At 67.0% G+C, this 57671-nt stretch carries 45 protein-coding genes, 4 tRNA genes and 2 pseudogenes (2 of these 51 running past the window's edge); 8 read left to right on the plus strand and 43 right to left on the minus strand.

What is annotated here, in order from left to right; all coding sequences use genetic code 11:
• From CBM2586_RS10020 to gltX, 3 genes are all read right to left on the minus strand, one after another.
• Positions 1 to 22: transfer RNA gene (locus CBM2586_RS10020), tRNA-Glu, on the minus strand; it reaches 54 nt to the left of the window's first position.
• Between the two features lie 66 nt (positions 23 to 88).
• Positions 89 to 164 (minus strand) — tRNA-Ala (locus tag CBM2586_RS10025).
• A 284-nt stretch (positions 165 to 448) separates the two neighbouring features.
• Positions 449 to 1849, minus strand: coding sequence for a glutamate--tRNA ligase (gene gltX / locus CBM2586_RS10030; RefSeq protein ID WP_115661779.1), 1401 nt, complete (start codon positions 1847 to 1849; stop codon positions 449 to 451).
• A gap of 264 nt (positions 1850 to 2113) precedes the next feature.
• Here gltX and CBM2586_RS10035 point away from each other — a divergent pair, with 264 nt between their 5' ends.
• Positions 2114 to 3034, plus strand: coding sequence for a patatin-like phospholipase family protein (locus CBM2586_RS10035; RefSeq protein WP_115687377.1), 921 nt, complete (start codon positions 2114 to 2116; stop codon positions 3032 to 3034).
• A gap of 73 nt (positions 3035 to 3107) precedes the next feature.
• Here CBM2586_RS10035 and CBM2586_RS10040 read toward each other — a convergent pair whose 3' ends face one another.
• The 5 genes from CBM2586_RS10040 to CBM2586_RS10060 all read right to left on the minus strand — a co-directional run bounded on the left by CBM2586_RS10040 (position 3108) and on the right by CBM2586_RS10060 (position 10001).
• On the minus strand, positions 3108 to 3788 hold the full coding sequence (locus CBM2586_RS10040) for a C40 family peptidase (protein WP_115687379.1): 681 nt from the start codon (positions 3786 to 3788) through the stop codon (positions 3108 to 3110).
• Positions 3789 to 4207: 419 nt separating this feature from the next.
• Positions 4208 to 5869, minus strand: coding sequence for an ABC transporter ATP-binding protein (locus CBM2586_RS10045; RefSeq protein ID WP_373424200.1), 1662 nt, complete (start codon positions 5867 to 5869; stop codon positions 4208 to 4210).
• Positions 5866 to 7002: an ABC transporter permease gene (locus tag CBM2586_RS10050; RefSeq protein ID WP_115661776.1), complete on the minus strand. Its 1137-nt coding sequence runs from the start codon at positions 7000 to 7002 to the stop codon at positions 5866 to 5868. Before CBM2586_RS10050 ends, CBM2586_RS10045 begins: the two co-directional genes overlap by 4 nt.
• Positions 6999 to 8048, minus strand: coding sequence for a microcin C ABC transporter permease YejB (locus CBM2586_RS10055; RefSeq protein ID WP_115661775.1), 1050 nt, complete (start codon positions 8046 to 8048; stop codon positions 6999 to 7001). The genes CBM2586_RS10050 and CBM2586_RS10055 overlap by 4 nt, the downstream gene beginning before the upstream one ends.
• A gap of 51 nt (positions 8049 to 8099) precedes the next feature.
• Positions 8100 to 10001: an extracellular solute-binding protein gene (locus tag CBM2586_RS10060; RefSeq protein WP_115661774.1), complete on the minus strand. Its 1902-nt coding sequence runs from the start codon at positions 9999 to 10001 to the stop codon at positions 8100 to 8102.
• Positions 10002 to 10210: 209 nt separating this feature from the next.
• On the opposite strand from CBM2586_RS10060, the gene fabI reads away from it, so the two are divergent.
• Positions 10211 to 10999 carry an enoyl-ACP reductase FabI gene (fabI, locus tag CBM2586_RS10065; RefSeq protein WP_115661773.1) on the plus strand — a complete coding sequence of 263 codons (789 nt, stop codon included), beginning with the start codon at positions 10211 to 10213 and terminating at the stop codon, positions 10997 to 10999.
• 93 nt (positions 11000 to 11092) lie between these two features.
• On the opposite strand, the gene CBM2586_RS10070 is transcribed toward fabI, so the two are convergent.
• The 7 genes and pseudogenes from CBM2586_RS10070 to CBM2586_RS10100 all read right to left on the minus strand — a co-directional run bounded on the left by CBM2586_RS10070 (position 11093) and on the right by CBM2586_RS10100 (position 19185).
• A complete protein-coding gene (locus CBM2586_RS10070) occupies positions 11093 to 12334 on the minus strand; it encodes an MFS transporter (RefSeq protein WP_115661772.1) in 1242 nt (413 codons plus the stop codon).
• Between the two features lie 331 nt (positions 12335 to 12665).
• A pseudogene (locus CBM2586_RS10075) lies at positions 12666 to 13714 on the minus strand (DUF2955 domain-containing protein).
• Complete coding sequence (locus tag CBM2586_RS10080) at positions 13704 to 14849, minus strand: HlyD family secretion protein (protein ID WP_115687381.1); 1146 nt, start codon at positions 14847 to 14849, stop codon at positions 13704 to 13706. The pseudogene CBM2586_RS10075 and the gene CBM2586_RS10080 overlap by 11 nt, the downstream one beginning before the upstream one ends.
• Complete coding sequence (locus tag CBM2586_RS10085; protein WP_115687383.1) at positions 14846 to 16399, minus strand: efflux transporter outer membrane subunit; 1554 nt, start codon at positions 16397 to 16399, stop codon at positions 14846 to 14848. The genes CBM2586_RS10080 and CBM2586_RS10085 overlap by 4 nt, the downstream gene beginning before the upstream one ends.
• A gap of 15 nt (positions 16400 to 16414) precedes the next feature.
• On the minus strand, positions 16415 to 17521 hold the full coding sequence (locus tag CBM2586_RS10090) for an AI-2E family transporter (RefSeq protein ID WP_115661768.1): 1107 nt from the start codon (positions 17519 to 17521) through the stop codon (positions 16415 to 16417).
• A gap of 273 nt (positions 17522 to 17794) precedes the next feature.
• Positions 17795 to 17871: transfer RNA gene (locus tag CBM2586_RS10095), tRNA-Arg, on the minus strand.
• Between the two features lie 51 nt (positions 17872 to 17922).
• A complete protein-coding gene (locus CBM2586_RS10100) occupies positions 17923 to 19185 on the minus strand; it encodes a GGDEF domain-containing protein (RefSeq protein WP_115687385.1) in 1263 nt (420 codons plus the stop codon).
• A 413-nt stretch (positions 19186 to 19598) separates the two neighbouring features.
• Here CBM2586_RS10100 and CBM2586_RS10105 point away from each other — a divergent pair.
• Positions 19599 to 19675: transfer RNA gene (locus CBM2586_RS10105), tRNA-Pro, on the plus strand.
• Between the two features lie 152 nt (positions 19676 to 19827).
• Here CBM2586_RS10105 and CBM2586_RS10110 read toward each other — a convergent pair.
• Positions 19828 to 20571 carry a DNA polymerase III subunit epsilon gene (locus tag CBM2586_RS10110; RefSeq protein WP_115661766.1) on the minus strand — a complete coding sequence of 248 codons (744 nt, stop codon included), beginning with the start codon at positions 20569 to 20571 and terminating at the stop codon, positions 19828 to 19830.
• Between the two features lie 114 nt (positions 20572 to 20685).
• Positions 20686 to 21206, minus strand: a pseudogene (locus CBM2586_RS10115) (hypothetical protein).
• 593 nt (positions 21207 to 21799) lie between these two features.
• On the opposite strand from CBM2586_RS10115, the gene infA reads away from it, so the two are divergent.
• The 3 genes from infA to CBM2586_RS10130 all read left to right on the plus strand — a co-directional run bounded on the left by infA (position 21800) and on the right by CBM2586_RS10130 (position 23697).
• Positions 21800 to 22021, plus strand: coding sequence for a translation initiation factor IF-1 (infA, locus tag CBM2586_RS10120; protein WP_008641674.1), 222 nt, complete (start codon positions 21800 to 21802; stop codon positions 22019 to 22021).
• Positions 22022 to 22219: 198 nt separating this feature from the next.
• Positions 22220 to 22696, plus strand: a complete 477-nt coding sequence (locus CBM2586_RS10125) for a SixA phosphatase family protein (protein ID WP_115661764.1) — start codon at positions 22220 to 22222, stop codon at positions 22694 to 22696.
• Positions 22697 to 22854: 158 nt separating this feature from the next.
• Positions 22855 to 23697, plus strand: a complete 843-nt coding sequence (locus tag CBM2586_RS10130) for a GNAT family N-acetyltransferase (protein WP_115661763.1) — start codon at positions 22855 to 22857, stop codon at positions 23695 to 23697.
• Positions 23698 to 23766: 69 nt separating this feature from the next.
• Here the strand turns inward: CBM2586_RS10130 and ppx are convergent, their stop codons facing one another.
• Positions 23767 to 25299: an exopolyphosphatase gene (gene ppx, locus CBM2586_RS10135; protein ID WP_115687387.1), complete on the minus strand. Its 1533-nt coding sequence runs from the start codon at positions 25297 to 25299 to the stop codon at positions 23767 to 23769.
• A 154-nt stretch (positions 25300 to 25453) separates the two neighbouring features.
• Here ppx and ppk1 point away from each other — a divergent pair, with 154 nt between their 5' ends.
• Positions 25454 to 27580, plus strand: coding sequence for a polyphosphate kinase 1 (gene ppk1, locus CBM2586_RS10140; protein WP_115661761.1), 2127 nt, complete (start codon positions 25454 to 25456; stop codon positions 27578 to 27580).
• Between the two features lie 51 nt (positions 27581 to 27631).
• Here the strand turns inward: ppk1 and phoR are convergent, their stop codons facing one another.
• The 11 genes from phoR to CBM2586_RS10195 form a co-directional block, all read right to left on the minus strand.
• Positions 27632 to 29014 carry a phosphate regulon sensor histidine kinase PhoR gene (phoR, locus tag CBM2586_RS10145; RefSeq protein ID WP_115687389.1) on the minus strand — a complete coding sequence of 461 codons (1383 nt, stop codon included), beginning with the start codon at positions 29012 to 29014 and terminating at the stop codon, positions 27632 to 27634.
• Between the two features lie 121 nt (positions 29015 to 29135).
• Positions 29136 to 29843, minus strand: a complete 708-nt coding sequence (phoB, locus tag CBM2586_RS10150; RefSeq protein WP_012353221.1) for a phosphate regulon transcriptional regulator PhoB — start codon at positions 29841 to 29843, stop codon at positions 29136 to 29138.
• A gap of 28 nt (positions 29844 to 29871) precedes the next feature.
• Positions 29872 to 30576, minus strand: a complete 705-nt coding sequence (gene phoU / locus CBM2586_RS10155) for a phosphate signaling complex protein PhoU (RefSeq protein ID WP_115661759.1) — start codon at positions 30574 to 30576, stop codon at positions 29872 to 29874.
• A 47-nt stretch (positions 30577 to 30623) separates the two neighbouring features.
• Positions 30624 to 31412: a phosphate ABC transporter ATP-binding protein PstB gene (gene pstB / locus CBM2586_RS10160; RefSeq protein WP_115661758.1), complete on the minus strand. Its 789-nt coding sequence runs from the start codon at positions 31410 to 31412 to the stop codon at positions 30624 to 30626.
• A 51-nt stretch (positions 31413 to 31463) separates the two neighbouring features.
• Positions 31464 to 32366 (minus strand): phosphate ABC transporter permease PstA, encoded by a 903-nt coding sequence (gene pstA / locus CBM2586_RS10165; protein ID WP_115661757.1) that lies wholly within the window; start codon positions 32364 to 32366, stop codon positions 31464 to 31466.
• A gap of 5 nt (positions 32367 to 32371) precedes the next feature.
• Positions 32372 to 33340 carry a phosphate ABC transporter permease PstC gene (gene pstC, locus CBM2586_RS10170; protein WP_115661756.1) on the minus strand — a complete coding sequence of 323 codons (969 nt, stop codon included), beginning with the start codon at positions 33338 to 33340 and terminating at the stop codon, positions 32372 to 32374.
• Between the two features lie 62 nt (positions 33341 to 33402).
• Entirely contained in the window at positions 33403 to 34434 is a 1032-nt protein-coding gene (pstS, locus tag CBM2586_RS10175) for a phosphate ABC transporter substrate-binding protein PstS (RefSeq protein ID WP_115661755.1), read from the minus strand.
• 231 nt (positions 34435 to 34665) lie between these two features.
• Positions 34666 to 36009, minus strand: coding sequence for a phosphoglucosamine mutase (gene glmM, locus CBM2586_RS10180; RefSeq protein ID WP_115687391.1), 1344 nt, complete (start codon positions 36007 to 36009; stop codon positions 34666 to 34668).
• 63 nt (positions 36010 to 36072) lie between these two features.
• Entirely contained in the window at positions 36073 to 36864 is a 792-nt protein-coding gene (gene folP / locus CBM2586_RS10185; RefSeq protein WP_240987937.1) for a dihydropteroate synthase, read from the minus strand.
• A gap of 201 nt (positions 36865 to 37065) precedes the next feature.
• Complete coding sequence (gene ftsH, locus CBM2586_RS10190) at positions 37066 to 38949, minus strand: ATP-dependent zinc metalloprotease FtsH (protein WP_012353229.1); 1884 nt, start codon at positions 38947 to 38949, stop codon at positions 37066 to 37068.
• A 157-nt stretch (positions 38950 to 39106) separates the two neighbouring features.
• A complete protein-coding gene (locus CBM2586_RS10195) occupies positions 39107 to 39772 on the minus strand; it encodes an RlmE family RNA methyltransferase (protein WP_115661751.1) in 666 nt (221 codons plus the stop codon).
• Positions 39773 to 40034: 262 nt separating this feature from the next.
• On the opposite strand from CBM2586_RS10195, the gene CBM2586_RS10200 reads away from it, so the two are divergent.
• On the plus strand, positions 40035 to 40538 hold the full coding sequence (locus CBM2586_RS10200; protein WP_115688721.1) for a YhbY family RNA-binding protein: 504 nt from the start codon (positions 40035 to 40037) through the stop codon (positions 40536 to 40538).
• An 86-nt stretch (positions 40539 to 40624) separates the two neighbouring features.
• On the opposite strand, the gene CBM2586_RS10205 is transcribed toward CBM2586_RS10200, so the two are convergent.
• From CBM2586_RS10205 to CBM2586_RS10270, 14 genes are all read right to left on the minus strand, one after another.
• On the minus strand, positions 40625 to 41128 hold the full coding sequence (locus CBM2586_RS10205) for a DUF4149 domain-containing protein (protein ID WP_115687395.1): 504 nt from the start codon (positions 41126 to 41128) through the stop codon (positions 40625 to 40627).
• Between the two features lie 53 nt (positions 41129 to 41181).
• On the minus strand, positions 41182 to 41658 hold the full coding sequence (gene greA, locus CBM2586_RS10210; RefSeq protein ID WP_115661748.1) for a transcription elongation factor GreA: 477 nt from the start codon (positions 41656 to 41658) through the stop codon (positions 41182 to 41184).
• Between the two features lie 246 nt (positions 41659 to 41904).
• Entirely contained in the window at positions 41905 to 45153 is a 3249-nt protein-coding gene (gene carB / locus CBM2586_RS10215; protein WP_115687397.1) for a carbamoyl-phosphate synthase large subunit, read from the minus strand.
• 89 nt (positions 45154 to 45242) lie between these two features.
• A complete protein-coding gene (leuE, locus tag CBM2586_RS10220) occupies positions 45243 to 45917 on the minus strand; it encodes a leucine efflux protein LeuE (RefSeq protein WP_115661746.1) in 675 nt (224 codons plus the stop codon).
• 37 nt (positions 45918 to 45954) lie between these two features.
• A complete protein-coding gene (carA, locus tag CBM2586_RS10225) occupies positions 45955 to 47091 on the minus strand; it encodes a glutamine-hydrolyzing carbamoyl-phosphate synthase small subunit (RefSeq protein ID WP_115687399.1) in 1137 nt (378 codons plus the stop codon).
• 346 nt (positions 47092 to 47437) lie between these two features.
• Complete coding sequence (locus CBM2586_RS10230; protein WP_115687401.1) at positions 47438 to 47848, minus strand: RidA family protein; 411 nt, start codon at positions 47846 to 47848, stop codon at positions 47438 to 47440.
• A 46-nt stretch (positions 47849 to 47894) separates the two neighbouring features.
• Positions 47895 to 48320, minus strand: coding sequence for an acyl-CoA thioesterase (locus CBM2586_RS10235; protein ID WP_115661743.1), 426 nt, complete (start codon positions 48318 to 48320; stop codon positions 47895 to 47897).
• Positions 48317 to 50005: an AMP-binding protein gene (locus CBM2586_RS10240; RefSeq protein ID WP_115687403.1), complete on the minus strand. Its 1689-nt coding sequence runs from the start codon at positions 50003 to 50005 to the stop codon at positions 48317 to 48319. Before CBM2586_RS10240 ends, CBM2586_RS10235 begins: the two co-directional genes overlap by 4 nt.
• A 69-nt stretch (positions 50006 to 50074) precedes the next feature.
• Positions 50075 to 51244 (minus strand): acyl-CoA dehydrogenase family protein, encoded by a 1170-nt coding sequence (locus CBM2586_RS10245; RefSeq protein WP_115687405.1) that lies wholly within the window; start codon positions 51242 to 51244, stop codon positions 50075 to 50077.
• 6 nt (positions 51245 to 51250) lie between these two features.
• The gene (locus CBM2586_RS10250) at positions 51251 to 52102 is read right to left on the minus strand and encodes an enoyl-CoA hydratase family protein (RefSeq protein ID WP_115687407.1); all 852 of its coding nucleotides are present in this window, start codon (positions 52100 to 52102) and stop codon (positions 51251 to 51253) included.
• Between the two features lie 34 nt (positions 52103 to 52136).
• Positions 52137 to 52940: an SDR family NAD(P)-dependent oxidoreductase gene (locus CBM2586_RS10255; protein ID WP_115661739.1), complete on the minus strand. Its 804-nt coding sequence runs from the start codon at positions 52938 to 52940 to the stop codon at positions 52137 to 52139.
• The gene (locus CBM2586_RS10260; protein WP_115687409.1) at positions 52937 to 55291 is read right to left on the minus strand and encodes a bifunctional salicylyl-CoA 5-hydroxylase/oxidoreductase; all 2355 of its coding nucleotides are present in this window, start codon (positions 55289 to 55291) and stop codon (positions 52937 to 52939) included. Before CBM2586_RS10260 ends, CBM2586_RS10255 begins: the two co-directional genes overlap by 4 nt.
• A gap of 174 nt (positions 55292 to 55465) precedes the next feature.
• The gene (locus tag CBM2586_RS10265) at positions 55466 to 57391 is read right to left on the minus strand and encodes a propionate--CoA ligase (RefSeq protein ID WP_373424216.1); all 1926 of its coding nucleotides are present in this window, start codon (positions 57389 to 57391) and stop codon (positions 55466 to 55468) included.
• Positions 57392 to 57534: 143 nt separating this feature from the next.
• Positions 57535 to 57671 carry the end of a transglycosylase SLT domain-containing protein gene (locus tag CBM2586_RS10270; RefSeq protein ID WP_115687413.1) on the minus strand. 1543 nt of this gene lie beyond the right edge of the window, so 137 of the gene's 1680 nt are visible here — the last part of the coding sequence; its start codon lies beyond the right edge, outside the window — the gene reads right to left on this strand; the stop codon is at positions 57535 to 57537.

The raw sequence follows: 57671 nt of genomic DNA on the forward strand, positions 1-57671 counted from the left end.
TAGGCCTCTAGACGAAGGGGACAGAAACTTGTCTTTCAACACGTTCCGTCTTGCATCAACCGATACTGCCTGGCTGACGCCTGAATCTTGGTGGAGCTAAGCGGGATCGAACCGCTGACCTCTTGCATGCCATGCAAGCGCTCTCCCAGCTGAGCTATAGCCCCATGGTACTTCTGTTTACCGCCACTTGCTTCGCTTTCGCTTGAATTAACTACCGTTTCAAGCGAAGCCAAGATTATATATCAATCATTAATCTTTGCAAGTTCCCGTTTCAGCTTTTTTCGCCTGCTCTGAGCTTCAATAATCCGCTCAGAGAAAACGAGAATCCTTGCGGATCCGCCGGCCCGCTTGGCCGTTGCCGCGCTGCAGGGAGAACGAGATTATGCGCAAGTCCTGGCCGAAGCGCAAGCCCCGGCGCGGACTTTTTTTGCGCCCTTTCAGCCAGCGCTCAGCCTGCCGCGGCCAGGCGGCGCAGCACCGTGTCGCGGCCGAACAGTTCCAGTACCGCGTCGATGCTCGGCGTCTGCAGCTGCCCCGCCACCAGCAGCCGCACCGGCATGGCCAGCTTGGGCATCTTCAGGCCGAACTCGGCCAGCACGGCCTTGAAGGTGGCGCTGATCTCTGCGCGGGTCCACGCCGGCAGCGCGGCCAGCCGGGTCGACAGCGCCGCCAGCGCCGGCTGGATCTCTGGGGTCAGGTGCTCCGCCTTGAGCCCGGCCTCGGCCTGCGGCTCGCCGCGATAGAAAAGCAGCGCGGCCTGCGCCACTTCCTTCAGCGTGTTGGCGCGGTCCTTCACCAGCGCGATCACGCCGACCAGATCCGCCCCCTCCACCTTGCCGCCCAGCGCCTCGATAAAGGGCTGCGTCAGCGTGGCCAGGCGCTGGTTGTCACCAGCCTTGATGTAGTGGTTGTTGAGCCAGGCCAGCTTCTCGGGGTTGTACTGGGCGGGCGACTTGCCCAGGTGCTCCAGGTCGAACCACTCGACGAACTGCTCGCGCGAGAAGATCTCGGCATCGCCGTGGGCCCAGCCCAGCCGTGCCAGGTAGTTCAGCACCGCTTCCGGCAGGTAGCCCTCGTCGCGGTATCCGGTCACGCTCATCGCGCCATGGCGCTTGCTCATTTTCTCGCCCTGCTCGTTGAGCACGGTCGGCAGGTGGGCGTAGACCGGGGGCGTGCCGCCCAGCGCGCGGATGATGTTGATCTGGCGCGGCGTGTTGTTGACGTGATCGTCGCCGCGGATCACGTGCGTGATCCGCATGTCGAGATCGTCCACCACCACGCAGAAGTTGTAGGTGGGCGTGCCGTCGGGGCGCGCGATCACCAGGTCGTCGAGTTCGTCGTTGGCAATCTCGATGCGGCCCTTGACCGCGTCGTCCCACACCACGCTGCCGCCGATGGGGTTCTTGAAGCGGATCACCGGGTCCACGCCCGCCGGCGGTTCGGGCAGCACCTTGCCCGGCTCCGGCCGCCAGAAGCCGTTGTAGCGAGGCTTCTCGCCGCGCTCGCGCTGGGCTTCGCGCAGCGCGTCCAGTTCTGCCGTGCTCATGTAGCAGCGGTAGGCCAGCCCGGCCTCGACCATCTGCGCCACCACCTCGCGATAGCGGTCCATGCGCTGCATCTGGTAGAACGGCCCTTCGTCGATATCCAGTTCCAGCCAGGCCATGCTTTCGAGGATCACGTCGACCGCCTCTTGCGACGAGCGCTCGACGTCGGTGTCCTCGATGCGCAGGATGAAGTCGCCCTGCATGCGGCGGGCGAAGGCCCAGGGATAGAGCGCGGAGCGGATGTTGCCGAGATGGATGAAGCCGGTCGGGCTCGGCGCAAAGCGGGTGCGGACGCGTTGAGTCATGGTCAGGGGAAAACAAGAAAGCCCGCGCGACGCGGCGCGCAGGCTGGTGTATGTGCGGGCCCTGCATTATACCAACGCGTATTGCCGGGCCTCGCCCCCCCTCGCCCGCCCCGCAGCGCGCACCGGCGCCGCGCGGAATCATTTATGCTTGCGCCGGTCTGAGGTGTGGCCGGCAGCCAGGCCAGCGATGCGAACGTGGATGCAGAAGCACCCGCCGCGCATTTGCTGCCCCTGCCCCCCCCTTTGTTACCGATTCCCCGCTGCATGCAACGACGTCATTTTCTCGGCATTCCCGCCGCCGCCCTGCTGGCGGGCTGCGCCTTCGGCCCGCGCTCGGCGCCGCCGGTCGCGGCCACGCCACCCGCCCCGCGGCCCGTCAAGATCGGCCTGGCACTGGGCGGCGGCGCGGCGCGCGGCTTTGCCCATATCGGCGTGATCAAGGCGCTCGAGGCCCAGGGCATCCGTGCCGACCTGGTTACCGGCACCAGCGCCGGCGCGGTGGTGGCGGCGCTGTACGCCAGCGGGCTCGACGGCTTCCAGCTGAACAAGCTGGCGCTCACCATGGACGAGGCCGCCATCGCCGACTGGGCGCTGCCGTTTGGCACCCGCTTCGGCGGCTGGCTCAAGGGCGAGGCGCTGCAGAACTACGTCAACCGGCTGGTGCAGAACCGCCCCATCGAAGCCATGAAGCTGCCGCTGGGCATCGTCGCCACCGACCTGAAGAGCGGCGACAAGATCCTGTTCCGGCGCGGCAACACGGGCCAGGCCGTGCGCGCTTCCAGCAGTGTCCCGGGCGTATTCCAGCCGGTCTCGATCCAGGGTCATGACTATGTCGATGGCGGCCTGGTCGAGCCGGTGCCGGTGGATTCCGCGCGCAGCATGGGCGCCGACTTTGTCATTGCGGTCAATATCTCGGCCGAGCCGTCGGCGCAACAGCACGCCGGCCAGAGCGGCGTGCTGCTGCAGACCACCGCGATCATGGGCCAGTCGATCAACAAGATGGCGCTGGCGCGCGCCGACGTAGTGATCCGGCCCGAGCTGCCCGACATGGGCGGCAGCGACTTCAACGCGCGCAACCGCGCCGTGCTGGCGGGCGAGCAGGCGACCGCGGCGGTCATGGCAACGCTGCGCCAGCGGCTGGAACAGGCGCGGCTGGCTCCGCCCGGCAAGGTCGCCGCGCAGTAGCCGCCGCCGCAGCCTCGGAAAACAAAAAAGGACTGCCGCAGCAGTCCTTTTTTGTTTAACGCGTCGCCAACCGTCAGCCGCCGTACAGGGACGCGCGCGCCGCCTTGGGATCGTAGCGCTTGAGCGTCTCGACCATGTCGCCCAGGCCCTCGGCACTGCGCTCCTTGCCTTCGTCGATGCGGCGGGCGCCGTTGTAGCGGGTCACCCAATAGGCCGCGCGCATGTCGTCGACCCGGATCTTGCTGCCGGTGGACGGCGCATGCACGAACTTGTTGTCGCCGATATAGATGCCCACATGCGAGAAGGTCTGGCGCATGGTGTTGAAGAACACCAGGTCGCCGGGACGCAGGTCGCTGGTGGCCACGGTGGTGCCGACGCGGCTGATTTCGACGGAGCGGCGCGGCAGCATGAAGCCGAAGGTGTCATGGAACACGTAGCGGACGAAGCCGCTGCAGTCCAGGCCGGATTCGGGGGTGTTGCCGCCGAAGCGGTAACGCACGCCGATCAGGCCCAGCGCATTCATGACCAGGTCGCCAGCCTTGCTGGCGACGTTGCTGGTGGAATTCACCACCGACGACAGCAAGCCACGCTTGCCTTCCGGATGCGCATCCACGGCCTGGGCCGCGGATTCGATACGGGTGTCGGCATCCTTGAATACCGTATCCGCCAGCACTCCATTCGACACAGTCGCACCGCAGGCAAGGGCAAATCCGACGGCGACGCGCGCCAGGAAATGAAGCACCGATCGCTGCATTGGTTCTCCTGTTGATCGTTCCAAAGCAAGCCCCGGCACAAGGTCCGGGGCGGCTGGGTATTGGATGGATGTCGCGCGAGCGATTCAGTGACGTCGCGCGATCATCGTGTGAACCAGGGGCGAATCTTATGCAACCCGCCGACGCAATCTCCGCGCCAGGCCTTGGTGTCGGCTGCCGCACCGCAAGCGTGCGCGGCAGGCGCGAATGCGCCGGACGGACCACCCCCAAAACTAGTTCTGGCGGGATGGTAAAGGGTTGTCATTCCCATGTCAAAGTTCGTTACAAATTCGGCGGATTTGGCTTCCGAATCAACGATATAGACCATTTTTCGCATCTTCTTTATCGGAATGATCCCATGGTTCGGTGCTAGCCGGGCAGGCAGGAATGTCGCCGCGCCCCAACAGCAAGCCGTGCCGCATCAGGCGGCACCGAGCTGCGCCGCCGCCATCAGCTTGCGCGTATAGGGATGCTGTGGTGCGTCGAGCACCACTTCGGTATCGCCCGTCTCGACCACCTCGCCCGCCTTCATCACGATGACCCGGTGCGCCATGGCGCGGATCACCGCCAGGTCATGGCTGATAAACAGGTAGCTGAGGTTGTACTTGTGCTGCAGCTGGGACAGCAGCGCCAGCACCTGCTGCTGGATCGACACGTCGAGTGCCGAGGTGGGCTCGTCCAGCACCAGTATCTGCGGCTTGAGGATCAGCACGCGCGCAATGGCGATGCGCTGGCGCTGCCCGCCCGAGAACTCGTGCGGATAGCGGCCGAGTGCGGTACGGTCGAGGCCGACCTCGCGCAGCGCCTCGATCACGCGCTGGCGCGTGGCCTCGCGCGACAGTCCGGGCTGGTGCAGCGCCAGGCCTTCGCCGACGATCTGCTCGATGGTCATGCGCGGCGCCAGCGAGCCGAACGGGTCCTGGAACACCACCTGCATGCGCGCGCGCAGCTTGCGGCGGTCGTCGCGGGTGGCGCTGTCGAAGCTGCGGCCGAGGAAATGGATGGTGCCCGCGCTCTTGCGCTGCAGCGCCAGCACGGTATGCGCGAGCGTGGTCTTGCCCGAGCCGGACTCGCCGACGATGCCCAGGGTCTCGCCCTCGCGCAGCTGGAAGTCGACATCCTTGACAGCCGCGAACTGGTCCTTGCCGAACCACCCGGCCAGGCCACGGCGCTTGCGCGCATAGCTGACGCCGAGCTTGTTTGCCTCGAGCAGCACCGGCGCCAGCGGCACCAGCGGCAGCACCTCGCGCCGCGGGCGGCTGTCGATCAGCTTGCGGGTATAAGGGTGCTGGGGTGCGGCAAACACGCTGGCGGTCTCGCCGGTCTCCACCAGCACGCCCTTCTCCATCACGCCGACCCGTTGCGCGAAGGCGCGCACCAGGTTGAGGTCGTGGGTGATCAGCATCACCGCCATGCCGAACTCGGCCTGCAGGTCGCGCAGCAGGTCGAGGATCTGGGCGCGGATGGTGACGTCCAGCGCCGTGGTCGGCTCATCGGCCAGCAGCAGCTTGGGCCGGCACGCCAGCGCCATGGCGATCATGGCGCGCTGGCGCTGGCCGCCCGAAAGCTGGTGCGGGAAGCTGTCGAAGCGGTGCGCGGCATCGCTGATGCCGGTGCGCTCCAGCAGCGCGATGGCGCGCTCGCGCGCGGCGCGGCGGTCCAGGCCCTCGTGCAGGGCCAGGGTCTCGACGATCTGGTTGCCGATGGTGTACAGCGGGTTCAGCGCGGTCATCGGCTCCTGGAAGATCATCGCGATCTCGGCGCCGCGGATCGCGCGCATCTCGCGGTCGGAGACCTCCAGCAGGTTCTTGCCCTCGAAACGGATCGCGCCATCGTAGTAGGCGTCTTCCACCAGCCGCAGCATGGCCAGCGCGGTCACGGTCTTGCCCGAGCCCGACTCGCCCACCAGCGCATAGCGCTCGCCGGCGCGCAGGTCGAAGCTGACTTCGCGCACGGCACGGGTGGCATGCTCGCCGTGGCCGAAGGTGACCGACAGCTTGTCGACGCACATCAGCGTGGATCCCGGCGCGGGCATCGGTGCCGGCTCCACGTCCGGCAAGGTCATCGGCGACACCGCGGTCATGGCGTGGCCTCCGGTGCCGCGCCGGTGGGCGCGCCCGCGGGGACCTTGGGCTCGACCCGGCCGCGCAGCGCGGCCAGGCCCAGCCGGGTATCGAAGGCATCGCGCAGCGCGTCGCCCATGAAGGTCAGCAGCAGCAGCGTCACCACCAGCACCGCGAAGGTCGACAGCGAGATCCACCACGCATCGAGGTTGGCCTTGCCCTGCGCCAGCAGCTCGCCCAGGCTGGGCGTGGTGGGCGGCACGCCCAGGCCGAGGAAGTCCAGGCTGGTCAGCGCCAGGATCGCGGCGCTCATGCGGAACGGCAGGAAGGTGATCACCGGGGTCAGGCTGTTGGGCAGGATATGGCGCCACATGATCTGCACGTTGGACAGGCCCAGCGCGCGCGCGGCCTTGACGTAGTCGAGCGAGCGATTGCGGTAGAACTCGGCGCGCACGTAGTCGGACAAGCCCATCCAGCCGAACAGCGACAGCAGGATGATCAGCAGCGCCAGGCTGGGCTCGAAAATCGAGGCGAAGATGATCAGCAGGTACAGCTCGGGCATCGAGCTCCAGATCTCGATGGCGCGTTGCGAGAACAGGTCGAAGCGCCCGCCGAAGAATCCCATCAGCGCCCCGGTCAGCGTGCCGACCAGCACGCCGATCACGGTCAGCGCCAGCGCGAACAGCACCGAGACGCGAAAGCCATACAGCAGCCGCGCCAGCACGTCGCGGCCGCGGTCATCGGTGCCGAGCCAGTTCTCGGCCGAGGGCGGCGCCGGATTGGGTTCCTTGGCGAAGTAGTTGAGCGAGTCGTACGAATACCGGTTCAGCGGGAACACCGCGAAATTGCCATTGGTGGTGATGCGGTCGCGGATATACGGGTCCAGGTAATCGGCGGGCGTGGCGAAATCGCCATCGAAGGTGGTTTCGGGATAGACCTTGACGATGGGGAAATACCATTCGCCCTTGTAGTGCACCACCAGCGGCCGGTTGCTGGACAGCAGCTCGGCGCCCAGGCTGAGCACGAAGATGAAGACGAAGATCACCAGGCTCCAGTACCCGCGCCGGTTGCGGCGAAAGCGCTGCCAGGCACGCTGGCGCGGCGAAGGCGAATGCGGCAGGCCGTTGGGCGCCGCGTGCGAGAACGATTTCATCGGTGCAAGCCCTCGAAATGGATGCGCGGGTCCACCAGCACGTAGCAGACGTCGGAGATCAGGCGCGTGACCAGCCCGATCAGCGTGAACAGGTAGAGCGTGCCCAGCACCACCGGATAGTCGCGCCGCAGCACCGCTTCATACGAAAGCAGGCCCAGCCCGTCGAGCGAGAACAGCGTCTCGATCAGCAGCGAGCCGGTGAAGAAGGCGCCGATGAATGCCGCCGGGAAGCCGGTCACCAGCGGGATCAGGGCGTTGCGGAACACATGCTTCCACAGCACGCGGCGCTCGCCCAGGCCTTTGGCGCGCGCGGTCAGCACGTACTGCTTGCGGATTTCCTCGAGGAAGGCGTTCTTGGTCAGCATGGTCACGACCGCAAAGCTGCCCACCACCGACGCCGTGATCGGCAGCACCAGGTGCCACAGGTAGTCCATCACCTTGCCCATCAGCGACAGCTGCTCCCAGTTGTCGGAGGTCAGCCCGCGCAGCGGGAACCACTGCACGAAGGTGCCGCCGCCGAACACCACCAGCAGCAGCACGCCCAGCACGAAGCCGGGAATGGCATAGCCCACCAGCACGATGACGCTGGTCACCACGTCGAAGCGGCTGCCCGCCCGGATCGCCTTGGAGATGCCGAGCGGCACCGATATCAGGTAGGTCAGGAAGAAGGTCCACAAGCCGAGGCTGACCGATACCGGCAGCTTGGACTTGACCAGCTCCCACACGCTGCGGTGCTGGAAATAGCTCTCTCCCAGGTCGAACTGGGCAAAGCGCTTGAGCATCAGGAAGTAGCGCTCCAGCGGCGGCTTGTCGAAGCCGTAGAGGGCCTGGATTTCCTTGATCTTGTCGGGGTCGACGCCGCGCCGCCCGCGGTACTCGGCGCCACCGCCGCTGGCTTCGCCAGCGCCGCCGCGCCCTTTCAGCTCCATCATCATCTGTTCGACCGGACCGCCCGGCACGAACTGGATCACGACGAAGGTCAGCGTGATGACCCCGACCAGCGTCGGGATCATCAGCAAGATGCGTTTGAGCAGATAGGCAAGCATGGGGGCCGTCTCTTTCCTTGTCCGCGCTGAACCCGCCAGCGCCTGGGCGCCTCAGCGGGCTTGCGCCTGCACGTCGGTGCGCCACCAGTGGCTGAGGATCCAGCCTTCCGCCGTGTAGAAATACGGCAGCCGCTCCGGATACGCCAGCGTCTTGCGGTAGGCGACCCGGTGCGACGCGCTGTACCAGTTCGGCACGATGTAATAGCCATGCATCAGCACCCGGTCCAGCGCGCGGCCGGCCGTGACCAGCTCGGCGCGGGTATCGGCGCGCAGCACGTTGTCGACCAGCTTGTCGACCACCGGCGACTTCAGTCCGAACAGGTTGTCCGAGCCCGGCGTGCCGGCGGCCTCGCTGGAAAAGCGGTCGCGCAGTTCATTGCCGGGGCTTTGCGAATCGGGGAAGCGGATCGAAACCATGTCGAAGTCGAAGTCTTCGAGCCGCTTCTGGTACAGCGCGAAATCCGTGGTGCGCTGGTGCACCTGGATGCCGAGCTTCTCCAGGTTGCGCACGTAGGTAGTGATCACGCGGCTCATGGCGCCGCCGTCGTCGAGGAACTCGAACACCAGCGGCTCGCCCTTGGCGTTGCGCAACGCGCCGTCGGTATAGGTCCAGCCGGCCTGTGCCAGCAAACGCCGCGCCAGGCGCAGGTTGTCGCGCAGCGAGCGCGGCGGCGCGGTGCTGGGCTGGACCACGTCGGGGCCGAACACCTCGGGCGGCAGCTGCGCGCGCAGCGGTTCGAGCAGCAGCAGTTCGCCGGGACCGGGACGGCCGTCGAAGGTGGCGCTGGCCGACAGTTCGCTGTTGGAAAACCAGCTGTCCAGGCGCTTGTAGGCGCCGTAGAACAGCTGCCGGTTGAGCCATTCGAAATCGAGCGCGAGGATCAGCGCCTGGCGCACGCGCACGTCCTGGAACACCGGCTTGCGCAGGTTCATGACATAGCCCTGCATGCCGGCGCCGTTGCGGTGCGGGAACTCGGTCTTGAGCAGTTCGCCGTTGCGAAAGCGCGTGCCCTGGTAGCTCTTGGACCAGTTCTTGGCCTTGTATTCGACGATCGCGTCGAACTCGCCGGCCTTGAAGGCCTCGAGCCGGGCGGTCTCGTCCTTGTACAGGCGGTAGACCACGCGCGCGAAATTGAAGGTGCCGCGCCGCACCGCGAGATCCTTGCCCCAGTACTTCGGGTCGCGCTGGAAGATGATGCCGCGGCCGGCGTCGAAGCGCTCGATCAGGTAGGGGCCGCTGGCCACCGGCGCCTCGAAGGTGAGCTTCTCGAACGGGACCTTGGCGGTCCACTTGCGCGAGAACACCGGCAGCGAGCCGACGATTAGCGGCAGCTCGCGGTTGCGCTGCTTGAAATCGAAGCGCACGGTGCGCTCGCCGGTCACGACCACCGCCTTCACGTCGGTGCACATGCTGCGATAGCCTGGGCTCGAGGCCTTGCTCATCAGCATGTCATAGGAATACTTGACGTCCGAGGCCAGCACCGGATCGCCATTGGAAAAGCGCGCCTGCGGGCGGATCGTGAAGGTGACCGACAACTCGTCCGGCGCCACCGTGACGTCCTCGGCCAGCAGGCCGTAGGCACTGGCGCTTTCGTCGGCGCTGCTGATCAGCAGCGACTCGAACATCAGCGCGTTCAGTCCGGGCGCCGAGGTGCCCTTCAGCGTGAACGGATTGAACTTGTCGAAACTGGTGCGCCGGTCAGGATTGGCGAGCGTCAGCGTGCCGCCGACCGGCGCGTTGGGATTGGCGTATTCGAAGTGCGAGAAATTCGGCTGGTACTTGAGGTCACCGTGCAGCGCAAAGCCATGGGCCGCCCATGCCGGATCAGAAAAGAGCGAGACCCCCGCCGCCAGCGACAGCGCCAGCTTCATTGCCGCCCAACCACGCAGTACTGCATCCCGCCGGAAGCACTGCCATGCCGCCTGAAGCGGCCAACGTGCTTGAATAGGCATCCTGTTGGATTCCTCCACTGTCACCTGTGGGGCCCGGCGTTCTGCGGCCGGGCCAAGTATGAGACAATTTTACATGCGTCCGGGGTGGCCCCAGCCATCCGGACATTCCCTCTGCGCGGCGCAATAAAAGGGCCGCAAGACAGCCCGGCACCCGCACGGCCGCACGGCGGACGCACGAAGCGTGCCTGATACACCACCTTGGAGAATTTATGGGATTTCTGGCAGGTAAGCGGATCCTGATCACCGGCTTGCTTTCGAACCGCTCGATCGCCTATGGCATTGCCTCGGCGTGCAAGCGCGAAGGCGCCGAACTGGCCTTCACCTACGTCGGCGAACGGTTCAAGGACCGGATCAGCGACTTTGCCAAGGAATTCGGCAGCGACCTGATTTTCGAATGCGACGTCGGCAGCGACGAGCAGATTGCCGCCACCTTCGCCGCATTGGGCCAGCGTTGGGAAAAGTTCGACGGCCTGGTGCACTCGATCGGCTTCGCGCCGCGTGAAGCGATTGCCGGCGATTTCCTCGACGGCCTGTCGCGAGAAGGCTTCCGCATCGCCCACGACATTTCCGCGTACAGCTTCCCGGCGCTGGCCAAGGCCGCCCTGCCGCTGCTGTCGGACCAGGCCTCGCTGCTGACGCTGACTTACCTGGGCGCCGAGCGCGTGGTCCCCAACTACAACACCATGGGCCTGGCCAAGGCCTCGCTCGAGGCCAGCGTGCGCTACCTGGCCGCATCGGTCGGCCCGCGCGGCATCCGTGCCAACGGCATCTCGGCCGGCCCGATCAAGACCCTGGCTGCTTCCGGCATCAAGGGTTTCGGCAAGCTGCTCGGCCACTTCGAGGAAGCCGCGCCGCTGCGCCGCAATGTCACCATCGAAGAGGTCGGCAACGTCGCCGCCTTCCTGCTGTCGGACCTGGCCAGCGGCGTGACGGGCGAGATCACCTACGTCGACGGTGGCTTCAACGTGGTCGGCGCCAGCGTCGCGGACGCGGAGTAAATCCGGCGCCGGCAACGCGCGCAATAAAAAAGGGGGTGCCGCGATGGCACCCCCTTTTTGCTTCGGGATTCCGACCAGGCGCGCGCCAGGGTGCTACGCCGCGGCGGGGACGCGCCGCTCCATGCTCAGCATCGACCAGGCGTAGATCACCAGCCCGCCAAGCGCCAGCAGCAGGCCGACCCAGCCGGTCGATTCCCAGCCCAGGCCGGCGGCGATGGTGAGCCCGCCCAGCCACGCGCCCAGCGCATTGGCCAGGTTGAAAGCCGAATGGTTGAGCGCCGCGGCCAGGGTCTGGGCATCGCCGGCCACGTCCATCAGCCGGATCTGCAGCGCCGGGCCCAGCGCCACGGCGGTGCCGACCAGCAGCACATTGAACGCCGCGAGCCAGGCATGCGGCGCGGTAAAGGTAAAGGCGCCCAGCACCAGCGCGGTCCACACCAGCACCCCGCCCACCGTGGGCATCAGGGCCTTGTCGGCCAGCCTGGCGCCGGCCAGGTTGCCCGCCACCATGCCGATGCCGAACAGCGCCAGCACCACCGGGATGCCGGCCGCAGGCATACGCGCCAGCTCCAGCATGGTGGGCTTGATATAGCTGAACACCGAGAACATGCCGCCAAACCCGATCGCGCCGATACCCAGCGTCAGCCAGACCTGCTTGCGCCCGAGCGCGGACAACTCGCGCAGCGGGCTGGCACGCCGGTCGGCCGGCACGAACGGGACCCAGCGCCATGCCAGCAGCGCCGTCAGCGCGCCGAGCGCGCCCACGATCACGAAGGCAGAACGCCAGCCCAGCCAGGTGCCGACCGCCGCGGCGATCGGCACGCCGACCAGCGTCGCGGTGGTCAGGCCCAGCATCACCAGCCCCACCGCCTGCGCGCGACGCGCGCGCGGCACCAGGCTGGCCGCGACCAGCGCCGCGACGCCGAAGTACGTGCCATGCGGAAAGCCCGTGAGCAGGCGCGCCACCATCATCGTCAGATACGATGGCGCCAGCGCGCTGGCGATATTGCCAGCGGCAAACACTGCCATCAGTGCGATCAGCAGGTTGCGCCGCGGCCAGCGCGCACCGAGTACCGCCAGCAGCGGCGCGCCGACGACCACGCCGAGCGCATAGGCGCTGATCAGGTGGCCGGCTTGCGGGATCGAGATGCCGAGGTCGGTCGCGGCATCGGGCAGCAGGCCCATGATGACGAACTCGCCGGTGCCGATGGCGAAGCTGCCGACACCGAGCGCCAGCAGCGGCAGCCGGCCGGCCGTGCCGGAATCGCGTGAAGGCAGGGAAGCGTCGGCGCCGCGGTCTGGAGCCGCGGCGGATTGTGCATGTGGGGCGGCCATGTACAGGATTGCAGGAAGTTCAACGAAATGCCGCCCGCTGACGGGCGAGGTAGTGTCCTCGCCTCTGATCGATCCAGCGTGCTCCTGTGCGGCGCGCAGGCATTATTGTGCGGCAAAAACGGGAATCCTGCCGGCGCCGCACCCGCGTCCCGGCACCCTGGCCAGGACCGCGACGCGCCCGCGCCCGGCGCGGCATCCTTGCGCCAGGGCTGGGCGTCCTCGCCCAGGCTGGCCAGGTTGAACCGGATCAGGTCCAGCACCGCCGCGGTCATCACGGAACCGGACATCACGGGAAGGCCGCCCACCAGGTTGCGCAGCCTGATCGCCCCCTTCAGCCGGAGAGCTGCCGTGCGCCGCGCGGCTGATCGAGCCATGCGACCATCAGCCAGGCATACAGCGTGACGCCGACAAACAGGCCCATGCGCACGGCAAAGGCGGTATAGACGTCCTTGCCGGCGGCGCTGTCCTGTACGGACTGGCTCAGCAGGATGATCAGCGTCACGAGGGTATTGACCCAGAAGCCGGGCGGGTACCGCGACGGAACGAGGCCATACAGCTTGCGCGCCGCCAGCAGGCCGAACAGCAGCATCCACAGGAAGAACATCCACAAATGCACGAACAGGCTGAGCGCGCCCCAGAACAGGATTGCCAGCACACCGCCAAGCAGGGTCGAGCCCAGCAGTTCCCGCCCCGCGCCGCGCGCCGAGGTGGTGCAGGTTTGGCGGCCCAGCGTGGCCGCCTTCATGATGATCGGCAGGTACGCCGCCGGATCGTTCAGGGCCAGCAGGAACGCCGGCATGACCACCAGCGCGGCGCGCAGCGCGATGCGGGCGGCCTGGTCTTCCGGCAGGGCCCGGGGTGGGGCGCGGCGACCGCGCCAGCGGGCTCCGGAAACAGCCAGTGGCCAAGCCCGAGCGCGACCAGGGCGACCAGCAGCCCCTTGACCAGCGCTTCGATCACCGTGACCGCCAGGCCGAAATCAAAAGTGCCCGCCGCCGAGATCATGGTCACGCCCACCACCAGGAATGTCGACACCAGGCCGTTGCCGCCGCGCAATCCGTAGCGAAAGGCCAGGAACAGGCACAGGGCCACCAGCAGTACGCCACTGGCGGGGTAATAGCGCAGCAGCGGAATCAGCAGCAGGCCGGTACCGGTGGTCAGCATCACCACCAGCGCCAGGCCCAGCCCGGCCTTGGGCGACATCGGGCGGTTGAGGCTGGCCAGCAGGAACACGCCGAGCACCGGCGCGACCATGGGGACCGGCAGGCCCAGTCCAAAGCTGGCCGCCAGGCACAGCGCGGTACCGCTGGCCAGGCGCAGGCAACGCCGGCCACGTGGATCGCGCGCGGGCAACGGCGGCGCCTGGCCGTCAGTAGACATAGGAAAGCCAGCTCATCAGGTACAGGAACACCCGCCCAAGCGGATTGAGCGGATTGCCCTCGGTGGGAAACGCCATGACTTCGGCCTGCCCGCCCACGCGAATGCCGCGAACCGCCGCAAGTTCCTCCCGATCGATCTCGACAATGACCGGGAAGCGTTGCGCCGGCCGCAGCCAGTCACGGCTGTTCTGCACCGTCGGCAGGCTGCCCGGCGGCGTGCCCGGCCCCACGTTGACACCATAGCCGACGCTGCGCACGCGGCCATCGAAGACCCGGCCCGGCAAGGCATCCAGCACGACGGCAACCGGCGTGCCGGGCTCGACGCGGCCCAGGTTGTTCTCGGTCATTTCGGCGCTGACCCACACATCGTGGATCGCGATCAGCGTCATCACCGGATTGCCGGCTGCGGCGAACTGGCCGACGTCGGTGCGCAGGTCGGTGACCAGCCCGGCGGTGCGCGCCCGCACCTGCGTATTGGCCAGGTCCAGCTCGGCCTTTTCCAGCGCCGTGGCGGCGCTGCGCAGCTTGGCGTTCTCGTCCTCGCTGCCGCCCTGCTGCTCGCGCGCCCGCTGCACCTCGGCCCGGGCGGCGGCGACCTGGCTGACGGCCTGCTCGAGGCTGGCCCGCGCCACCTCCAGGCGTCGCAGCGAAATGGTGCCCGGGTCTTCGCGGTACAGCCGCTCGAGGCGCTCGCTATCCTGCCGCGCCTTGACTTCGTTGGCACGGGCCGCGCGCAGCGAGGCCTGCGCCGATTCGATGCCCGCGGTGCTGGCGCCGACCTGCCGGCGCGTCGATTCCAGGTCAGCGCGGGCGCGATCCACCGCAATCTTGTAGTGCTGCGGATCGACCTCGAACAGCACCGTGCCAGCCGCGATGTCCTGATTGTTGCGCACATGCACCCTGGTCACGCGCCCGGACACCTCCGCGGCAACCGGCACCACGAAGGCCTGCACCCGCGCCTGCTGCGTGTAGGGGGTCAGGCGGTCGGCCAGCAGGTACCAGACCAGGCTGATCACGATCAGCAGCAGGACCCAGCGCACGCCCTTTCCCGACGCGTCGGCAGCGGGTGGCGGCGGCGCGGGCGCCGGAGCTTTCGGCACCGCGGGTGCTGGGGAAGGTTGCGGGAGGTCACTCATCGCGCTCGCTCAGGGTTACCGTTGACTGACAGGGAAGCCGGAGCCGGCGCGGGCTCGTCCAGCAGCGTCCCCCAGTCGGTGCGTTGCTGCATCTGCCGGCGGGTGGCCGGGTCCAGCAGCGGCGGCACGCTCGACCAGCCGCCGCCGAGCGCCTTGTACACGGCGATCAGGTCGCTGACGGCATTGCTCCGGTTGACCACGTAAGCATCCTGCTGGGCCGCCAGCGCACGCTGTGCATCGAGCACGCGCTGGAAGTCCGAATAGCCCTCGCGGTAAAGCGCGTTGGCCAGTGTCAGCGAACGCCGCGCGGCCAGCGCGCTGTCGCGCAGGATCTGCTCGCGCTCCAGCGCCTTGATCAGCGCGCTGGCGGCATCGTCGGCTTCGCGCGCCGCCTGCCGCACGGCATCCTGGTAGGCGACGATCAACTGCTGCAGCCTGGCGTCCTGCACGCGCACGGTGTTCCTGATGCGGCCATAGTCGAACACGTTCCAGCGCAGGCTGGGGCCGCCGACCAGCGCCAGACTGTTGGGCGTGCCCGCCAGCGTGCTGGCGGACCAGACAATGCTGCCCAGGAGCGTCACCGACGGATACAGATCAGCCTCGGCCACGCCGATCAGCGCCGACTGCGCGGCGATCTGCCACTCGGCGGCGCGGATATCCGGACGGCGCTGCAGCAGGCTGGCCGGCACGTCCTGCAGCACGGCGCGATCGATCAGCGGAATCACGCCTTCCTGGCCGGTCAGTTCCGGCAACTCCGGCAAGGGTCCCGGCGGGCGGCCGATCAGTACCGCCAGGGCATTGCGGGTGCGCGTGATCTGGCTTTCAAATTCCGGGATGGTGCTGAGGGTGCCCAGGTACTGGGTCTTGGCCTGTTGCAGGTCGAGCTCGTCGGTCTCGCCGCTCTTGAACAGGCGCTCGGTGATTTCGAGGCTGCGCCGCTGCAGCGCCGCGTTGTCGCGCGCGATGCGCAGGCGCGCCTCGGCCGTGCGCAAGGCAAAGTAGGTCTCCGCCACCTGGGCGCGCAGCAGCACCAGCACATCGTCGCGGTTGGCGCTGGCCGCAAAGTAGGCGGCATCGGCGGATTCGATGGCGCGGCTGAAGCGCCCCCAGAAATCCAGCTCCCAGCCGATGTCGAAGCCGGCGCTGTATTGCCAGAAGCGACTGTTCTGCGGGTTACGGCCACCGGCCTGCCGGCGTTCCGTGTACAGGACATCGGCACTGGCCTGCTGCAGCTGCGGGAAGCGCCCGCTCTGGGCAATACCCAGCTGGGCGCGCGCCTCCATCACGCGCAGGCCGGCGATCTTCAGGCCGGCATTGTGCGCATCGGCTTCGGCAATCAGCCGTTCGAGCGCGGGGTCGCCGAAGACCTGCCACCACTCGCGGATGTCGGGCAGCGTCCGCTGCACGGTGGCCTGCTCGAGCGCCGGCGTGCGCCACTGCTGCGTCCAGGACTCATGCTGCGACTTGAAGTCAGGCCCCAGGCGCGCGCAGCCGCCCACGCAGCAGACACCGGCCAGCAATGCGCGCAAAAGATGGCGCCAGCGCGGCATGGGGGCCGGACGGCGTCAGGTCTGTTGCTGGTTGCCAGCCTCGGTCTGCTGCGGCGGCGGATCTTCCACCCATTGCCAGAACAGCTGGTAGCCGACCGCCAGCACCACCGGTCCGATGAACAGGCCGATCACGCCGCCCGTCACCATGCCGCCCAGCGCCCCGATCAACACCACCGGCATCGGCACGTCGACGCCACGCCCGAGCATCAGCGGCTTGAGCACGTTATCGGCCAACCCTGCCACGAAGACATAGATGGCGAAGATGACCGTGGCCACGCTGGCCCCTTCGCTGGCGAATACATAGATGATCACCGGCACGGTAATCAGCGTGGCCGGCAACTGCGCGATGCCCAGCAGCAGCACCGCCATGGCCAGCACGCCCGCGGCCGGGACGCCCTTGATCACGAAGGCGACGCCGATCAGCAGCATCTGGATGAAGGCGATGCCGACTACGCCCTGGGCCACCGCGCGAATCGTCGCCGTGCACAGCGAGGCGATGCGCTGACCACGTTCCGGGCCAAACACACGCGCGGCAATCTGCACGGCGCTGCGGTTGCCGGCCTCGCCGTACGCCATGAAGATGCCTCCGATAATCAATGCGAAGACGAATACCAGCAGGCCCTTGCCGATGCCAGCGGCGGCGCCGAGCACCGCCAGGCTGATTTCGCGGACCTGGGGCGCATGCGCCTGGATGACGCCGGTCAGGTCCGAGGCGGCTTGCAGCCAGACGTCGTACAGGCGCTGGCCAACCAGCGGCCAGCTGGCGACCGACTCGGCCGGCGGCGGAATATGCAGGCCCTCTTTCTTGACCATGGCCATGGCATTGGCCACCGAGTCGACCATGGCCGAGCCCAGCAGGTATGCCGGCAGCGCGATGATGGCAATCGCGGCCACGACGATCAGCGTGGCGGCGCGTCCGTCCCTGTTGCCGAGCTTGCGCCTGAGCCTGACCTGCAGGGGATAGATGGTCACCGCCAGGATCACCGACCAGACAATGAGGTCGAGAAAGGGCCGGAATATCTGGAAGCAGAAGATCGCCAGCACCGCGATCAGTCCCGCGCGGATCAGCACATCGAGTAGTCCGCGCGACAGCACGCGCTCCGATATTGGCGTGGGCATCATCGCTTGTCTCCCTGCAGATCACCACCAAGACCCAGGACCGGCAACCTCGCCGCCGCCCATTCGGCAGATCAGGTTAAGTACTGACCGCTTGCACGGATGGAATCCAGTCTAGATGAGGGGTGAGGCCGGCACAACCTCAAAAGGTACGCTTATCGCTACATGGGGATGCCGTGCGAGGCCATGCCGCTGGGGGAGTGGAGTGGCCGTCGGACGGTCAAGTGGGCAAGCGCGGATGGCGCCAGGACGATGCGGCGCTGCGAATCGATGGCCTGCTGGCGCGTCCTAGAGGACTCGAACCTCTGACCGCTCGCTTAGAAGGCGAGTGCTCTATCCAACTGAGCTAAGGACGCGAAGGCGTGCATTCTACCGCAGCGCCCGGCCGCGGTGACAAGCCGTGCGTGTCAGGACGCCACGCGCGCCTGGGCGCGCGTGACGAAGCGCCCGGCACCTGCGCCATCGGCAGCTTCGGCGGCATCGGCGCCTGCCGGATGCAGCGACACGCAATTGCGCCCTTTCAGCTTGGCGTCATACAGGGCACGATCGGCGCGGCGCATCAGCGCATCGGCGCCCTCGCCGGGCTGCCGCGCCGCCACGCCGATGCTGACGGTATAGGCGATCGGATCGGGTTCGGACGGGCACGGCGTGGCGCGCACCGCCGTCGCGAGCCGCAGGCAGGCAAGCCGTCCGGTCTCCAGCGCGGTATCCGGCATTACGATGGCAAATTCCTCGCCGCCCAGCCGCCCTGCCAGGTGCCCGTTGCCGAGCGTCTTGCGCAGCAGGCCGGCAAAGTGCCGCAACACGCTGTCTCCCGCCAGGTGGCCATAGACATCGTTGATGGCCTTGAAGTGGTCGAGGTCGACAAACGCGACCGTGATCGGCTTGCGCTGCCGCTCGGCCTGCAGGCAGGCGGCCTCCAACTCCTCCCAGAAGGCGCCGCGCAGCAGCACATCGGTCAGGTCGTCGTGCCGCGCGCGCCGCTCCAGCATCCGCCGCAGCCGGTCGTGCGCCATCAGCGCAAAGCTGACCGAGACCCCGACCAGGGCAAAGACGTTGAACATCGCCAGCTCGCCGTCCCACGGCATCGGCCGCGGCCAGGCGCCGCCCTGCGCCATCGCCGCCAGCGGTCCCAGCATGGTCCAGGCATTGATCGCGGCGGCGGCGCTCACGATCGCCGCCAGCGACCACGCCGCCAGCCGGCCGATGCCGCGCGTGGCCGGTAGCGATGGCACCACGCTGCGGGCAAGGTCCAGCAGCAGCAAGATATGGCAGGCGCTCAGGACCGGCGCCAGATCGGGCGGCGCCACCGCGTGGGCCAGGTAGCGCGGCGCCAGGTCGCCCCAGGCCACCGCTGCCGCGGCCGCGAGGTTCAGTCCCAGCAAGCCCGCGCCACGGCCCGGCCGTTGCGCAAAGTGCCGCGCCCCCACCGCCATCACCGAGAGCGCGGCGAGCAAGGCCAGGTCGGTCGACTCCGGCACCAGCCACATCGGCCGCAATGCCTGCACCGCCGCCAGCGCCGCGGCACCAGCCGCCAGCACGCTGCCCAGCGCCCAGGATGTCAGGCCGCTGCGCTCCATGCCCGACGACCGGCGCAACACCACGCAAACCACTGCCATCTGGAGGGCAAACAGCCCTGCGATGAGCACTACCACGTGCGACTGAAACATCTTTATTCCCGTCCAAGGCAACCAGCGGCGCTCCGCATGCCACCGCTCTTCCCTGCTTCTCTGCCGATCCTGTGCCGGATCGTTGTTATCGAATGCCGCACTTCCTGTTTCAGGCCGCCCGTGCAGCCATCCGGCCAACGCGGGCAAACCGAGCCGCTCGCCCCCAGGGCGCGAGCGCCGTTCTTGTTCTGGTGATCTGGTCAGTCCGGAAGGAAATACGCAAAACCGGGCGTTACAACCGCACGCCGGTCGGACTGGAGCGGTGTGCGGATTATCGCAGCGCGCAAACCCAAGTCAAGACAAGGCGCCCCCGCCAGAAGGGGGAGCAGCGCGACAGCCGTACCCTGCCTTCCGGCCGGCCTGCGTCGGGCACATTGACCGGGGGGCGCCAGCGCGGCTACAATGGCCGGCTTCGGAGCGTAGCGCAGCCTGGTAGCGCATCTGATTTGGGATCAGAGGGTCGTAGGTTCGAATCCTATCGCTCCGACCAGAAATATGTAATGGAAAAAACGGCCTGGATCGCAAGATCCGGGCCGTTTTTCTTTTCCGGCTGCGCTTGCGCCGGGCAGCTGCGCCATGCCCTGCCGTGCGGCATGCGGCGCTTGCACTGCCCTCTCATCACGCGAACTTCGCGAACCCCTATCACCACGGGAACAGGTCGGGCCAGATCACCGCGCCGGCAAACAGCATCAATATCACGGCCGCAATGACCAGACCCCGCCCGGGGCCATGCTGGCTGGCTTCGACTTGCGGCATCCATGAAGAGGCGGCCTGCGTGGGCGGCGCCGCCGCGGGCGGCGGAGCGGGCGCGCCGCCGGCATGCGGGGCGGCGCTCGTCGCGAAATCGGCTTCGGCCAGCAGGAATCCCATCGGTGTCGCCTGCTGGGTGGCGCCGATCGGCCGGAACAGCAGCTTGGACAGCGCCAGGCAATCATCCAACGCCACCTGCGGCCGGGGACGGAAGATATGCAGGTGCTCGCACAGCGTATCGAGCTTATGGTTGGCGGCGTGGAAATACTGGGACCAGCGCACCTGCCGCACCGAGCAGCGCCAGCGCTTGTGCTGGATGCCGGGCAGCACTTTTTCCAGCATCCAGGCGTTGAAGGCGGCCCCGTGGGCTACCAGCACCTCGGCATCATCGACAATGGCGCGGATGGCGCCGAGGTCGAAGCGGCGTCCGCGCAGCATCTCGGCGGTCAGCCCGTGCGTATCGGTGGCCGCCGCGCTGATCGGCACGGTGGGCTCCTGCGAACCGTAGTACTCCGCCACTTCGCGCAGCAGGCCGCCGGCGCGCGGCGACACCTCGACCAGCAGCAAGCCGATGCTGACGGGCTCGTCGGCTGGCGTGAGCCCGGTGGTTTCGGTACTGACGATTGCGACCCGCATGGGCACTCCGGTGTGGCTGTGCGCGGACGTGCCAGGCGCCAGGCGCTAGGGTGGTTTGCCTCTAGCGTAGTGCGAGCGCGTTAATCGTCATATCAACCAGATGGGCTAAACGGTTCAGGCGGAAGGTTGCGCCTGGGCCCCGCCGCGCCGCCGCTCCAGGTTGCAGTACACGTCGGCCGCGACCAGTCCGAACAGCGCATGCGCGAACAGGCTCTCCCAGCCGCGCGCTTCGTCGAACCAGTTCATATAGCGACCAAGCACATAGAAGTTGACCAGGTAGACCACCACGCCGAACACGATGCCGACCACCGAGGCCAGTCCCAGGCTGGTATCTAGCCGGAACGACGACAGTATCAGCGCCAGCGCCGCCGCCAGGATGATCGACAAGGCAAAATGCACCGTGCCAGCGGCCAGCACGATGGTCCAGTTGAAGGCATCGGCCGACAGCGCCTCCCGGCCCAGGATGATCGCGGCGACCATCTTCACGGTGCCCCAGGCGCCCTGGTACAGCAGAAAGCGCGCGGTCAGCAGCTCCAGCACCATGTAGACCGCGCCCGCAATCACCCCGCCAGCACCGCGGCGCGCCAGTCGGGACGGCAGCGGACATAGCGGTGCGATTCCAGATGGAGTTCCATGGCAGTCTCCTTGCGAGATCCGGCCCGGCACGGCCGTACGCGTTAGTTCTAGCTCATATGGCACAAATACCAAGCGGACCGCGACGCGGTTTGCGGCCTTATCGCCATTTTATTGCGCCGGATCCCCGGCAGGGGCAACCGACGCGCCGGCAATGCTGCATCCGCGTACGTGATACAATGTCGCAGTAGCCCCGGGGTGTCCGAGCATCCCTGTAACCGGGCGTTCCCACCAGCGCGCTCCTGCGAGCGAACTGCAGCCGCCGGCGCGGCCATCCGCGACGACACCGAACTGGCGAACCACCGGGTACACCTGCCCGCCTGCTCCGCGAAGCACACCGCCTCTCCGGCTGTCAGCGACCAGGTTTTCGCCCAAGCAATCCGCGCCCGCAGGCGACACCGCTGACGCCGCTGACTGAACCGGTCATGCGGGCGCCAGCCGCCGCAGCGTGCGCGCCCTGCCCCCGACCGCCTCAGGCGAGATTGGCCATATCGGCGCAAGGTGCCGCGGTTGGACGCCGTGGCGGGCGAACCGAACAGGATTTTTTGAAAACGTAACCATGCAGCCTTCGCGGGCTGCCGAAAAGGAAGACAGATTGGCTAAGGAAGAACTCATTGAATTTGGCGGCGTGGTGTCGGAAGCCCTGCCTGACAACCGCTATCGTGTCACGCTGGAAAACGGCGTCGAAATCTGGGCATACGCTTCGGGCAAGATGCAGAAGCACCGCATCCGCATCCTGGCCGGCGACCGCGTGACCCTGGAAATGTCGCCCTACGACCTGACCAAGGGGCGCATCAACTTCCGCCACAAGTCCTGAGTTTCCCTACGGCGCCGATGGCAACGCATTGCCATCGGCGCCGCCGCTGTATTGCGCCGACGCGTTGTCACGCCGCTGACACCGCGCCCGGAGACACTTGCGGGCTGCCTTGACCGGCAGCCCGCTTTTGTTTGCGCCGCGCTTGCGCCGGTCGGGCCGCTTCACCATACTCGAAGCAAGCTCATTGCCCTGTCCGACATGAACCTGATCCTGTGGCGCCATGCCGAAGCCGAAGACCTGCCCGACGCCCTCAGCCTTAGCCGCCATGCCGACCTGCAGCGGCCGCTGACCCGCCGCGGCCGCAAGCAGGCCGAGGCCTCGGCCAAATGGCTGCGCGCCCACCTGCCAGCCGATACCCGCATCCTGTGCAGCCCTGCCGTGCGCGCCCGCGAGACGGCGGCGGCGCTGACCGGCGAGGCGCAGATCCTCGATGCGCTTGCCCCCGGCGCCGACGTCAGCGCCGTGCTCGCCGCGGTCGAATGGCCGGAGCGCCCCGAGCACGTTGTGGTGGTAGGGCATCAGCCCTGGATCGGCCGCGTCGTCAGCCTGCTGCTGGCGGGGGCCGAAATGGACTGGAGCGTGCGCAAGGGTGGCGTCTGGTGGCTGACCGGCCGTACCCGCGAGAGCGAGGCCCAGACCGTGCTGCGCGCCGTCATCAACCCCGAATTCCTCTGAGACCGGCCGGGGCGCGGCCCCGCCCGGCATGCCCCTGAAGTCTTCCCGGACCGGCCCGGCCGTCGACGTTCACGCAACCGTCATCGCCGGGTCACGGCATTGTCACCGGCCCTCACTACATTGCATCGCAACAGTTTCGTCACCAAAGGGACATACTGATGCGAGATCTGCCGACGCCTACCCAGCCGCTCTTCGACTCCCTGCCCAATGGCCTCGGCGGCCAGACGGCGCGGAGGCGTCTTCATCGCCCATCGGATACAGCGGCACATGAGTCGCCTGTTCTCAGCGTGGCGTGGGCGCGCCACCAGGATGAAGTAGTCGAGGCCCAGCGCCTGCGCTACAAGGTCTTTGCCGAGGAAATGGGCGCGCGCCTGACGTCTTCGGTGCCTGAACTCGACATCGATATGTTCGATGGCTACTGCGACCACCTGATCGTGCGCGACCTGGCCACGCTGCGCGTGGTCGGCACCTACCGCGTGCTGCCGCCGCACCAGGCCAAGCGCCTGGGCTGCCTGTACGCGGAATCGGAATTCGACCTGGTGCGCCTGTCGCACCTGCGCCCCAAGATGCTGGAACTGGGCCGCTCGTGCGTGCACCGCGACTACCGCTCCGGCAGCGTCATCATGGCCCTGTGGGGCGGGCTGGGCGAGTACCTGCAGCGCTGGGGCATCGAATCCATGCTGGGCTGCGCCAGCGTGCCGATGAGCGACGGCGGTCACTACGCGGCCAGCCTGCACCGTCTGTTCACCGAGCGCTCGCTCGCGCCGATCGAGTACCACGCGTTCCCGCGCCTGCCGCTGCCGGTGGAAGACCTGAACCAGCAGCTGGCGGTCGAGCCGCCCGCGCTGATCAAGGGCTACCTGCGCCTGGGCGCGAAGATCTGCGGCCAGCCCGCCTGGGACCCGGACTTCAACGTGGCGGACTTCCTCACGCTGCTGCGCGTGAACGACATGAACCCGCGCTACGCCCGCCACTTCCTCGGCCTGAACAACGCCGCCTGAGCGGCGTCCCCAACAAACAGCCCTTCCCGGTCACGGCCGCCCATCGGCGGCCGCAAGACCGCTTCCGGCTCAGTCGTAGACCACCTTGTAGCGCTTGCCGATGCGCTGCCATTCGTCGGCTTCCTGCGCCAGGCTGTATTCGATCAGCGGATTGGCGTCGATCCACGACTTCGGCAGGCGCACGGTAAAGCCTTCGTCCAGCGCTTCGGCCAATTGCGTGACACGGATGTCCGGCAGCGCCACGTCCGAGCGGCGCCGGCACAGCACAAAGGCCAGGCGCAGACTGAACAGCATGCGCCAGTCGACGAACTTGCCGCTGCCCGACAGCTTGCCCAGCTTGCCCGCATGGCCCAGCAGCAGCGTCGCCAGCCGCGCCTGGTCGGTCTTGGAAAAGCCCGGCATGTCGGCATGCGTGGCGATGTAGGCGGAATGCTTGTGGTAGCCGCTGTGCGAGATCGACATGCCGATCTCATGCAGGCTGGCGGCCCAGCCCAGCAGCGCCAGGTTGTCCTCGCGCCGCTCATTGGCCGGATCCGGGAACTGTGACAGCAGCGTCTGCGCGGTGCGCCGCACGCGGCTGGCCTGGGCGCGGTCCACACCATAGCGGCGCATGAACTGGTCCACCGTGACGGTGCGCATGTCCTCATGGTGGCTGCGCCCGAGCAGGTCGTACAGCACCCCCAGCCGCAGCGCGCCGTCGGTCACGTCCATGCGCTCGATATCGAGTTCGGCGAACACGCCCAGCATGATCGACAGCCCGCCCGGCAGCACCGGAATGCGATCCGGCTTGAGCCCGGTCAGCCTGACGCGGTTGGTGTTCTCGGCCTTGATCAGCGCGCGCTTGAGCCGTTCCAGCCCTTCGCGCGTGATGCCGTGCTCGGCATTGCTGTCGTTCATGCCGTTGAGCTCGATCAGCTCGGCCAGCGCGCGCGCGGTGCCTGACGAGCCCACCGCCTGCTCCCAGCCCGCGGCGCGGTACTGGCGCACCAGCACCTGGATCTCGCGGCGCGCTGCCAGCTCCGCCTGCTTCATCGCGTAGTCGTCGACGTTGCCGCTGGGAAAGAACTGGCGGCTGTGCGATACGCAGCCGATATACAGGCTTTCCATCAGCTTGGACTGGTAGCCATTGCCGATGATGAATTCGGTCGAGCCGCCGCCGATATCGACCACCAGGCGGTTGCCCTGGCAGGCCGGCGCATCGTGCGAGGCGCCCAGGTAGATCAGCCGCGCCTCCTCGCGCCCGGCGATCACCTCGATCGGAAAGCCGAGGGCTCCCTCGGCCTCGATCAGGAATTCGGACGCGTTCTTTGCTACCCGCAGCGTATTGGTGGCAACCGCGCGCACCTGGCCGGGCGCGAATTCGCGCAGGCGGTCGCCGAAGCGACGCAGCGCATCGATGCCACGCCGGCGCGCGGGCTGGTCCAGGTATTTGTCGGGGGTCAGCCCGGCAGCCAGCCGCACCGGCTCGCGCAGCGCGTCCACCTGGAAGATCTGGCTGGCCGGGCCATTGGCCGTCAGGGTCTCGTCCACCCGCCCGATCATCAGGCGGAAGCTGTTCGAGCCCATGTCGACGGCGGCCAGCAGGCGTGGAGTGTTGTTCATCGTGTGCTCGGAGGGCGGGTTCGCATTGGCGTTGCGTAGCACGGCAGGGTCGCGCTGGTGGCTGGGCCTGCCGCGATTCGGGCCCGGAGAAAATATGTCGTGGTCATGTCCGCATCATGACAAAATCAAACTGTCATGAAAGTGACACGATTCTATGAAAAAGTCGCCACATTACCAAAAGAAGGTCATGACCATGTCGACGACTCCGTCCAGTACGCTGCTCAATCGCGAACTGGGCATCCTGGAATTCAATGCCCGCGTGCTGGCGCAAGCCGCGGACCCGAAAGTCCCGCTGCTGGAACGGCTCAAGTTCATCTGCATCGTGTCCAGCAACCTGGACGAGTTCTTTGAAATCCGCATGGCGGGCCTGAAGGAACAGATGCGCGACACTGCCTCGGGCCTGACGCCGGATGGTCTTTCCTTCCAGCAGACCTACCAGCTTGTCACCGAGCGCACGCAACGGCTTGTGGCCTCGCAGTATGACATGCTGCAGAACACCATTTTTCCACTACTTGAAAAAGAAGGGGTCTTTTTCCACCTGACCACCACCTGGACCGACGCCCAGCGCGAATGGGCGCGCGAGTTCTTCCAGCGCGAACTGGCGCCGGTGCTGACCCCCATCGCGCTGGACCCGGCTCACCCCTTCCCACGCGTGCTCAACAAGAGCCTGAACTTCGTGGTCGAACTGTCCGGCAAGGACGCCTTCGGGCGCGACGCCGATCTCGCCATCGTGCAGGCGCCGCGCGCGCTGCCGCGCGTGGTCAAGATGCCGGAGAAGCTGTCGGGCTATCCGTACGGCTTTGTCATGCTGTCGTCGTTCATGCAGGGATTCGTGCACGAGCTGTTCCCTGCCATTACCGTGCATGGCTGCTACCAGTTCCGCGTCACGCGCAACTCGGACCTGTTCGTTTCGGAAGACGACATCACTGACCTGCGCGAAGCGCTGCAGGGCGAACTGCCCGCGCGCCATTTCGGCGATACGGTGCGGCTGGAAATCTCGTCGGATACGCCGGCGCCGCTGGCGCGCCGGCTGCTGCTGGAATCGGGGCTTGCCGAACAGGACTTGTATCGCGTCTCCGGGCCGGTGAACCTGGTGCGGCTGATGCAGATCCCCGACATGGTCGACCGGCCTGCGCTCAAGTTCCCGCCGTATGTGCCGGCGCCGGTCAAGGCCTTCGCCGGCGGCGCGTCGATGTTCGACGTGATGCGCCAGCAGGACGTGCTGCTGCACCATCCGTACGAGAGCTTCAGCTCGGTACTCGACCTGTTGCAGCTGGCCGCGGCCGACCCCAACGTGGTCGCGATCAAGCAGACGGTCTACCGCACCGGCAACGAATCGCTGGTGATGGAAGCACTGATGACCGCCGCGCGCAACGGCAAGGAAGTGACGGTGGTGGTGGAACTGCTGGCGCGCTTCGACGAGGAAACCAATATCAACTGGGCCGAGCGGCTCGAGTCCGCCGGCGCGCACGTGATCTACGGCGTGGTCGGGCACAAGTGCCACGCCAAGATGCTGCTGATCGTGCGGCGCGAGCCTACCGGACCCAAGGCCAAGCAGGTCAAGCTGCGCCGCTACGCCCATCTGGGCACCGGCAACTACCATCCGCGCACGGCCCGACTCTATACCGACTTCGGGCTATTGACCGCCGACGAGGCCATCTGCGAAGACGTGCACCATGTGTTCCAGCTGCTGACCGGCACCGCCGGCACGATCCGGCTGAACCACCTGTGGCAGTCGCCGTTCACGATGCAGAGCAACCTGGTCGACCATATCCGCGCCGAGGCCCGCAACGCGCGCGCGGGCAAGCCGGCGCGCATCATCGCCAAGATGAACGCGCTGCTGGAACCGTCGATCATCGACGAGTTGTACAAGGCCTCGCGCGCCGGCGTCCAGATCGACCTGATCGTGCGCGGCGTGTGCGCGCTGATGCCGGGCGTGCCGGGCATGTCCGAGAACATCTCGGTGCGCTCGATCATCGGGCGCTTTCTCGAACACCACCGCGTCTATTACTTCCATGCCGCCGGCGACGAGGTGCTCTACCTCTCCAGCGCCGACTGGATGGACCGCAACCTGTTTCGCCGCGTGGAAGTCGCGTTCCCGGTGCTGGACAAGGCGCTCAAGGCGCGCGTCATCAAGGAAAGCCTGCAGGTCCATCTGCGCGACAATGCCTCCGCGTGGATCATGCAGTCGGACGGCAATTACATGCGCAAGGAGACACGCTCCAAGCATCCGCATGTCAGCCAGAATGATCTGCTGGTGATGTTTGGCGGCATGCCCTGAGCGCAGCGCAGGCAAAGAAAAGCCCCGCCGCGGCGGGGCTTTTCTTTCTGATCAGGCTGCGCGCCGGGAACTGTCCGGCGCCTGCGGCGCGACGGTCGGTCCCACGCCCGGCACCGGGCTGTCGGCGCTTTCGGCGGCAGAACGCACGCTGCGCTCCAGCGGAAACACCACGCGGAACACGCTGCCCCGGCCCTCTTCGCTGGTGACGCGCAGCTCCGCATGGTGGCGCGACAGCACGTGCTTGACGATGGCCAGGCCCAGCCCGGTGCCGCCGGTATCGCGCGAGCGGCTGCGGTCGACGCGGTAGAAGCGCTCGGTCAGCCGGGGAATATGCTCGGCCGCGATGCCCAGGCCGGTATCGGACACTGAAAACACCGCGTGGCCGTCTTCCCAGGCCAGCCGCATGGTGATGCGACCGCCCTCCGGCGTGTAGCGCACCGCGTTCGACACCAGGTTGCCCAGCGCCGACATCAGTTCGGTCTCGGCGCCGCGCATGCCCACGGTCGGGTCGATCTCGGCCGCGACCTGGTGCCGGCCCTGCGACAGCGCCTCGGCGTCGTGCATCAGGTGCGCCACCATGGCGCGGATCGGCACCGCCTCATGGCCCGGCGGCTGCGCGTCGCTTTCCAGCTTGGCCAGCGCCAGCAGGTCTTCGACGATGCTCTGCATGCGCACCGACTGCGTCAGCATCATGTCGATGTAGCGGCGCCGGTCCTCCTCCGACACCGGCAGGTCGCGCACGGTCTCGAGGAAGCCGGTCATCACGGTCAGCGGAGTCTTCAGCTCGTGCGAGACATTGGCGACGAAGTCGCGCCGCATCGCCTCGGTGTTTTCCAGCTTGGTGATGTCCTGCGTGATCACCAGCTTGCGGTTGTCGCCATACGGCAGGATCTGCACCGCGATCACGCTGTGCTTGTGCTCGCCCATGTCGCGCATCACCAGCGGGTCGTCGAACTGCTGGCGCGTCAGGTAGTGGACGAACTCGGGCCGGCGAATCAGGTGCGTAATGCGCTGGCGCACGTCGCGCCGCGCGTTCAGGCCGAAATGCTGCTCGGCGACGTCGTTGCACCACTCGATCTGGTCGGCGTCATCGAGCATCAGCACGCCGTTGGGCGAGGCCTGGATGGCCTGGATAAAGCGCGTGTGCTGCTGCTCCACCTGCAGCACCTGGGTGCGCCAGCGCTTGACCAGCCGGTGCAGGCGGTAATACACCTCGCCCCACAGGCCGAGCGCGCTCGGGATCTCGCCGTAGACGGGAGCGTCCAGGACCCTCCACAGCCGGTTGATCTGGTACAGGTAGTAGAACAGCAGCCCGAGCAGCGCAACGCAGGCCAGCGCCAGCGCCGGCACCGGACCGGCGACCAGGTAGACGCCGGCGGACAGCACCAGCAGGCTGATCAGGATGGCCGCGGAACGGGCCCAGATGACATTCATGCGCAGGGTTCAGGCTCGCAGCCAGCCTCGGTATCGGGAGAATCGGCTGGCTGCAGGGTTGCGACGGAGTGTGCCACGATTTCGCCGCGCCCTGCCAGCGGCTCGAGCCCCGTGCGACGGCTCAGGCGCCAGGGGTGCGCGCCAGCCGGTAGCCGCTGCCACGCACGGTTTCAATCATGTTGCTGTAGCCGCCAGGCGTGAGCGCGGCGCGCAGGCGCTTGATGTGGACGTCGACCGTGCGTTCCTCGACAAAGACGTGGTCGCCCCAGACCTGGTCGAGCAGTTGCGAGCGGCTGTGCACGCGCTCGGGATGCGTCATCAGGAAGTGCAGCAGGCGAAACTCGGTGGGCCCCAGGTCCAGCTTGATCGGGCCGCTCTCGTCCTGGCCGGTGACGCGGTGCGTGGCCGGGTCCAGCCGCAGGCCGTTGATTGCCACCACGTCGTCGGTCAGCTGCGGGGCGCGGCGGCGCAGCACGGCCTTGATCCGCGCCAGCAACTCCTTGGGCGAGAACGGCTTGGTGACATAGTCGTCGGCACCGGCCTCCAGCCCCATCACCTTGTCCTGCTCTTCGCCACGGGCGGTCAGCATGATGATGGGAATCTGGCGGGTGCGGTCGTTGGCGCGCAACTCCTTGGCGAAGTTCGCGCCTGACTTGCCAGGGAGCATCCAGTCGAGCAGCACCAGGTCGGGCAGCACATCGCTCATCAGCGACAGCGCCTGCTCGGCGTTATAGGCCCGGATCGGATAATGCCCCGCGTGCTGCAGGTTCACGGCGATCAGTTCGGCAATCGCCGGTTCGTCTTCGACAACGAGAATACTGCTAGGCATGTGTATGGTTCTCCGTGGGCGGATGTACTCAGCTCAGCGCTTCGCGCTCCATGTCCTCGCGCGAGACATGGCGGACGTCCGTCCCCTTGACAATGTAAATGATAAATTCCGCGATGTTCTTGGCGTGATCGCCGATGCGCTCCACGGCCTTGGCGATGAACAGGAAGTCCAGCGCGACCGAGATCGTGCGCGGGTCTTCCATCATGTACGTGATCAGCTTGCGCACGAAGCCGCGGAATTCCTCGTCGATGGCCTTGTCGTCCTTGACGATGCGCGCCGCCGCGGCCGTGTCCAGGCGGGCGAAGGCGTCGAGCGCCTGGCGCAGCAGCGCGATCGCCATCTCGCCCGAGAGCTTGACCTCGGCGTAGTTGATGCTGTGCGCCGACGCATCTTCCATGATGTGCTTGGTGCGCTTGGCGATCTTCTCCGCCTCGTCGCCGGCGCGCTCCAGGTTGGTGATGGTCTTGGAAATCGCCATCACCAGCCGCAGGTCGCGCGCGGTCGGCTGGCGCCGGGCGATGATGTTGCCGCAATCGGCATCGATCTCGACTTCCAGCGCATTGAGCTGGATCTCCCGGGCGATCACCTGGTCGGCGATGTCGGCGTCGAAGTCGGTGAGCGCGCGCATGGCCAGCCCGATCTGCGACTCCACCAGCCCGCCCATCTGCAGCAGCTTGGTGTTGATGGCGTTGAGGTCTGCGTCGAACTGGGTCGACAGGTGCTTGTCAGTCATGGGATTCTCCTGGGCGCTTATGGATATGCTAGTCCCTGTCCTGTACGTCAGCCGAAGCGGCCGGTAATGTAGTCTTCCGTTTCCTTGCGGTGCGGCTTGATGAAGATCTTCTCGGTCTCGCCGAACTCGATCAGTTCGCCCAGGTACATGTAGGCGGTGTAGTCCGAGCAGCGCGCCGCCTGCTGCATGTTGTGGGTGACGATCACCACGGTGTACTCGTCCTTCAGTTCCGCGATCAGCTCTTCGATGCGGCCGGTGGAAATCGGGTCGAGCGCGGAGCATGGCTCGTCCAGCAGCAGCACCTCGGGGCGGATGGCGATGCCGCGCGCGATGCACAGGCGCTGCTGCTGGCCGCCGGAGAGCCCGTAGCCCGACTGGTGCAGCTTGTCCTTGGCCTCGTTCCACAGCGCCGCCTTGGTCAGCGCCCACTCGACGCGGTCGTCCATTTCGGAACGCGAGAGCTTCTCGAACAGGCGCACGCCGAAGGCGATGTTGTCATAGATCGACATCGGGAACGGCGTCGGCTTCTGGAACACCATGCCGACCTTGGCGCGCAGCAGTGCGATGTCCTGCTTGGCGGTCAGCAGGTTGTCGCCGTCCATGTTGATCTCGCCCTCGGCGCGCTGCTCGGGATAGAGCGCGTACATCTTGTTGAAGGTACGCAGCAGCGTCGACTTGCCGCACCCCGACGGGCCGATGAAGGCCGTGACCTTGCGGTCCGGGATCGACATGTTGATGTCCTTCAGGGCATGGAACTGGCCGTAGTAGAAGTTCAGGTTGCGCACGTCGATCTTGGCGCGAACCGAATCGGGAATGTCGATGACGGTGGAGGTCATTGCGTTTTCTCGCTTGCAGTCTTGGGGCGGTCCGGCTGACGGGCGCGCCGCTTATTTCTTGAACAGGATGCGCGCCAGGATATTCAGGGCCAGCACGCCGATCGTAATCAGGAACACACCCGCCCACGCCAGTTGCTGCCATTCGGTGAACGGGCTCATGGCGAAGCGGAAGATCGTCACCGGCAGGTTGGCCATGGGCTTGTTCAGGTCGGTGGTCCAGAACTGGTTGGACAGCGCGGTGAACAGCAGCGGCGCGGTTTCGCCGGCGATACGGGCCACCGCCAGCAATACGCCAGTCACAATTCCCGCATAGGATGACTTCACCGTGATCGACAGCACCATCTTCCACTTGGGCGTGCCCAGGGCGAAGGCGGCCTCGCGCAGCGCGTTGGGCACCAGGTTCAGCATGTTCTCGGTGGTGCGCACCACGATCGGCACCTGCAGCAGCGCCAGCGCGCAGATGCCGGCCCAGCCCGAGAAGTGTCCCATGCGTGTCACCACCAGCGCGTAGACGAACAGGCCGATCACGATCGACGGCGCCGACAGCAGGATGTCGTTGATAAAGCGGATAAAGCTGGCCAGCGGCGAGCTCTTGCCGTACTCGGCCAGGTAGATGCCGGCCAGGATGCCCAGCGGCGTGCCGAACAGCGTGGCCATGCCGACCATCACGAAGCTGCCGAAGATCGCATTGGCGAGGCCGCCGCCGGCTGTATTGGGGGCCGGCGTCATCTGCGTGAACAGGTCCAGCGACAGCCCGCCGACGCCCAGCGTGACCGTGGTCCAAAGGATCCACGCCAGCCAGAACAGGCCGAAGCCCATCGCCACCAGCGAGGCGGTCAGTGCGTACAGGTTGACGCGGCGGCGGCGACCCTGCAAGCGCGCGCGCACGACATCGGCATCTGGACGGACCGCAGGGATCGATACGGAAGACATGGCCTGGCTCGCTCGGGTCATTTGGCTCATTTGGTGCCCTCATTCCTGGCCAGTCGCAGCAGCAACAGCTTGGACAGCGCCAGCACCACGAAGGTGATGAAGAACAGGATCAGGCCCAGCTCCATCAGCGCGGCGGTATGCAGGCCGGCGCCGGCTTCGGCGAACTCGTTGGCGAGCGCCGAGGTGATGCTGTTGCCCGGCGAGAACAGCGAGGCGCTGTCCAGCAGGTTGGTGTTGCCGATCACGAAGGTGACGGCCATGGTCTCGCCCAGCGCGCGGCCCAGGCCCAGCATCACGCCGCCGATGACGCCGGCGCGGGTGTAGGGCAGCACCACGTTCCACATCACCTCCCAGGTGGTGCAGCCCACGCCGTAGGCGGATTCCTTGAGCAGCACCGGGGTGACTTCGAACACGTCGCGCATCACCGAGGCGATGTACGGGATGATCATGATCGCCAGGATCACGCCCGCGCACAGCAGGCCGATGCCCAGCGGCGCGCCCTGGAACAGCTTGCCGATCACCGGCAGCTGGCCCACCGTGGCGGCCAGGGGCTTCTGGAAATACTCGCCGAAGATCGGCGCGAACACGAGCAGGCCCCACATGCCATAGACGATCGACGGCACCGCGGCCAGCAGCTCGATGGCGGTGCCGAGCGGGCGGCGCAGCCAGGCCGGCGACAGCTCGGTCAGGAACAGGGCGATGCCGAAGCTGACCGGCACCGCGATGATCAGTGCGATCAGCGAGGTCACGATGGTGCCGTAGATCGGCACCAGCGCACCGTAGACATCGGCGGGAGGATCCCACTCCGCGGACCACAGGAAGCGCGCGCCGAAGGCCTCGATCGAGGGCCACGCGCTGATCGCGAGCGAGACGATGATGCCGCCCAGCAGCAGCAGCGTCACGATTGCGGCGCCCCGCGTCAGGCCGCCGAACAGGATGTCGCCCATGCGGCTCGGGGGCCGGACGTTGCGGGTGTCGGAGGGGATAGTCGCCATGTCGGAGAATTCGGGAGGGTTCGCCGGCTCCCGCGTGCGCGCGAGCCGGCGATACCGTCAGATCAGTACAGCGCCTTGCCTGCGGAATCCTTGACGATCGTCTTCCAGGTCGTGCGGATCTGGTTGACGACGTTCTCCGGCAGCGGCACGTAGTCCAGGTCGGCGGCCATGCCGGTGCCGTTCTTGTAGGCCCAGTCGAAGAACTTCAGCACTTCGGCACCCTGCGCCGGCTTGTCCTGGTTCTTGTGCACCAGGATGAAGGTGGCGCCGGCGATCGGCCATGCGTCCTTGCCCGGCTGGTTGGTCAGGATCTGGTAGTAGCTCTTGCTCCAGTCGGCGCCGGCGGCGGCGGCCTTGAAGGCGTCGTCACCCGGCTTGACCACGGCGCCCGACGCGTTCTTCATGTTCACGTGGGTCATCTTGTTCTGCTTGGCGTAGGCGTACTCGACATAGCCGATGGCACCATTCAGGCGCTGCACGAAGGCGGCCACGCCCTCGTTGCCCTTGCCGCCGGTGCCGCCGCCCGGCCAGTTGACCGTGGTGCCCTCGCCCACCGTGCCCTTCCAGTCAGCGCTGACCTTGGACAGGTAGTTGGTGAAGATGAAGGTGGTGCCCGAACCGTCGGCGCGGCGCACCGGCAGGATGTCCTGGCTCGGCAGCTTGGCTTGCGGGTTCAGCGCCTTGATGGCGGGGTCGTCCCACTTCTTGATCTTGCCCAGGTAGATGTTGGCCAGCACCTCGCCGGTGATGGTCAGTTCGCCCGGCTTCACGCCTTGCAGGTTGATCACCGGCACCACGCCGCCGATCACGGTCGGGAACTGCACCAGGCCCTGCTTGTTCAGGTCCTCGTCCTTCAGCGGTGCGTCCGAGGCGCCGAAATCGACCGTCTTGGCACCGATCTGCTTGATGCCGCCCGACGAGCCGATGGATTGATAGTTGACCTTGTTGCCCGTTGCCTTGTTATATGCGTCGGCCCACTTGGAATACACGGGCGCCGGGAAAGAAGCGCCTGCACCGGTAATTTCCGCCGCGAACGCAGTACCCGCCACCACCATCGAAACGATGCCTGCCACGGCAGTCTTGACCAGCTTCATATGTCCTCCAGAGAACATTGGTTGGGAATGACAAATTTTTGACAAGACGAACTTTATGCTGCCTCTATGACAATTCCGTGACATCTTCAAATCTTCTTGAAACTGGCCTGCAGCAAGGTAATGACGGAATGCCCGGGCTCTGCCGCGCGCGGAATATGACGGCGGTTAATTGCGTAACAAGATAAAAAAAACGCCGGGACAAACCCGGCGCTCGTTTCCCGGCTGGGGCTATCAGGCACCCAGCGCGTCCGCCAGTTTTCTGGCTGCGCGCTCGGCCATGTCGGCCTGCTCCGCCTCGACCATCACGCGCACCACGGGCTCGGTGCCCGAGGCGCGGATCAGTACCCGGCCGCGGTCCCCCAGGGCCGGTTCTACCTCGGCACGCGCCGCCTGCAGGCCGGCATGGGTCTGCCAATCGAAGCCCTTCTGCACGCGCACATTGATCAGCGTCTGCGGGAACAGCTTCACGCCGTCGAGCAGTTGCGCCAGGGTCTTGCCGCTGCGGCGCAGCGCGCCCAGCACCTGCAGCGCCGACACGATGCCGTCGCCGGTGCTGTGGCGATCCAGGCACAGCAGGTGGCCTGAACCCTCGCCACCCAGCGTCCAGTTACGCTTGTTCAGTTCCTCCAGCACATAGCGGTCGCCCACCTTGGCGCGCACGAAGTCGACGCCCTCACGCTTGAGCGCCAGTTCCACTGCCATATTGGTCATCAGCGTGCCGACCGCGCCCGGCACCGCGTGGCCCGCGGCCTGGCGGTCGCGCACGATCAGATACAGCAGTTCATCGCCGTTGTAGAGCCGGCCGTCCGCGTCCACCACCTGCAGCCGGTCCGCGTCGCCATCGAAGGCCAGGCCCAGGTCGGCGCCGTTGGCCTTGACCGCTTCGATCAGCTTCTCCGGCGCGGTGGCGCCGTAGCCGGCGTTGATATTGCGGCCATTCGGCTGGTTGCCGATGGCCACCACGTCGGCGCCCAGTTCATGGAACACCGGCGGCGCAATGTGGTAGGCCGCGCCATGGGCGCAGTCGACCACGATCTTCAGGCCATGCAAGTCCTGCTCATACGGGAACGTGCTCTTGCAGAACTCGATATAGCGGCCGGCGGCATCGTCGATGCGACGGGCGCGTCCCAGGTCGTCCGACGGGGCGCACACCATGGGCTCGTCGATGGCAGCTTCGATCGCCGCCTCGACCGCGTCGGGCAGCTTGTCGCCGCTGGCCGAGAAAAACTTGATGCCGTTGTCGTAGTAGGGGTTGTGGCTGGCCGAGATCACCACGCCGGCCGACAGCCGCAGCGCCCGGGTCAGATAGGCGATGCCAGGGGTCGGCAGCGGACCGGTCAGCAGCACATGCACGCCCGCCGAGGTAAAGCCAGCTTCCAGCGCGGCTTCCAGCATGTAGCCCGAAATGCGCGTGTCCTTGCCGATCAGCACGGTGGGCTTGCCCTGCCCGGTCCTGGCGCCATGCGCCAGCACCTTGCCCGCGGCATGGCCCAGGCGCATGACAAAGTCCGGCGTGATCGGCGCGTCGCCGACCTTGCCCCGCACGCCATCTGTCCCGAAATAATTGCGTGTCATTTGTTTCCTTTCTCTTCTGTGTTCTGTCCTAGTGGCGCTGCCGCCTGTCAGTGCCCCGTCAGCTCAGCCGGAGCGGACCGATTCGTTGCGCACGGCCCACCAGGTCTTGACGGCGTCGACGGTCTGCTCCACATCATGCACGCGTACGATAAAAGCACCGCGCTCCACCGCACACACGGCCGCGGCAATGCTGGCGGCGATGCGCTGCTGCGGTGGCCGGCCGCCCAGGATGGCGCCCAGCGTGGACTTGCGCGAGATGCCCGCCAGCACCGGCAGGCCGTCCGGCGCCAGCTTCGGCAACTGCCCGAGCAGGCGCAAATTATGATCCGGTGTCTTGCCGAAGCCAAACCCCGGATCGAGGCAGATCCGGGCCTCGTCGATCCCGGCGGCGCGCAGCACGGCGACGCGCCCGGCCAGGAACTGCGCGACTTCGGCGACCACATCGTCGTAGTGCGGGTCTTCCTGCATGGTCTGCGGATCGCGCTGCATATGCATGACGCACAGGCCCCCCTGTCCGCCCGCCACGGCCTCGACCGCGCCTGGCATGCGCAAACCCCAGATATCGTTGATGAGATCGGCTCCGGCAGCTAGCGCGGCGCGCATGACCTCGGGCTTGTAGGTGTCGATCGACAGCGGCTTGCCGCAGTCGCGCAGCGCTTCCACCACCGGGATCACGCGTGCCAGCTCGTCTGCCAGCGGCAGCGCCGCCGAACCGGGCCGGCTCGATTCCCCGCCGATGTCGATGATGTCGACGCCCTCGGCGATCATCTGCTCGGCATGGCGCAGCGCCGCATCGCGGCTGGCATACTGGCCGCCGTCTGAAAAGGAGTCGGGCGTGACGTTGAGGATGCCCATCACCAGCGGGCGCTGGTCCAGGGCAAAGCGGAAACGGCCGCACTGGAAGTGCCGGGTCTGAGTCGTCTGCTGCAAGATAGGAAGGCTTCGGCATGCGCGCGGACCTGCCGCGCAAACGTAAAAGCCGGTGCACCAGGCACCGGCTTCAGGGAGACACTACACAGCCATCGCTACAGCGTCGTCAGTGAGACGAGCGCCGGATCAGGCCGTGGCAGGCGCGTTGGTCGGCGCCACCGGCGAGCCGCCCGAAGGCGTGCTGCCGCCACCGTTCGGGCCCGACGCGCTGCGCGGCGGGCGCGGCGGCTTGCCGGCCATGATGTCGTTGACCTGGTCGGCGTCGATGGTTTCCCATTCCATCAGCGCGTTGGTCATGGCCTCGACCTTGTCGCGGTTCTCTTCGAGCAGGCGCTTGGCCAGCGCATACTGCTCGTCGATGATGCGGCGGATCTCGGCGTCGACCTTCTGCTGCGTGGCCTCCGACACGGTCTTCGACGACAGCTTGCCGAACATGCCGTCCTGCTCGGTATCGACATAGACCATGGCGCCGAGCGAGTCGCTCATGCCGAAGCGGGTCACCATGTCGCGCGCGATCTTGGTGGCACGCTCGAAGTCGTTGGAAGCGCCGGTGCTCATGGCGTTGAGGAAGACCTCTTCCGCCGCGCGGCCGCCGAACAGGATGGCGACCTCTTCCAGCATGCTGTCCTTGTACTTCGAATACTTGTCATGCTCCGGCAGTTGCCAGGTTACGCCCAGCGCCCAGCCACGCGGCATGATGGTGACCTTGTGCACCGGGTCGGCCTTGGGCAGCAGCTTGGCCACCACCGCATGGCCAGACTCGTGGTAAGCCGTGGCGCGGCGCTCTTCCTCGCGCATCACCGTCGACTTGCGCTCCGGACCCATGTAGATCTTGTCCTTGGCGTCCTCGAAGTCCTGCATGTCGACCACGCGCTTGTTGCGGCGGGCGGCAAACAGCGCGGCCTCGTTGACCAGATTGGCCAGGTCGGCGCCCGAGAAGCCCGGGGTGCCACGCGCGATCACCGAGGCGTCGACGTCGTTGCCGATCGGCACCTTGCGCATATGGACCTTCAGGATCTGCTCGCGACCGCGGATGTCCGGCAGGCCTACGTAGACCTGGCGGTCGAAACGGCCCGGACGCAGCAGCGCCTTGTCCAGCACGTCGGCACGGTTGGTCGCGGCGATCACGATCACGCCCGAGTTGGCCTCGAAGCCGTCCATCTCGACCAGCATCTGGTTCAGGGTCTGCTCGCGCTCGTCGTTGCCGCCGCCCATGCCGGCGCCACGATGGCGGCCGACCGCGTCGATTTCATCGATGAACACGATGCAGGGCGCCTGCTTCTTGGCGTTCTCGAACATGTCGCGGACACGGGCCGCGCCCACGCCGACGAACATTTCGACGAAGTCGGAACCGGAGATGCTGAAGAACGGCACCTTGGCCTCGCCGGCGATGGCACGCGCCAGCAGCGTCTTGCCGGTACCCGGAGGGCCGACCAGCAGCACGCCGCGCGGGATGCGGCCGCCCAGCTTCTGGAACTTCTGCGGATCCTTGAGGAAGTCGACCAGCTCGACCACTTCTTCCTTGGACTCGTCGCAGCCAGCCACGTCCTGGAACGTGACGGCGTTCTGGTTTTCGTCGATCAGCCGCGCACGCGACTTGCCAAATGAGAATGCGCCGCCTTTTCCGCCACCCTGCATCTGACGCATCATGTAGAACCAGAACACGATGATCAGCAGGGTCGGCCCGAGGTAGTACAGGGCCTGGACCAGCACGTTGGGTTCGTCATCCGCCTTGCCGGTGACCTGGACGCCGTATTTCATCAGGTCGCCGACCATCCAGATGTCGCCCGGCGAGATGATGGTGTACTTGGCCCCTTCCTTGGGCGAGACCACCAGGTTGCGGCCCTGCACGTCGACACGCGACACCTTGCCGTTCTTGGCGTCATCCATGAACTGCGAATAGGTGACGCTGTCCTGCGCACGGGGCTTGTCGAACTGCTTGAAGACGGTAAACAACACCAGCGCGATCACGAGCCAGATTGCCGCCTTTTGAAACAGGTTGTTATTCAAGGCCGAACTCCTTTGCAATTGCCTTGCCAACGGATAGCTGCATTGTAATGCAGCCCCCGCCCTCGAGGGGAAACAGAGAAACTATGATGCCGATAGCACCGGGTGAGGGTATTTCCCTCTACATTTCTTCTTCCGCCCTGGCTTGTATCGAGATCGGTCAATCCACTGTCTTGAGGTAGCGCCCAAGGATAAAGGTTTCGGAAGACTTGTCGCGCGACGCCTTGGGCTTGCGCTTCGCGACCACTTTGAACTGCCGCTTGAACTTTTCCACGATCTGGCTGTAGCCGCTCCCGTGGAAACACTTTACCAGCAATGCTCCCTCCGGCTTAAGGTGGGCCTGGGCAAATTCCAGCGCCAGGTCGCACAGGTACTCGATCCGGGCGGCGTCGGCGGAGGCCACACCGGACAAATTGGGGGCCATGTCGGACAAAACAAGGTCGATCTTGTGGCCGCCGGAGGCGTCCAGCACCACACTTTCGAGTTCTCGGAAGACAGATTCCTCGCGGAAGTCGCCCTGGATGAACGTAACGTCGGCGACAGGTTCCATCGGCAGCAGGTCGATCGCCACGACGGCGCCGTCGATCCGGCCGTCCCTGGCCCGGGGCGAGTCGGCCAGCTTGTTGCGGGCGTACTGGCTCCAGCTGCCGGGCGCCGCGCCCAGGTCGACGATGACCTGGCCCGGGCGGATCAGCTTGTCCTGCTCGTCGATCTCCTTGAGCTTGTACGCCGCGCGGGCACGGTAGCCCTCGCGCTGCGCCATTTTCACGTACGGATCGTTGATGTGGTCGTGCAGCCACGAATGGTTGAACTTGTTCTTTGCCATGCCAGATACCAGCCTGTTCCCTGCCCGCGGGCGCCGGCCGGGCCGGCGGCGCAGGTTTTCCTACTGTTTTGATGATTTTGCTGCCCGACAGTGCCGGATTGTCGGATAATACGCGCCAATCCGCATCCCGGCTTGCCGCCATCCGGTGGCCGCCGGCAGCCTGTTTCTGCGCGCCGTGTCACGACCGGCGCGGGCGGCAGCGCCCGATTACCAGCGCCAAGCGCTCTATCACTATTTCAAGCGCCTTATCCGGCGCCAACCTATGCCCGCTCTACAACTAGTTCCCGCCCAGCGTTCCGACCTGCGCTCCCGTGCCCATGCCCTGAATCCGGTCGTGATGGTCGGCGCCGAAGGCCTGACCCGCGCCGTGCTGGCCGAGATCGACCGCAGCCTGGCCGCCCACGACCTGATCAAGATCCGCGTGTTCGGCGACGACCGCGAAGCGCGCATCGCCATCTACGAGGAAATCTGCGACCAGCTCAGCGCCGCGCCGATCCAGCATATCGGCAAACTGCTGGTGGTCTGGCGTCCGGGCGAAGCCCGCCTGAAGGAAAACCAGGCCGAAGACCTCGGCCGGCACACGCCCGCCCGCCGCGGCGGCGCCGCCCCGCGCACGGTCACGGTGAAGAAGCCCAGCGCCGCCCCGAACCGCCGTCCGACCCGCAAGGAAGTCACGGTGCTGGGCAACCAGCGCGTCACCGCCGGCGGCAACGTGAAGCGCTCGCGCGCCCGCCCGGCCAGCCAGAAGAAGAAGGCGCTGGGCTGAACACTGCCAGCTGCCCGCACCACGGGGTGCCGCCCGGCGCCCCCGATGCCGGCAAGCCACGCCCGTGGCGGTGCCGGCGGCCGGGCCTACTCGCCGGCCGAACGCGGCGCCGAAGCGCGCCACACCAGCACTAGCGCCAGCAGGCTTTGCAGCAGATAGAAAGCGCTGGACACGCCGTGCAGCATGCCGAACTGCGCCTTGTAAGGCGAGTCCGAAACGCCAACGCCCAGCGCCAGCGCCTTTTCCTTCAGACTGCCCATGAACGGCTGGATACCGAAGTAGCCGACCAGCACGCAGCACAGCATGCCCAGCACCAGCCATCGCAGGCCGCGGTAGCGGTGGGCGCCGCGCCGGATCATCACGTTGCACAGCACCAGCTGCAGCACGCCGATGGTCACGCCGACGATGGCTTCGGTATGGAACAAGTGACCGGCGATCATGCCCGCCATCTCGCGGCTGGGCAGCACCGAAAACAGCGTCGGCGCCACCATGTAGCCGACGGTCCACAGGCTGCCCGCCCATACCACCGTCAGCAACAGGAAGATGCGATGCGGCAGCGGCGGCAGATTGTTATAGGAACTGGAGAACACGAACCGGTCTTTCCGGCGGCCGGACGGGCGCAAGCCTGCCGGCCGGGCCGGCGTCAGATGTAGCGGACGGTAATGACTTCGTACTCGCGCTCGCCGCCAGGGGCCAGCACGGTGGCGACGTCGCCTTCGAACTTGCCGATCAGCGCGCGCGCGATCGGCGAACTGACCGAGATCTTGCCAGTTTCGAGGTCGGCCTCGTCATCGCCCACGATCTGGTAGCTGACCGGCTTGCCGGACTCCAGGTCTTCCAGGTCGACGGTCGCGCCGAAGACGATGCGGCCATCGGTATCCAGCTGGGTCGGGTCGATGACCTGCGCAGTCGACAGCTTCGACTCTACCTCGATGATGCGGCCTTCGATAAAAGCCTGCTTTTCCTTGGCGGCGTCGTATTCGGCGTTTTCGGACAGGTCGCCCTGGGCGCGTGCTTCGGAGATGGCATTGATCACCGCCGGACGCTCGACAGCCTTGAGGCGCTGCAGCTCTTCCTTGAGCAGCTCGGCGCCACGCTTGGTAATCGGAATGGTGCTCATGTCTTGGTTCAACAAAAAAATGAGCCGCAGCGGAGCTGGAGCCATCCCCGGCATACACCGCCAGGACACTTCCGCTCAACCGCGGCTTTCAGACAGGATCGAACGCGGGCAGGCCGCATCGATCGACGAATTTGACGTAGTTTAGGCCAGGAAGCCCGCCGGCAGCAACTCCGGCGGGCTTCCTGGGATAGCGGGGCGCCCATGCGCCCGGCCTTTGCGAGGTGGCGTTTACCTAACTTGCGGACCTCAGGCCAGCGAAGCGTGCAGGCCCTGGAGGTCATACACTTCCAGGCTCTGCATGTGCTTCAGGCCCTCCACCGCGGCACGGGCGCCGGCGATGGTGGTGTAGTAAGGAATGCGGTGGGCCAGCGCCGAGATACGGATCGAGCGCGAATCGGCGATCGCGCCGCGGGTTTCGTCCACGGTGGTGAACACCAGCGCCAGTTCGCCGTTCTTGATCATGTCGACGATATGCGGACGGCCGTCCTTGACCTTGTTGACCACCTTGACCGGGATGCCGGCGGCCTCGATCGCCGAGGCGGTGCCGCGCGTGGCGACGATCGGGTAGCCCATGTCGTGCAGCATGCGGGCCACGGCCACGGCGCGCGGCTTGTCGCTGTCCTTCACGGTGATCAGCACGGCGCCCTTCTCAGGCAGGCGCGAGCCCGCGGCCAGCTGGCTCTTGAACAGGGCCTCGCCGAAGCTCTTGCCCACACCCATCACTTCGCCGGTCGAACGCATTTCGGGTCCGAGCACCGGATCCACGCCCGGGAACTTGTTGAACGGGAACACCGCTTCCTTGACGCTGTAGTACGGCGGGATGACCTCGTCGGCGACGCCCTGCTCGTCCAGCGACTGGCCGGCCATGCAGCGCGCGGCGATCTTGGCCAGCTGCATGCCGGTGGCCTTGGACACGTACGGCACGGTACGCGACGCGCGCGGGTTCACTTCCAGCACGTAGACGGTGTCGACACCGTTGTTCTGCTGGATGGCAAACTGCACGTTCATCAGGCCGACCACGTTCAGGGCCTTGGCCATGGCCGCGGTCTGGCGCTTCAGTTCCGCCACGGTCTCGGCCGACAGCGAGTACGGCGGCAGCGAGCAGGCGGAATCGCCCGAGTGCACGCCAGCCTGCTCGATGTGCTCCATCACGCCGCCGATGAACACGCGCTTGCCGTCGCACAGCGCATCGACATCGCACTCGATGGCGTCGTTCAGGAAGCGGTCGAGCAGCACCGGGGAGTCGTTGGAGACCTTGACCGCCTCGCGCATGTAGCGCTCGAGGTCGCGCGGCTCATGCACGATCTCCATGGCACGGCCGCCCAGCACATACGACGGGCGCACCACCAGCGGGTAGCCGATTTCCTCGGCCAGGCGCAGCGCCTCGTCCTCGGCACGCGCGGTGCGGTTGGGCGGCTGGCGCAGGCCCAGATCCTGCAGCAGCTTCTGGAAGCGCTCGCGGTCTTCGGCCGCGTCGATCATGTCGGGGCTGGTGCCGATGATGGGCACGCCATTGCGCTCCAGGTCCAGCGCCAGCTTCAGCGGGGTCTGGCCGCCGTACTGCACGATCACGCCGACCGGCTTTTCCTTGTCGACGATCTCGAGCACGTCTTCCAGCGTCAGCGGCTCGAAGTACAGGCGGTCCGAGGTGTCATAGTCGGTCGACACGGTCTCCGGGTTGCAGTTGACCATGATGGTCTCGTACCCGTCTTCGCGCAGCGCCAGCGCGGCGTGCACGCAGCAGTAGTCGAACTCGATGCCCTGGCCGATCCGGTTCGGGCCGCCGCCCAGCACCATGATCTTCTTCTTGTCGGTCGGCGCCGCCTCGCACTCGCCATGCTCGGCCTCGTAGGTCGAGTACATGTAGGCGGTGTTGGTGGCGAACTCGGCCGCGCAGGTATCAACGCGCTTGTACACCGGGCGCACGTTCTGCGCGATGCGCGCCTCGCGCACGGCGCGGGCGTCGGTCTTCAGCAGCCGCGCCAGGCGGCGGTCGGAGAAGCCCTTCTGCTTCAGGAAGCGCAGTTCGGCGGTCGACAGGCTGTCGAGCGTGCGCGACTTGACCTGGCCCTCGGTGCGGACGATGTCCTCGATCTGGGCCAGGAACCACGGGTCGATGGCGGTCTCGTGATAGATCTCTTCCAGCGACATGCCCAGGCGGAACGCGTCACCGACGTACCAGATGCGGTCCGGGCCCGGCTCGCCGACCTCCTCGACGATCTCGTCGCGGTCGGTGGACTTCTCGTCCAGGCCGTCGACGCCCACTTCCAGCCCGCGCAGGGCCTTCTGGAACGATTCCTGGAACGTGCGGCCCATCGCCATCACCTCGCCCACCGACTTCATCTGGGTGGTCAGGTGGCTGTCGGCCTGCGGGAATTTCTCGAAGGCGAAGCGCGGCACCTTGGTGACCACGTAGTCGATCGAGGGCTCGAACGAGGCCGGGGTGGCACCGCCGGTGATCTCGTTCTTCAGTTCGTCCAGGGTGTAGCCCACCGCCAGCTTGGCCGCGACCTTGGCGATCGGGAAGCCGGTGGCCTTCGAGGCCAGCGCCGACGAGCGCGACACGCGCGGGTTCATCTCGATGACGATCATGCGACCGTCCTTCGGGTTGATCGAGAACTGCACGTTGGAGCCGCCGGTGTCGACGCCGATCTCGCGCAGCACCGCCAGCGAGGCATTGCGCAGGATCTGGTATTCCTTGTCGGTCAGGGTCTGGGCCGGAGCCACCGTGATCGAGTCGCCGGTGTGGATGCCCATCGGGTCCAGGTTCTCGATCGAGCAGATGATGATGCAGTTGTCCTGCTTGTCGCGGACCACTTCCATCTCATACTCTTTCCAGCCCAGCAGCGATTCCTCGATCAGCAGCTCGCGCGTGGGCGACAGGTCCAGGCCGCGCTTGCAGATCTCTTCGAACTCTTCGCGGTTGTAGGCGATGCCGCCGCCGGTGCCGCCCAGCGTGAACGACGGACGGATCACGATCGGGTAGCCGCTGGTGCCGGTGTCCTGGGCGATGCGGGCCTGCACGGCGACGGCCTCGTCCATCGAGTGGGCGATGCCGGACTTGGCCGAGCCGAGGCCGATCTTGGTCATCGCGTCCTTGAACTTCTGGCGGTCCTCGGCCTTGTCGATGGCCTGGGGCGACGCGCCGATCAGTTCGACCTTGTACTTGTCCAGCACGCCATGGCGGTGCAGGTCCAGCGCGCAGTTCAGCGCGGTCTGGCCGCCCATGGTCGGCAGGATCGCATCCGGGCGCTCCTTCTCGATGATGCGTTCGACCACTTCCCAGGTGATCGGCTCGATGTAGGTCACGTCGGCCGTGGCCGGGTCGGTCATGATGGTCGCCGGGTTGGAGTTGACCAGGATGACCTTGAAGCCTTCCTCGCGCAGGGCCTTGCAGGCCTGGGCGCCGGAATAGTCGAACTCGCACGCCTGGCCGATGATGATGGGGCCCGCGCCGATGATCAGGATGCTCTTGATGTCTGTGCGTTTTGGCATTGCACGCTCTCTTTATGGGCCGGCCCGCCTTGCCTGCGGACCGCGCCGGTAATCAGGGAATCCGTCGGGATTCGAAAATATTGTCTTGCTCAGTTCATCGTGGCCGTCGCCAGCTTGGCGCCGAAGCCGATGAACATCGCGCCTACCCCGCTGGACATGCCGGCCGACAGCCGGCGGCGGCGCCGGAACGCTTCGGCCAGCTTCGCGCCCACGAAGATGATCGTGGTCAGGTAAGCAAAGCTGCAGATCTGGCACACCAGCCCCAGCACGCCGAACGACAGCACCGGGTAAGCAAAGGCAGGGTCGACGAACTGGATGAAGAACGAGATGAAGAACAGGATCGCCTTCGGGTTCAGCAGGCTGATCAGCAGCGCCTTGCGGAACGGGTCGGACTGGTCCGGCGTGGCCGAAGGCACCGCGGCGCTGGTGGCATCGCCGCGCGCGGCCCAGCTGCGCAGCGCGCCGCGCAGCATGTTGAAGCCGATCCACGCCAGGTAGGCGGCGCCGACGTACTTCACCACGTAGAACAGCGCCGGGCTGGCCTTGAGCAGCGAGGCCACGCCCGCCGCCGACAGCACCATCAGCACCGCGTCGCCCAGGAACACCCCGCACGCGCCCTTGTAGCCGGCGCGCACGCCGCGCTGCGCCGCCACCGACAGCACGTACATCGAATTCGGGCCCGGCAGCAGCACGATGAAGATCGTGCCCAGCACATAGGTCCAGAAGTCGGTAATGCCGAAAGCGGTATGCATGAAGGCGTTCATGGGATGTCCCGGGGTCTCGCTCGCTGTGCCCGCGCGCTTACTTGCGCGCGTCGGTCATCAGCTGGATGAAGCGGTCGAACAGGTAAGCCACGTCGTTCGGGCCGGGCGAGGCTTCCGGATGGCCCTGGAAGCAGAACGCCGGCTTGTCGGTCAGCGCGAAACCCTGCAGCGAGCCGTCGAACAGCGACTTGTGCGTGACGCGCACGTTCGCCGGCAGCGTGTCCGCATCGACCGCGAAGCCGTGGTTCTGCGATGTGATCACCACCCGGCCGTCGTCCAGGTCCTTGACCGGATGGTTGGCGCCGTGGTGGCCGAATTTCATCTTCAGGGTCTTGGCGCCGACCGCCAGGGCCATGATCTGGTGGCCCAGGCAGATGCCGAAGGTCGGGATGCCGCGCTCGATGAACTCGCGCGTGGCGGCGATGGCGTAGTCGCACGGCTCGGGGTCGCCGGGGCCGTTGGACAGGAACACGCCGTCCGGATTCAGCGCCAGCGCATCGGCCGCGCTCGCCTGGGCGGGCAGCACCGTGACCTTGCAGCCGCGCTCGGCCAGCATGCGCAGGATGTTGTACTTGACGCCGTAGTCATAGGCGACCACGTGGAACTGCGGCTGCCGCTGCTTGCCGTAGCCCTCGCCCAGCTTCCATTCGGACTGGGTCCATTGGTACGGTTCCTTGACCGACACCACCTTGGCCAGGTCCATGCCGGCCAGGCCGGGGAACGAGCGGGCCAGGTCGATGGCCTTCTGCACGTTGTCCTCGCCAGCCAGGATGCAGCCGTTCTGGGCGCCCTTCTCGCGCAGGATACGCGTCAGCTTGCGCGTATCGATGCCGGCGATCGCCACCACCTTTTCCTGCTTCAGGTAGTGGCCAAGGGTGTGCTCCTTGCGGAAGTTGGAGGCCAGGATCGGCAGATCCTTGATGATCAGGCCGGCGGCATGGACTTTCGTGGCTTCGACATCCTCAGGATTGACACCGTAGTTGCCGATATGCGGATACGTCAGCGTGACGATCTGCCGCGAATAGCTCGGGTCGGTGAGGATTTCCTGGTAACCGGTGATGGCGGTGTTGAACACCACTTCGCCGATGGTATGGCCGGAAGCGCCAATGGAATAGCCACGAAAGACCGTGCCGTCTGCTAGCGCGAGAATGGCGGACGGAAAAGACGGTAACACGGGTAGGCTCCTGCTGGACTCACCCCGTGACCGACCAATCGACGCCTCGTGCCTCCCAGGCTGGATCCGTGACGGCGGCAGCGGCATTGCGCCGATGCGGTCGGATCCGGTTGCGGCATGCTTTTTGAATCACATCAAGTGTGAACGGCAAAAGCGGCGCGGATGGGGGCGGCGGAAGGTGGAAAGCGGTTGGCGCTAGGGTGAAGGGTTCTGAAAGCGAAACTTTCGAATTATATCCCGCGCCACCCAATTTCTCAAGTTTTCAAGGACTTGCGCGCGGCAGGCGGCAATACCGCCGGCCGCGCACGCGGTCCGTGCACTCCCGGTTGTACCGGCGGCGTGCAAATCACAGCTGCGGTGGCACCACCGCAGTCACCTCGATTTCCACCTTCGCGCGCGGCTCGACCAGGTCGGCGACCTCGACCGCGGTCATCGCCGGAAAGTGGCGGCCGATGATGGCCCGGTAATGTTCGCCGATCGCCCCATAGGCGCCGACATATTCGGCCTTGTCCTTCACATACCAGGTCATGCGCGCGATATGTTCGGGCCGCGCATCGCCGGCCGCCAGCACCGCCACCACATTGCGCAGGGTCTGCGCCACCTGCAGGCCGAAGTCGTCGGTCTCGAATTCGCACTGGCTGTTCCAGCCGATCTGGCCGCTGATGAACAGCAGCCGGCTGCCGGCCTGGATCTCGGTCATCATGCCGTTGGCGTAGCCGCGCGGCGGCGCCCAGTCGGGCGGCTGCAGGATCTTCATGTCGTTTCCCTGTGGTTGCTTGGTATGGATGGATGGAAATCCGGGTTCAGGCCGCGGCCACCAGATAGCGCGCCATGGCCTCGCGCACGGGTTCGGGCAGCGGCTGCGGCGCAATCGCGCCGGTATCGACGCAGACCAGCCGTTGCGTCACTTCCATGCGGGTATCGTCGTGCGGGCCGGCGAAGCGGATCGCCAGCGTGAAGCTGGACTGGCCCAGCTTCAGCACGCGCAATTCGCGCGTGAGCTGCTCGCCCAGCCGGCTCGGCGCGAGAAAGCGGCACTCCAGCTCGGCCGTCGGCACGCCGGCGCGGCCCTCGCCGTGCATGGCATCGAACGGCCAGCCCAGCGCTTCGCCGAACCAGTCCTCGATCAGGTCGTTGAGCATCTCGAAATAGCGTGGATAGAACACGATGCCGGCGGCATCGCAGTGCTTGAAGCGCACCTGCACGGTATTGCGGAACACGTCGCTCATGGTTGCCCCTGGCCTGGCTTGCCACCATCGCCCCCACTCGGCCCCTGCTCCGCCATCTGGCGCAGCCTGAAGCGCTGCAGCTTGCCGGTCTCGGTGCGCGGCAGCGCCGGCACGAACTCGATGCGGCGCGGGTACTTGTACGGGGCAATCTGGCGCTTCACGTGGTCCTGCAGCGCGGCGCGGGTGGCGTCGTCGGCGGCCACGCCCGCGCGCAGCACCACGTAGGCCATCACCACCTGGCCGCGGCCGTCGTCCGGCGCGCCGACCACGCCGCATTCGGCCACCGCCTCATGCTGCATCAGCGCACTCTCCACCTCCGGCCCGGCGATGTTGTAGCCGGCCGAGATGATCATGTCGTCGGAGCGCGCCTGGTAAAAGTAATAGCCGTCCGGGTCGGCGACGAAGGTATCGCCCGGCAGGTTCCAGCCGGCCTTCACATAGTTGGCCTGGCGCGGGTCGTCCAGGTAGCGGCAGCCGGTCGGGCCCTGCACGGCGAGCTTGCCGACCTGGCCCGGCGGCAGCGGCCGCATCTCCTCATCGACGATCCGTGCCACGTAGCCGGGCACCACCTTGCCGATCGCGCCCGGCCTGACCTCGGCGCCGGCGCTGGAGATAAAGATGTGCATCATCTCGGTGCCGCCGATGCCATCGGTCATCTCGATGCCGGTGGCGGCCTTCCAGCTCTGCCGGGTGGCGTCGGGCAGCGCCTCGCCGGCGGACACGCTGTGCCTCAGGCTGGAGATATCGAAGCGCGGCGCCAGTGCCGCCATCTGCCGGTAGAAGGTGGGCGCGGTAAAGACGATGGTGGCGCGGAAGTCGTGGATCAGCTCGAGCAGCGATTCGGGCGTGAGCTTCTCCGCCAGCACCGTGCTGGCGCCGATGCGCAACGGGAAGCACAGCATGCCGCCCAGCCCGAACGTGAACGCGATCGGCGGCGTACCGCAGAAGATGTCGTCTGGCGCAGAGCGCAGCACATGGCGCGGGAACAGGTCGCACATGGCCAGCACGTCGCGGTGGAAATGCATGGTGCCCTTGGGCTGGCCGGTGGTGCCGCTGGTAAACGCGATCAGGCAGACATCCTCGCTGGCGGTGTCGCAGGCGTCGAAAGTCTCCGGCTTGCCGGCCAGCGCCGCCTCCAGCGAGCCCTCGCCTGCACCGTTGAAATACAGCGTGCGCGCCAGGCTCGGACAATGCCATGCGCCGCCGGCCTGCTGGTTGGCGTCGAGTTCCTCGCGCAGCCGCACATCGCACAGCGCGGCGCTGACCTGCGCCTTGTCGATAATCTGCTTGAGCTCCCCGGCGCGCAGCAGCGGCATGGTCGGCACCGCCACCAGGCCCGCCTTCAGCGTGGCCAGCCAGCTGGCCGCCATCATCAGGTTGTTGGGGCCGCGCAGCAGCACGCGGTTGCCGGGCACCAGCCGCATGTCCTCGACCAGCACGTGGGCGATCCGGTTCACCAGCGCGGCGAGCTGTGCATAGGTCACGGTCTCGATGCGGCCGTCGCGCCGATGGCGGACGGCGATGCGCTCGCCGCGCCCTTCGCGCACGTGGCGGTCGACCAGCTCCACCGCGGCATTGATCCGCTCGGGGTAGTCGGTGTCGGCATTGAAGCGGAACACCGGCCACTGGTCCCGCGGCGGCAGGCGGTCGCGCGCGAAGGTGTCGAGGTGGGCTGTGGTCGCCATGGCTTGTCTCCTGTCTGCTCTGTATCGGTACGGCAGTTCGTGGGGGGCGCGGGGGTGCACGGTCCCGGCTCAGGCCTGCTGCCCGGCCAGCGTCTCGCGCGCGATGATCAGCTTCTGCACTTCCGTCGCGCCTTCATAGATGCGCAGCGAGCGGATCTCGCGGTACAGGCTTTCCACGCGCGTGCCGACCTTGACGCCGAGGCCGCCGAACATCTGCACCGCGCGGTCGATCACCTGTTGCGCATTCTCGGTGGCGACCATCTTGGCCATGGCCGCCTCGCGCGTGGTGCGCTGCCCCTTCACATCGCGCAGCCAGGCCGCACGGTAGGTCAGCAGCGCCGCCGCGTCGATGGCGGTGGCCATGTCGCCGATCGCGGCCTGGGTCAGTTGCAGGTCGGCCAGCACGCCGCCGAACATCGGGCGCGCGCGGGCACGCGCCAGCGCATCGTCCAGCGCGGCGCGGCCGAAGCCCAGCGCCGCCGCGGCAACCGAGGCGCGGAAGATGTCGAGCGTCATCATCGCCACCTTGAAGCCCTGTCCCGCCTCGCCCAGCCGGTTGGCCACCGGCACGCGGCATTGGTCGAAGCGCAGCGTCGCCAGCGGATGCGGCGCCATCACGTCGATGCGCTCGGCGATGGTCAGGCCCGGCGTGTCGGCGTCGACCACCAGGGCCGTGATGCCGCGCGCGCCCGGGGCCTCGCCGGTGCGCACGAACACGCAGTAGAAGTCGGCGATGCCGCCGTTCGAGATCCAGGTCTTGGCGCCATCGATGACATAGTGGCTGCCGTCTTCCGACCGCCGCGCGCTGCATTGCATCGCGGCGACATCCGAGCCGGCCTCCGGCTCCGACAGCGCGAACGCGGCAATCGCCTCGCCGCGGGCCACGCGCGGCAGGTAGCGCGCGCGCAGCGCGTCGCTGCCCGCCAGCGAGATCGCGCCCGAGCCCAGCCCCTGCATGGCAAAGGCAAAATCGGCCAGGCCGTCATGGCGCGCCAGGGTCTCGCGCAGCAGGCACAGCGAGCGCGAATCGAGCTGCGGCAGCATGCCGCCATGCGCGGCCGGCACGCAGTAGCGCAGCCAGCCGGCCTCGCCCAGCTGCCGCACCAGCGCGCGGCACGCGGCGTCGGTATCGCTGTGGTCGACCCGCAGGTTTTGTCCGCACCATGCGTCGAGTTTGCGCTCCAGCGCGCGGTGGGCGTCGTCGAACAGCGGCAGTTCGAGGTAGGTCTTGTCGGACATGGCGCTTCAGTCCCCTTCGAAGACCGGCTTGGTCTTGGCGACGAAGGCCTCATAGGCGCGGCGGAAATCGCGCGTCTGCATGCAGATGGCCTGCGCCTCGGCCTCGGCCTCGATGGCCTCGTCCAGGCCCATGTTCCATTCCTGGTGCAGCAGCTTCTTGGTCACGCCGTGGGCAAAGGTCGGGCCGGCGGCCAGTTGCGCGGCCAGCGCCTGCGCCTGCTCCAGCACCGCTGCGGACGGGTGCAGCGCGTTGAAGAAGCCCCACTGCAACCCTTCTTCCGCACTCATCGAGCGGCCGGTGTACAGCAGCTCGCTGGCACGGCCTTGCCCGATCACGCGCGGCAGCAGCGTGCACGCGCCCATGTCGGCACCGGCCAGGCCGACGCGCGTGAACAGGAACGCGGTCTTGGCCTGCGCCGTGCCCAGGCGCATATCGGAAGCCAGCGCCATCATCGCGCCGGCGCCGGCGCAGATGCCGTCGACCGCGCTCACCACCGGCTGCGGGCAGGCGCGCATTGCCTTGACCAGGTCGCCGGTCATGCGCGTGAAGTCGAGCAGCTCCGGCATCGACATGCGCGTCAGCGGACCGATGATCTCGTGCACGTCGCCGCCCGAGCAGTAGTTGCCGCCGGCGCCGGTCACCACCACCGCCTTGATGTCGCCGGCGTAGCACAGGCCGCGGAACAGGTCGCGCAGCTCGGCGTAGGAGTCGAAGGTCAGCGGGTTCTTGCGTTCAGGCCGGTTCAGCGTCACGGTGCCGACCTTGCCGTCGGCGGACACCGACCACAGGAAATGCTCGGGCTGGTAGCCGGCAAAGCTGCGCTTGTGGTGGCGCATGTCGAGTGCGATCTCTGTCATGGGTTCTCTCGTTGTCTGCTGTGGTCAGTGTGCTTCAGCCCGCCATCACTTCGCCGCCGGCGACCGGGATCGCCTGCCCGGTGATCGCCGCGGCGGAGGGCTGGCACAGCCAGGCCACCGCGTCGGCGACCTCCTCAGGCTGCACCAGCCGGCGCTGCGGGTTGCGCGCGGCCAGTTCGGCGCGCGCCTGTTCCTCGCTGCGGCCGGTCTTGCCGACGATATTGGCGACGGCGTCGCGCACGATGTCGGTTTCGGTATAGCCGGGGCACACCGCGTTGACGGTCACGCCCCTGGCCGCGGTTTCCAGCGCCAGCGCGCGGGTCAGGCCGATCACGCCATGCTTGGCCGCGCAGTAGGCGCTGACGTAGCCATAGCCGATCAGCCCCGCGGTGCTGGCCACGTTGACGATGCGGCCCCAACCCGCGTCGAGCATCGCCGGCAGCGCCGCCTGCGTGCACAGGAAGGTGCCGGTCAGGTTCACGTCGAGCATGCGCTGCCACAGCGCGGCATCGGTCTTCAGGAACGGTGCGCTGTGGGCCTGCCCGGCGTTGTTGACCAGCAGCGCGACCGGGCCGGCCTGTTCCGTGGCCGCGGCCAAGGCTTGCGCAACGCTGTCGGCATCCGCAATATCGGCCGTGACAGACGAAACGACGGTGCCCGCCGGCGCCTGCCCGCGCAGCGCCTGCACCGTCGCCTGCAGCGTGCCGGCATCGCGCCCCAGCAGGGTGACGCTGGCGCCATCGGCCAGCAGCCGCCGCGCGATCGCGGCGCCGATGCCGCGCCCGCCACCGGTGACCAGCGCGTGCCGGCCGGCCAGTGTTGCCATGCTGCCGGTCATGCCTGCTTCTCCTGCGCCGCGGCGCGTTCCAGATTGGTTTCCAGCTGCCGCTTGCCCGCCAGGTACTGCCTGGGCCAGGCGATGTCGCGGTAGCCGATGCGCGCGGCCTCGTGCAGCGTCCACGCCGGATTGGCCAGGTGCGGCCGCGCGATCGCGCACAGGTCGGCGCGGCCGGCGGCGATGATCGAGTCGACGTGATCCGCTTCGAAGATCGCGCCCACCGCAATGGTGGCGATACCGGCCTCGTTGCGGATGCGGTCGGCGAACGGGGTCTGGTACATGCGGCCGTAGACCGGCGCCTGATCGGGGCTGACCTGGCCCGACGAGCAGTCGATCATGTCGGCGCCCGCGGCCTTGAACGCGCGCGCGATCTCGACCGCATCGTCGGGCGTGATGCCGCCCTCGACCCAGTCATGCGCGGAAATGCGCACCGACATCGGCTTGTCTTGCGGCCATACCGCGCGCACCGCGGCAAACACCTCGAGCGGATAGCGCAGCCGCGCCGCCAGCGCACCGCCGTATTCGTCGTCGCGCGTATTGGTCAGGGGCGAGATAAAGCTGGACAGCAGGTAGCCGTGCGCGCAGTGCAACTCGAGCCAGTCGAAGCCGGCCTCGGCCGCCCGCCGCGCGCTGGCGACGAAATCATCGCGCACCCGGTCCATGTCGGCGCGCGTCATCGCGCGAGGGGTCTGCGATTCCCCCGGCAGGTAAGGCAACGGCGACGCCGAGATCACCGGCCAGTTGCCCTGCGGCAGCGGATGGTCCATCGCCTCCCAGCCCAGCTGGGTCGAGCCCTTGCGGCCGGAGTGGCCGATCTGCATGGCGATGCGGGCATCGCTGTTGGCGTGCACGAAATCGACGATGCGCTTCCACGCGTCGCGCTGTTCATCGTTCCACAAGCCCGGGCAACCCGGCGTGATGCGCGCGTCGGGCGAGACGCAGGTCATCTCCGCCACCACCATGCCGGCGCCGCCGAGCGCGCGCGAACCCAGGTGGACCAGGTGGAAGTCGCCCGGCACGCCATCGGTGCAGGAGTACATGGCCATCGGCGACACCACCACGCGGTTCTTCAGCGTGACGCCGCGCAGCCGGAACGGCGTGAACATCGGCGGCAGCGGCTGGTGCGCCTGCAATTGCAGGCTGTCGGCCGGCACCCCGGCCTGCTGTGCCAGCCAGTGCTCGAACTGCGCGACATAGCCGGCATCGCGCACGCGCAGGTTTTCATGCGAAATCCGTTGCGAGCGCGTCAGCAGCGAATAGGCGAACTGCTCCGGCGGCAGGCTGCCGGCATAGCGCTCGACGTTTTCGAACCACTCGGTCGAGTTGCGCGCCGCGTTCTGTATCTTCAGCACCTCTACCCCGCGCGTGGCTTCATAGCGCGCCAGCGCATCGGGCAGGCCGTCGTGGCCGCTGAGACGGATTTCCTCGGCCAGGTCGATGGCATCCTCGAGCGCCAGCTTGGTACCCGAGCCGATCGAGAAATGCGCGGTGTGCGCGGCATCGCCCATCAGCACCACCGGAACGCGGCGGCCGTCGGGCAAGGTGTTCCAGTGCACCCATTGCCGGCAGATCACGCGCGGGAAGCGGATCCAGATCGCCGAGCCGCGCAGGTGCGCCGCATTGCTGATCAGCTTGTTGCCATCGAGGTAGCGCGCGAACAGCTTTTCGCAGTAAGCCACACCCTCTTCCTGGCTCATCTGCTCGATGCCGGCGGCGCGCCAGACCGGTTCCGGCGCCTCGACGATAAAGGTCGAGGTGTTGTCGTCGAAGCGGTAGGCATGCGCCTGGAACCAGCCGTGCTCGGTCTTCTCGAAGGCAAAGGTGAAGGCGTCGAACAGCTTGTGCGTGCCCAGCCAGACAAAGCGGCACTGGCGCGTGTCGATATCCGGCCGGAAGGTGTCGGCATAGCGACTGCGGATGCGGCTGTTCAGGCCGTCAGACGCGATCACCAGGTCGGCCTGGTATTGCATCGCCAGCGCCTGGTCGTCGGAGACATCGGTCTCGAACACCAGCTTCACCCCGAGCGCCTCGCAGCGCGCCTGCAGGATGTTGAGCAGGCGCTTGCGGCCGATGCCGATAAAGCCATGCCCGCCCGAGCGGATGGTGCGCCCGCCGATATGGATGTCGATATCGTCCCAGTGGTTGAAGGCGGCGTTGATCTCGCTGGCGCTGGCCGGGTCGGCCTGCTTCAGGTTGTCCATGGTGGCGTCCGAGAACACCACGCCCCAGCCGAAGGTGTCGTAGGGCCGGTTACGCTCGACCACGATGACCTCATTGGCCGGATCCTGCAGTTTCATCAGCAGGCCGAAGTACAGGCCGGCGGGGCCTCCGCCAATACAAAGCACGCGCATCTGTTGCCTCCTGCCGGCTGTGCCGGGCGCGCCGCACCTCGCGCACCGCCCGGTTCACACCGCCATCTAGATCATGGTTAAATATTTTATGCTTCAAATATTAGACTGCATCACGACCGATGGCAAGGCGGCGATGCGGTGTGCCGCGTGCGACACCCTCATCGCCCTGCCCCGCTAGCCCTTCAACGCGGCCTGCAGCTGTTCCAGCGCGCCCGGATCCTCGATCGTGGTCAGGTCGCCCGGGTCGCGGCCCTCGGCCACGGCCTGCATGGCGCGCCGCAGCAGCTTGCCGGAACGGGTCTTCGGCAGCGCATTGACGAACAGCACGCGCGCCGGACGGGCCACTGCGCCCAGTTGCTGCTCGACCGTCTTCATCAGCTCGCCTTCCAGCGCCAGCCGCGCCTCGGGCGTGGCCGTGCGCGCCGGATCGCGCGCGATGCAGAAGGCCATCGCCACCTGCCCCTTGAGCGCGTCCTGCACCCCCACCACGGCCACCTCGGCCACCGCGGCGCTGGACGACAGGCTTTCCTCGATCTCGCGTGTGCCCAGCCGGTGGCCGGCCACGTTGATCACGTCGTCGGTGCGCCCCAGGATAAAGACGTAGCCGTCGGCATCGCGCACGCCCCAGTCGAAGGTGGAATAGCACAGACGGTTCGGCACCGCCTGCCAGTAGGTGCGCACGAAGCGGTCATCGTCGCCCCACACCGTGCTCATGCACCCCGGCGGCAGCGGGCCGTCGATGGCGACCACGCCCTTCTGCCCGGGCGGGCATTCCGCGCCGGTGTTTTCGTCGACGATCTTCAGGTCATAGCCGTAGGCCGGCACGCCGGGCGAGCCCAGCTTCGGCGGCAGCGCCTCGAGGCCGCGCTGGATCGCGATGATGGGCCAGCCGGATTCGGTCTGCCAGTAGTTGTCGACCACCGGCTTGCCGAGGCCGTCCTGGATCCAGCGCGCGGTCGGCTCGTCGAGCGGCTCGCCGGCCAGGAACAGCAGGCGCAGGCTGGACAGGTCGTAGCGCGTCAGCCATGCCGGGTCCTGCTTCTTCAGCACGCGGATCGCGGTCGGGGCGCTGAACATCAGGTTGACCCGGTATTGCTCGACCAGGCGCCACAGGATGCCACCGTCGGGGCGGATCGGCGTGCCTTCATACATCAGCGTGGCCATGCCGGCCAGCAGCGGACCATAGACGATATAGCTGTGCCCCACCACCCAGCCGATGTCGGACGCGGTGAACATGGTGTCGCCGGCCTTGCCGCAGAAGATGTATTCCATCGACGTGGCCAGCGCCACCGCGTAGCCGCCGGTATCGCGCTGCACGCCCTTCGGCTTGCCGGTGGTGCCCGAGGTATAGAGCACATAGGAGGGCTCGCCCGACTCCAGCCACACGCACGGCACCTGCACGCCGGCGACGCGCTCGCGCCATGCGGCGTAGTCTTCGTCGCGCCCTTCGGTGCGGGGCATGTCCGCCAGTTGCCGGTCCACCAGCAGCACTTTCTCGGGCTGGTGCGAGGACAGCCGGATGGCTTCGTCCAGCAGCGGCTTGTACGGCACCACCTTGCCCGCGCGCGAACCGGCGTCGGCGCTGACCACCACGCGCGGCCGCGCATCCTCGATGCGCGCGGACAGGCTGACCGAGGCGAAGCCGCCGAACACCACCGAATGGATGGCGCCGATGCGCGCGCACGCCAGCATGGCGAAGGCGGCTTCCGGGATCATCGGCATGTAGATCAGCACCCGGTCGCCCCGCTGCACGCCCAGCTGCTGCAGGATCGCCGCCATGCGGCTGACCTCGTCGTGCAGCTCGGCGTAGGTGAAGCTGCGGGCCTGGTCGGTTTCGGTCGAGACCCAGTGCAGCGCCGGCTGGCTGGCGCGGGCCGCCAGGTGGCGGTCGACCGCGTTGTGGCACAGGTTGGTGCGCCCGCCGACGAACCAGCGCGTGAAGGGTGCGCGGCTGTTGTCGAGCACCTGGCTGAAAGGGGTTTCCCAGTCGATGCGTGCCGCCTGTTCGGCCCAGAACCCCTCGGGCTCGGCCAGCGAACGGGCATGCACGGCATGGCTTGCCGTCATGTCTGTCTCCTCCGCGTCTGCGGTCGTTGGTATCTGCCCGTAGTTTGCCACCGGCCCGGGCGCTCGTGGCCACGGTTTGAGCGCGCTGCCGCACGGGGCGGCGCCCGCACATGAAAAAAGGGGCGTGCCGACGGCATCGCCCCTTTTGCTGCGCCAGCGTCGCGCCGGCGGTCAGGTCAGCGCGCCTTGGCGCCCTTGGCGCTGGCCTTGGTGGTGGTCTTTGCCGACACCTTGGCCACGGCCGGCGCCTTGCCGGCGCGCCGCGGCGAGGCCTCGACCACCACACGCTGGCGCGTGTCGGCCTTGCCCTTGG

Origin of the sequence: Cupriavidus taiwanensis (assembly GCF_900250115.1) — a bacterium.
GTDB classification, from domain to species: domain Bacteria; phylum Pseudomonadota; class Gammaproteobacteria; order Burkholderiales; family Burkholderiaceae; genus Cupriavidus; species Cupriavidus taiwanensis_B.

Excerpts from the sequence above, each read along its gene's own strand:
- gltX (WP_115661779.1), bottom strand. The coding sequence starts at position 1,849 with ATGACTCAACGCGTCCGCACCCGCTTTGCGCCGAGCCCGACCGGCTTC.
- CBM2586_RS10035 (WP_115687377.1), top strand. The coding sequence starts at position 2,114 with ATGCAACGACGTCATTTTCTCGGCATTCCCGCCGCCGCCCTGCTGGCG.
- CBM2586_RS10040 (WP_115687379.1), bottom strand. The coding sequence starts at position 3,788 with ATGCAGCGATCGGTGCTTCATTTCCTGGCGCGCGTCGCCGTCGGATTT.
- CBM2586_RS10045 (WP_373424200.1), bottom strand. The coding sequence starts at position 5,869 with ATGACCGCGGTGTCGCCGATGACCTTGCCGGACGTGGAGCCGGCACCG.
- CBM2586_RS10050 (WP_115661776.1), bottom strand. The coding sequence starts at position 7,002 with ATGAAATCGTTCTCGCACGCGGCGCCCAACGGCCTGCCGCATTCGCCT.
- CBM2586_RS10055 (WP_115661775.1), bottom strand. The coding sequence starts at position 8,048 with ATGCTTGCCTATCTGCTCAAACGCATCTTGCTGATGATCCCGACGCTG.
- CBM2586_RS10060 (WP_115661774.1), bottom strand. The coding sequence starts at position 10,001 with ATGCCTATTCAAGCACGTTGGCCGCTTCAGGCGGCATGGCAGTGCTTC.
- fabI (WP_115661773.1), top strand. The coding sequence starts at position 10,211 with ATGGGATTTCTGGCAGGTAAGCGGATCCTGATCACCGGCTTGCTTTCG.
- CBM2586_RS10070 (WP_115661772.1), bottom strand. The coding sequence starts at position 12,334 with ATGGCCGCCCCACATGCACAATCCGCCGCGGCTCCAGACCGCGGCGCC.
- CBM2586_RS10080 (WP_115687381.1), bottom strand. The coding sequence starts at position 14,849 with ATGAGTGACCTCCCGCAACCTTCCCCAGCACCCGCGGTGCCGAAAGCT.
- CBM2586_RS10085 (WP_115687383.1), bottom strand. The coding sequence starts at position 16,399 with ATGCCGCGCTGGCGCCATCTTTTGCGCGCATTGCTGGCCGGTGTCTGC.
- CBM2586_RS10090 (WP_115661768.1), bottom strand. The coding sequence starts at position 17,521 with ATGATGCCCACGCCAATATCGGAGCGCGTGCTGTCGCGCGGACTACTC.
- CBM2586_RS10100 (WP_115687385.1), bottom strand. The coding sequence starts at position 19,185 with ATGTTTCAGTCGCACGTGGTAGTGCTCATCGCAGGGCTGTTTGCCCTC.
- CBM2586_RS10110 (WP_115661766.1), bottom strand. The coding sequence starts at position 20,571 with ATGCGGGTCGCAATCGTCAGTACCGAAACCACCGGGCTCACGCCAGCC.
- CBM2586_RS10125 (WP_115661764.1), top strand. The coding sequence starts at position 22,220 with ATGAACCTGATCCTGTGGCGCCATGCCGAAGCCGAAGACCTGCCCGAC.
- CBM2586_RS10130 (WP_115661763.1), top strand. The coding sequence starts at position 22,855 with ATGCGAGATCTGCCGACGCCTACCCAGCCGCTCTTCGACTCCCTGCCC.
- ppx (WP_115687387.1), bottom strand. The coding sequence starts at position 25,299 with ATGAACAACACTCCACGCCTGCTGGCCGCCGTCGACATGGGCTCGAAC.
- ppk1 (WP_115661761.1), top strand. The coding sequence starts at position 25,454 with ATGAAAAAGTCGCCACATTACCAAAAGAAGGTCATGACCATGTCGACG.
- phoR (WP_115687389.1), bottom strand. The coding sequence starts at position 29,014 with ATGAATGTCATCTGGGCCCGTTCCGCGGCCATCCTGATCAGCCTGCTG.
- phoB (WP_012353221.1), bottom strand. The coding sequence starts at position 29,843 with ATGCCTAGCAGTATTCTCGTTGTCGAAGACGAACCGGCGATTGCCGAA.
- phoU (WP_115661759.1), bottom strand. The coding sequence starts at position 30,576 with ATGACTGACAAGCACCTGTCGACCCAGTTCGACGCAGACCTCAACGCC.
- pstB (WP_115661758.1), bottom strand. The coding sequence starts at position 31,412 with ATGACCTCCACCGTCATCGACATTCCCGATTCGGTTCGCGCCAAGATC.
- pstA (WP_115661757.1), bottom strand. The coding sequence starts at position 32,366 with ATGACCCGAGCGAGCCAGGCCATGTCTTCCGTATCGATCCCTGCGGTC.
- pstC (WP_115661756.1), bottom strand. The coding sequence starts at position 33,340 with ATGGCGACTATCCCCTCCGACACCCGCAACGTCCGGCCCCCGAGCCGC.
- pstS (WP_115661755.1), bottom strand. The coding sequence starts at position 34,434 with ATGAAGCTGGTCAAGACTGCCGTGGCAGGCATCGTTTCGATGGTGGTG.
- glmM (WP_115687391.1), bottom strand. The coding sequence starts at position 36,009 with ATGACACGCAATTATTTCGGGACAGATGGCGTGCGGGGCAAGGTCGGC.
- folP (WP_240987937.1), bottom strand. The coding sequence starts at position 36,864 with ATGGGCATCCTCAACGTCACGCCCGACTCCTTTTCAGACGGCGGCCAG.
- CBM2586_RS10195 (WP_115661751.1), bottom strand. The coding sequence starts at position 39,772 with ATGGCAAAGAACAAGTTCAACCATTCGTGGCTGCACGACCACATCAAC.
- CBM2586_RS10200 (WP_115688721.1), top strand. The coding sequence starts at position 40,035 with ATGCCCGCTCTACAACTAGTTCCCGCCCAGCGTTCCGACCTGCGCTCC.
- greA (WP_115661748.1), bottom strand. The coding sequence starts at position 41,658 with ATGAGCACCATTCCGATTACCAAGCGTGGCGCCGAGCTGCTCAAGGAA.
- carB (WP_115687397.1), bottom strand. The coding sequence starts at position 45,153 with ATGCCAAAACGCACAGACATCAAGAGCATCCTGATCATCGGCGCGGGC.
- leuE (WP_115661746.1), bottom strand. The coding sequence starts at position 45,917 with ATGAACGCCTTCATGCATACCGCTTTCGGCATTACCGACTTCTGGACC.
- CBM2586_RS10230 (WP_115687401.1), bottom strand. The coding sequence starts at position 47,848 with ATGAAGATCCTGCAGCCGCCCGACTGGGCGCCGCCGCGCGGCTACGCC.
- CBM2586_RS10235 (WP_115661743.1), bottom strand. The coding sequence starts at position 48,320 with ATGAGCGACGTGTTCCGCAATACCGTGCAGGTGCGCTTCAAGCACTGC.
- CBM2586_RS10240 (WP_115687403.1), bottom strand. The coding sequence starts at position 50,005 with ATGGCGACCACAGCCCACCTCGACACCTTCGCGCGCGACCGCCTGCCG.
- CBM2586_RS10245 (WP_115687405.1), bottom strand. The coding sequence starts at position 51,244 with ATGTCCGACAAGACCTACCTCGAACTGCCGCTGTTCGACGACGCCCAC.
- CBM2586_RS10250 (WP_115687407.1), bottom strand. The coding sequence starts at position 52,102 with ATGACAGAGATCGCACTCGACATGCGCCACCACAAGCGCAGCTTTGCC.
- CBM2586_RS10255 (WP_115661739.1), bottom strand. The coding sequence starts at position 52,940 with ATGACCGGCAGCATGGCAACACTGGCCGGCCGGCACGCGCTGGTCACC.
- CBM2586_RS10260 (WP_115687409.1), bottom strand. The coding sequence starts at position 55,291 with ATGCGCGTGCTTTGTATTGGCGGAGGCCCCGCCGGCCTGTACTTCGGC.